The 57,671-nt window shown below is 34.0% G+C and carries 45 protein-coding genes and 1 tRNA gene (1 of these 46 running past the window's edge); 27 read left to right on the top strand and 19 right to left on the bottom strand.

From position 1 onward, the window contains the following. Positions 1-2,114, top strand: partial view of a beta-glucosidase BglX gene (bglX, locus tag AP058_RS03165; RefSeq protein ID WP_066306854.1) — the 3' portion only. 187 nt of this gene lie to the left of the window's left edge; only the last 2,114 of its 2,301 coding nucleotides appear in the window; its start codon lies beyond the left edge, outside the window; its stop codon occupies positions 2,112-2,114. Between the two features lie 253 nt (positions 2,115-2,367). Beyond that, complete coding sequence (locus tag AP058_RS03160) at positions 2,368-3,738, top strand: M20/M25/M40 family metallo-hydrolase (RefSeq protein ID WP_066306853.1); 1,371 nt, start codon at positions 2,368-2,370, stop codon at positions 3,736-3,738. 87 nt (positions 3,739-3,825) lie between these two features. Here the strand turns inward: AP058_RS03160 and AP058_RS03155 are convergent, their stop codons facing one another. Next, a complete protein-coding gene (locus tag AP058_RS03155; RefSeq protein WP_066306851.1) occupies positions 3,826-4,926 on the bottom strand; it encodes a PAS domain-containing sensor histidine kinase in 1,101 nt (366 codons plus the stop codon). Positions 4,927-5,399: 473 nt separating this feature from the next. Between AP058_RS03155 and AP058_RS17195 the strand changes: the two genes are divergently transcribed. Next, complete coding sequence (locus AP058_RS17195; RefSeq protein ID WP_255357070.1) at positions 5,400-5,522, top strand: hypothetical protein; 123 nt, start codon at positions 5,400-5,402, stop codon at positions 5,520-5,522. Between the two features lie 113 nt (positions 5,523-5,635). Here AP058_RS17195 and AP058_RS03150 read toward each other — a convergent pair whose 3' ends face one another. The 3 genes from AP058_RS03150 to AP058_RS03140 form a co-directional block, all read right to left on the bottom strand. Next, on the bottom strand, positions 5,636-6,499 hold the full coding sequence (locus tag AP058_RS03150) for a hypothetical protein (RefSeq protein ID WP_066306849.1): 864 nt from the start codon (positions 6,497-6,499) through the stop codon (positions 5,636-5,638). 38 nt (positions 6,500-6,537) lie between these two features. Continuing rightward, complete coding sequence (gene kdsA / locus AP058_RS03145) at positions 6,538-7,356, bottom strand: 3-deoxy-8-phosphooctulonate synthase (protein WP_066306848.1); 819 nt, start codon at positions 7,354-7,356, stop codon at positions 6,538-6,540. 89 nt (positions 7,357-7,445) lie between these two features. After that, a complete protein-coding gene (locus AP058_RS03140) occupies positions 7,446-7,895 on the bottom strand; it encodes a 2-dehydro-3-deoxyphosphooctonate aldolase (protein ID WP_066306847.1) in 450 nt (149 codons plus the stop codon). Between the two features lie 160 nt (positions 7,896-8,055). On the opposite strand from AP058_RS03140, the gene AP058_RS03135 reads away from it, so the two are divergent. After that, positions 8,056-8,418 carry an STAS/SEC14 domain-containing protein gene (locus AP058_RS03135; RefSeq protein ID WP_066306846.1) on the top strand — a complete coding sequence of 121 codons (363 nt, stop codon included), beginning with the start codon at positions 8,056-8,058 and terminating at the stop codon, positions 8,416-8,418. 13 nt (positions 8,419-8,431) lie between these two features. On the opposite strand, the gene AP058_RS03130 is transcribed toward AP058_RS03135, so the two are convergent. From AP058_RS03130 to AP058_RS03090, 9 genes are all read right to left on the bottom strand, one after another. Next, positions 8,432-9,103 (bottom strand): lysoplasmalogenase, encoded by a 672-nt coding sequence (locus AP058_RS03130; RefSeq protein ID WP_066306845.1) that lies wholly within the window; start codon positions 9,101-9,103, stop codon positions 8,432-8,434. Positions 9,104-9,120: 17 nt separating this feature from the next. Next, entirely contained in the window at positions 9,121-10,380 is a 1,260-nt protein-coding gene (locus AP058_RS03125; RefSeq protein ID WP_066306843.1) for a sterol desaturase family protein, read from the bottom strand. A 64-nt stretch (positions 10,381-10,444) separates the two neighbouring features. Beyond that, positions 10,445-10,720, bottom strand: a complete 276-nt coding sequence (locus AP058_RS03120; RefSeq protein WP_066306840.1) for an ATP-dependent Clp protease adaptor ClpS — start codon at positions 10,718-10,720, stop codon at positions 10,445-10,447. 30 nt (positions 10,721-10,750) lie between these two features. After that, positions 10,751-11,587, bottom strand: coding sequence for a 50S ribosomal protein L11 methyltransferase (prmA, locus tag AP058_RS03115; protein WP_066306838.1), 837 nt, complete (start codon positions 11,585-11,587; stop codon positions 10,751-10,753). 254 nt (positions 11,588-11,841) lie between these two features. Beyond that, on the bottom strand, positions 11,842-13,797 hold the full coding sequence (locus AP058_RS03110) for a DUF349 domain-containing protein (RefSeq protein ID WP_066306836.1): 1,956 nt from the start codon (positions 13,795-13,797) through the stop codon (positions 11,842-11,844). Between the two features lie 414 nt (positions 13,798-14,211). Beyond that, on the bottom strand, positions 14,212-14,961 hold the full coding sequence (locus AP058_RS03105; protein WP_066306937.1) for a shikimate dehydrogenase: 750 nt from the start codon (positions 14,959-14,961) through the stop codon (positions 14,212-14,214). A gap of 2 nt (positions 14,962-14,963) precedes the next feature. Continuing rightward, positions 14,964-16,358, bottom strand: a complete 1,395-nt coding sequence (locus AP058_RS03100; protein ID WP_066306835.1) for a tetratricopeptide repeat protein — start codon at positions 16,356-16,358, stop codon at positions 14,964-14,966. A gap of 167 nt (positions 16,359-16,525) precedes the next feature. Continuing rightward, positions 16,526-17,722 carry an aspartate aminotransferase family protein gene (locus AP058_RS03095; RefSeq protein ID WP_066306833.1) on the bottom strand — a complete coding sequence of 399 codons (1,197 nt, stop codon included), beginning with the start codon at positions 17,720-17,722 and terminating at the stop codon, positions 16,526-16,528. Between the two features lie 122 nt (positions 17,723-17,844). Then, entirely contained in the window at positions 17,845-19,482 is a 1,638-nt protein-coding gene (locus tag AP058_RS03090; protein WP_066306935.1) for an OstA-like protein, read from the bottom strand. Between the two features lie 234 nt (positions 19,483-19,716). Between AP058_RS03090 and AP058_RS03085 the strand changes: the two genes are divergently transcribed. The 8 genes from AP058_RS03085 (at position 19,717) to AP058_RS03050 (ending at position 29,469) form a co-directional block, all read left to right on the top strand. Further along, positions 19,717-21,582: an alpha-amylase family protein gene (locus AP058_RS03085; protein WP_066306832.1), complete on the top strand. Its 1,866-nt coding sequence runs from the start codon at positions 19,717-19,719 to the stop codon at positions 21,580-21,582. Between the two features lie 112 nt (positions 21,583-21,694). Continuing rightward, a complete protein-coding gene (locus AP058_RS03080; protein WP_066306831.1) occupies positions 21,695-22,582 on the top strand; it encodes a carbon-nitrogen hydrolase in 888 nt (295 codons plus the stop codon). 277 nt (positions 22,583-22,859) lie between these two features. After that, a complete protein-coding gene (gene fabG, locus AP058_RS03075) occupies positions 22,860-23,606 on the top strand; it encodes a 3-oxoacyl-[acyl-carrier-protein] reductase (RefSeq protein ID WP_066306828.1) in 747 nt (248 codons plus the stop codon). Between the two features lie 82 nt (positions 23,607-23,688). Continuing rightward, the gene (locus tag AP058_RS03070) at positions 23,689-25,716 is read left to right on the top strand and encodes a hypothetical protein (protein ID WP_066306827.1); all 2,028 of its coding nucleotides are present in this window, start codon (positions 23,689-23,691) and stop codon (positions 25,714-25,716) included. Positions 25,717-25,788: 72 nt separating this feature from the next. Continuing rightward, positions 25,789-26,169 (top strand): hypothetical protein, encoded by a 381-nt coding sequence (locus AP058_RS03065; protein ID WP_157492595.1) that lies wholly within the window; start codon positions 25,789-25,791, stop codon positions 26,167-26,169. A gap of 227 nt (positions 26,170-26,396) precedes the next feature. Further along, positions 26,397-27,293 carry a LysR family transcriptional regulator gene (locus tag AP058_RS03060; protein WP_066306822.1) on the top strand — a complete coding sequence of 299 codons (897 nt, stop codon included), beginning with the start codon at positions 26,397-26,399 and terminating at the stop codon, positions 27,291-27,293. Positions 27,294-27,370: 77 nt separating this feature from the next. Beyond that, the gene (locus AP058_RS03055) at positions 27,371-28,336 is read left to right on the top strand and encodes a YeiH family protein (protein WP_066306820.1); all 966 of its coding nucleotides are present in this window, start codon (positions 27,371-27,373) and stop codon (positions 28,334-28,336) included. A gap of 134 nt (positions 28,337-28,470) precedes the next feature. After that, positions 28,471-29,469 (top strand): zinc dependent phospholipase C family protein, encoded by a 999-nt coding sequence (locus AP058_RS03050; protein ID WP_066306818.1) that lies wholly within the window; start codon positions 28,471-28,473, stop codon positions 29,467-29,469. Between the two features lie 261 nt (positions 29,470-29,730). Here the strand turns inward: AP058_RS03050 and AP058_RS03045 are convergent, their stop codons facing one another. Further along, a complete protein-coding gene (locus AP058_RS03045; RefSeq protein ID WP_066306816.1) occupies positions 29,731-31,827 on the bottom strand; it encodes an LTA synthase family protein in 2,097 nt (698 codons plus the stop codon). A gap of 374 nt (positions 31,828-32,201) precedes the next feature. Here AP058_RS03045 and AP058_RS03040 point away from each other — a divergent pair, with 374 nt between their 5' ends. The 13 genes from AP058_RS03040 to hisIE all read left to right on the top strand — a co-directional run bounded on the left by AP058_RS03040 (position 32,202) and on the right by hisIE (position 48,948). Continuing rightward, positions 32,202-32,864 (top strand): response regulator transcription factor, encoded by a 663-nt coding sequence (locus AP058_RS03040; RefSeq protein WP_066306814.1) that lies wholly within the window; start codon positions 32,202-32,204, stop codon positions 32,862-32,864. Between the two features lie 6 nt (positions 32,865-32,870). After that, a complete protein-coding gene (locus tag AP058_RS03035) occupies positions 32,871-34,271 on the top strand; it encodes a HAMP domain-containing sensor histidine kinase (protein WP_066306813.1) in 1,401 nt (466 codons plus the stop codon). A 50-nt stretch (positions 34,272-34,321) separates the two neighbouring features. Continuing rightward, on the top strand, positions 34,322-38,656 hold the full coding sequence (locus AP058_RS03030) for a CusA/CzcA family heavy metal efflux RND transporter (protein ID WP_066306812.1): 4,335 nt from the start codon (positions 34,322-34,324) through the stop codon (positions 38,654-38,656). Between the two features lie 10 nt (positions 38,657-38,666). Continuing rightward, a complete protein-coding gene (locus AP058_RS03025; protein ID WP_066306809.1) occupies positions 38,667-39,782 on the top strand; it encodes an efflux RND transporter periplasmic adaptor subunit in 1,116 nt (371 codons plus the stop codon). Positions 39,783-39,797: 15 nt separating this feature from the next. Then, complete coding sequence (locus AP058_RS03020) at positions 39,798-40,916, top strand: VIT1/CCC1 transporter family protein (protein ID WP_066306808.1); 1,119 nt, start codon at positions 39,798-39,800, stop codon at positions 40,914-40,916. 534 nt (positions 40,917-41,450) lie between these two features. Then, entirely contained in the window at positions 41,451-42,308 is an 858-nt protein-coding gene (gene hisG, locus AP058_RS03015) for an ATP phosphoribosyltransferase (RefSeq protein WP_066306805.1), read from the top strand. Between the two features lie 45 nt (positions 42,309-42,353). Continuing rightward, the gene (gene hisD / locus AP058_RS03010) at positions 42,354-43,640 is read left to right on the top strand and encodes a histidinol dehydrogenase (protein WP_066306803.1); all 1,287 of its coding nucleotides are present in this window, start codon (positions 42,354-42,356) and stop codon (positions 43,638-43,640) included. 10 nt (positions 43,641-43,650) lie between these two features. Then, on the top strand, positions 43,651-44,694 hold the full coding sequence (gene hisC, locus AP058_RS03005) for a histidinol-phosphate transaminase (protein ID WP_066306801.1): 1,044 nt from the start codon (positions 43,651-43,653) through the stop codon (positions 44,692-44,694). A gap of 123 nt (positions 44,695-44,817) precedes the next feature. Then, positions 44,818-45,954, top strand: coding sequence for a bifunctional histidinol-phosphatase/imidazoleglycerol-phosphate dehydratase HisB (hisB, locus tag AP058_RS03000; RefSeq protein WP_066306800.1), 1,137 nt, complete (start codon positions 44,818-44,820; stop codon positions 45,952-45,954). A 75-nt stretch (positions 45,955-46,029) separates the two neighbouring features. After that, positions 46,030-46,611, top strand: a complete 582-nt coding sequence (hisH, locus tag AP058_RS02995; RefSeq protein ID WP_066306799.1) for an imidazole glycerol phosphate synthase subunit HisH — start codon at positions 46,030-46,032, stop codon at positions 46,609-46,611. A gap of 55 nt (positions 46,612-46,666) precedes the next feature. After that, complete coding sequence (hisA, locus tag AP058_RS02990; protein ID WP_066306797.1) at positions 46,667-47,392, top strand: 1-(5-phosphoribosyl)-5-[(5-phosphoribosylamino)methylideneamino]imidazole-4-carboxamide isomerase; 726 nt, start codon at positions 46,667-46,669, stop codon at positions 47,390-47,392. Between the two features lie 101 nt (positions 47,393-47,493). Further along, positions 47,494-48,252 (top strand): imidazole glycerol phosphate synthase subunit HisF, encoded by a 759-nt coding sequence (hisF, locus tag AP058_RS02985; RefSeq protein WP_066306796.1) that lies wholly within the window; start codon positions 47,494-47,496, stop codon positions 48,250-48,252. 96 nt (positions 48,253-48,348) lie between these two features. Continuing rightward, the gene (gene hisIE / locus AP058_RS02980; protein WP_066306795.1) at positions 48,349-48,948 is read left to right on the top strand and encodes a bifunctional phosphoribosyl-AMP cyclohydrolase/phosphoribosyl-ATP diphosphatase HisIE; all 600 of its coding nucleotides are present in this window, start codon (positions 48,349-48,351) and stop codon (positions 48,946-48,948) included. Between the two features lie 79 nt (positions 48,949-49,027). Here hisIE and AP058_RS16825 read toward each other — a convergent pair whose 3' ends face one another. From AP058_RS16825 to aroB, 4 genes are all read right to left on the bottom strand, one after another. Then, positions 49,028-49,417, bottom strand: coding sequence for a DNA primase (locus tag AP058_RS16825; RefSeq protein ID WP_066306793.1), 390 nt, complete (start codon positions 49,415-49,417; stop codon positions 49,028-49,030). A 9-nt stretch (positions 49,418-49,426) separates the two neighbouring features. Then, the gene (locus tag AP058_RS02970) at positions 49,427-50,395 is read right to left on the bottom strand and encodes a deoxyhypusine synthase family protein (RefSeq protein ID WP_066306792.1); all 969 of its coding nucleotides are present in this window, start codon (positions 50,393-50,395) and stop codon (positions 49,427-49,429) included. 88 nt (positions 50,396-50,483) lie between these two features. Then, the gene (locus tag AP058_RS02965) at positions 50,484-51,887 is read right to left on the bottom strand and encodes an arginine decarboxylase (RefSeq protein ID WP_066306791.1); all 1,404 of its coding nucleotides are present in this window, start codon (positions 51,885-51,887) and stop codon (positions 50,484-50,486) included. Positions 51,888-52,180: 293 nt separating this feature from the next. After that, positions 52,181-53,248, bottom strand: a complete 1,068-nt coding sequence (gene aroB / locus AP058_RS02960; RefSeq protein ID WP_066306789.1) for a 3-dehydroquinate synthase — start codon at positions 53,246-53,248, stop codon at positions 52,181-52,183. Positions 53,249-53,341: 93 nt separating this feature from the next. Here aroB and AP058_RS02955 point away from each other — a divergent pair, with 93 nt between their 5' ends. Next, positions 53,342-54,508, top strand: a complete 1,167-nt coding sequence (locus tag AP058_RS02955; RefSeq protein ID WP_066306788.1) for a proline dehydrogenase family protein — start codon at positions 53,342-53,344, stop codon at positions 54,506-54,508. A 98-nt stretch (positions 54,509-54,606) separates the two neighbouring features. Here the strand turns inward: AP058_RS02955 and AP058_RS02950 are convergent, their stop codons facing one another. Next, positions 54,607-56,394, bottom strand: a complete 1,788-nt coding sequence (locus tag AP058_RS02950) for an ABC transporter ATP-binding protein (RefSeq protein WP_066306786.1) — start codon at positions 56,392-56,394, stop codon at positions 54,607-54,609. A 190-nt stretch (positions 56,395-56,584) separates the two neighbouring features. On the opposite strand from AP058_RS02950, the gene AP058_RS02945 reads away from it, so the two are divergent. Continuing rightward, positions 56,585-56,659, top strand: a tRNA-Val gene (locus AP058_RS02945). The last annotated feature ends 1,012 nt before the right edge of the window (positions 56,660-57,671 follow it).

Here is a 57,671-nt window from a genome sequence, read left to right as displayed (position 1 = left end):
GCCAAGCTAACAGTTCGAATGTGGCTAAAAATATTGAGGAAGGTAAAGTGGGAGGCTTATTTAATATTAAATCGGTGGCAAAAATTAGAGAAGTCCAAAAAATTGCGGTCGAAAAAAGCCGACTAAAAATTCCGTTGCTTTTTGGTATGGATGTTATTCACGGTTACGAAACTACATTTCCAATCCCCCTAGGATTATCTTGTACTTGGGACATGGAATTAATTGAAAGAAGCGCTCAAATTGCGGCGCAAGAAGCGAGTGCCGACGGAATTAACTGGACGTTTTCGCCTATGGTTGATATTTCTCGTGATCCACGTTGGGGAAGAGTTTCTGAAGGCTCAGGAGAAGATCCTTTCTTAGGAAGTAAAATTGCAGTTGCTATGGTAAAAGGATACCAACAAAATGATCTGTCTAAAAATAATTCGATTTTGGCTTGTATGAAACATTTTGCTTTATATGGAGCTCCCGAAGGAGGACGCGATTATAATACGGTTGATATGAGTCGTGTGCGCATGTACAATGATTATTTTCCACCTTTCAAAGCGGCTGTTGAGGCAGGAGTAGGTACTGCAATGGCAGCATTCAACGAAGTAGATGGAATTCCGGCTACTGGAAACAAATGGTTGATGACAGATGTTCTACGGAAAGAATGGGGATTTAAAGGATTTGTTGTCACCGATTATACCGGAATCAATGAAATGATCGACCATGGACTAGGCGATTTGCAAACGGTTTCTGCTTTAGCATTGCACGCGGGTATTGAAATGGATATGGTTGGTGAAGGATTTTTATTGACATTAAAAAAATCGGTAACAGAAAATAAAGTAACTGTTGCTCAAATTGACAATGCCGTTCGATTGATATTAGAGGCAAAATACGACCTAGGGTTATTTGAAGATCCGTACAGATATGGCAATGATAAGAGAGCAAAAAGCGAAATATTTACCAAAGCGTCTCGCAAAGAAGCACGTGATATTGCAGCGCAATCTTTAGTATTGCTAAAAAACGAAAATCAAGTATTACCGCTAAAAAAATCCGGAACTATTGCAGTTATCGGTCCGTTAGGAGATGCCGAAAACAATATGTCAGGAACTTGGAGCGTAGCCACAAAGGCAGGATCATCAATACCATTGTTGCAAGGAATAAAAGACGTGGCAGGAAAAAATACGAAAGTTTTGTATGCTAAAGGAAGTAATTTGACCTACGATGAAACGTTGGAAACAAATGCAACTATGTTTGGTAAAACTTTAAACCGCGACAATCGTTCTGCAGAAGAATTATTGGAAGAAGCGTTAAAAGTTGCCAATCAAGCCGATGTAATTGTTGCCGCTTTAGGCGAGTCGGCAGAGTTTAGCGGAGAAAGTAGTAGCCGCACTAATTTACAAATTCCGCAAGCACAGAAATACTTATTGCAGGCATTGTTAAAAACAGGAAAACCAGTAGTTTTAGTTTTGTTTGATGGTCGTCCTTTAGTTTTAACAGAGGAAAATGAAACAGTTAGTTCTATTTTGAATGTTTGGTTTGCTGGAACAGAAGCAGGCCACGCCATTGCTGATGTTTTGTTTGGAGATGTAAATCCTTCAGGAAAATTAACAGCCACTTTCCCTAGAAGTGTGGGACAGATACCCATTTATTACGCGCACAAGAATACAGGCAGACCTTTAAATAATACCGAAGGAAAATTTGAAAAATTCCGTTCGAATTATATAGACGAAAGAAACGAGCCTTTATTCCCTTTCGGATATGGGTTAAGTTATACTTCATTCGACTATTCAAACTTAGAAATTTCGGAGACAAAATTAAATCCAGATCAAAAAATTACAGTTTCAGTTAACGTAAAAAACACAGGTAATTTTAATGGTAAAGAGGTGGTTCAGTTGTACATCAGAGATCTTGTAGGATCGGTAACCCGTCCAGTGCGTGAACTAAAAGCCTTTCAAAAAATAGAACTTAAAAAGGGAGAACAAAAAACAGTCTCTTTTATATTATCAGTCGAAGATCTGAAATTCTATAATTCCGATTTAAAATATGCAGCAGAGCCAGGGCAATTCGACGTTTTTGTTGGAGGAAGTTCCACTGCGCAAGATAAAGTTAGTTTTGAATTAATAAACTAAATGATTTGTTAGTTAGTTATTATTCCCTCCGTTAATCAGTTTTTCGGAGGGTTTTTTATGGATAAATAGTACGATTAAAACGCAGTAAAAGTTTGTATAATAGTTTCGAATCTACTAGGTAGTAGTTTTGATATTTTTTATTCGTATCTATTTAAAATGTAAAACTGAAAATTGTCGCTTTAAATACTATTTTTGTTTCTTTACACTATTCCTTAGTAATTTAAATAACCAACCTCACAACAACATGTGCATAATGAAAAAAAGTATTCTTTTTGCTGTATTCTTATTAAACGGAATAGTAGCAATTGCTCAATCAACTGATGAAAAGAACATTAAGCTAATTTATAAAAAAGCGCTAACCGAAGGCAAATGTTATACTTGGTTAGAATATCTGTCTAATGATATCGGAGGACGTTTGTCAGGTTCTAAACAAGCGGCGCAAGCGGTCGAGTACACCAAAAATCAGCTGCAAAGTTTAGGTTTAGATAAAGTGTACCTGCAAGAAGTTATGGTGCCACATTGGGTACGCGGCGAAAAAGAGACGGCTTATATCTTGGACAATAATGTCAAAACAGTCGTTCCGATTTGTGCATTAGGAGGGTCTATTGCCACCGCAAAATCAGGTTTGACTGCCGAAATTGTTGAGGTTCAAGGAATCGAAGAGTTAAAGAAATTGGGTGCTCAAGTAAAAGGAAAAATAGTCTTTTTTAACCGCGCAATGGATCCTTTACACATAGAAACATTCAAATCCTACGGTGGTTGTGTCGATCAACGCTATTCTGGCGCCGAAGAAGCAGCCAAGCTTGGAGCAGTAGGCACAATTGTGCGTTCTATGAATTTACGTTTAGATGATTATCCACATACGGGAATTCAAAGTTACGGTGATTTGAAGCAAGAAGAGTATATTCCGACTGCAGCAATAAGTACAAATGGAGCAAATTTGCTCAGTAAATCGTTAGCTGCTAATCCAAATCTAAAATTCTTTTTCAAACAATCTTGCGAAACCTTGCCCGATGTTTTATCACATAATGTTATTGGAGAAATCAAAGGTTCTGAAAGTCCAGAAAACTATATGATTGTTGGCGGACATCTTGACTCATGGGACTTAGCAGATGGTTCTCAAGATGATGGAGCAGGAGTAGTGCAGAGCATGGAAGTGATGCGAATTCTTAAAAACCTTAACTACAAGCCTAAAAACACTCTTCGCGTGGTTTTATTTATGAATGAAGAAAATGGAGGTAGAGGTGGAGCGAAATACGAAGAGTTGGCGAAACAAAATAGGGAAAACCATATTTTTGCTTTAGAAAGTGATTCAGGCGGATTCTCACCAAGAGGTTTTAATTTTGAATCGGACGAAGCTAGTTTTGAGAAAATTCTAACTTGGAAACCATTTTTTGAGCCGTATTTTGTTCATAGTTTTACAAAAGGACACGGCGGTTCAGATATTGGACATCTAACTTCAAATAAAATTGTAAAAGCAGGCTTAAAACCAGATTCTCAGCGTTATTTTGATTATCATCATGCAGCAAATGATACATTCGACGGAGTAAACAAAAGAGAATTAGAATTAGGAGCTGCGGCAATGGCTACACTAATTTATTTGGTTGATCAAAAAGGGCTGTAAGCAACTTTTATAGGATTTAAAACATTAAAAAATCAGGCTAAAATTTACTTTTCGCCTGATTTTTTACTTTTAGAAAACAATTTAATTTTAAGACTTGAAGGATATCATAAATTTAGCTCCTTGATCGACTTCGCTCTCTAAACCTATTTTTCCGCCCAAGTGCATCACATGGTTGTACACCAAATACAAACCAATACCTGTGCTGTCCTCGTATGAATTAAAGGTTTGATGGAGTCCAAAAATTTTATCTTTTACAACAGACATATCGAAGCCAATTCCGTTATCCTGAATAATTAATTGTTTAACACCATCAATTTCTTGGGTTTTGATGTGTATTTCTGGCGCGACATTTCTTTTAGCATATTTGATAGCGTTGGTTATCAAATTAAGGAAAATGCTATGTAAAGCAGCTTTGTTAAATTTTATTGTTGGAAGATCAGTAAAATCAGTTGTGATTTTTGCTTGAGAATGATGCACCAGCGAGTGTATGGAAGTAATGACATCTTTTGCACTACTTTCAAAATTTAGTAGTTCTAACTGTTTGTCGTTCGCGTTTTTCTTATCCAAGCTTTTCATGGCTTCCGTAATCGTTTTCTTAAGGTTCTGTGTAGATTGCTCCACGATTTCTAACAGCTCTAGCGTTTCTCCGTCAGTAATTTTTGTGGTATCGATTAAGTCAAAAACCGACAATAAGTTATTAATAGGCGAGCGTAAATCATGGGCATTTGCATAAGCGAGCTTTAATAAATCAGTATTAGACTGCGTTAGCATTTTTAGATGCTTTTTGCGCTCTAGTTCCACTTCTTTTTTTGCCGTTACATTTTTACCAATGGCGTAAATGACTTGCTTATCCTCTACTGGATGCGACGTCCAGTGAAGCCAAATAATAGTTCCTGCTTTAGATACGTAACGATTTTCAAAATTAAACAAACCAACTTTTTTTGTCAAATTTATTCTTGCACTTGCGGTTTTATCTTGATCAGCTTCAAAAATAAAATCATTAATGGGTCTGGAAAATAATTCCTCTTCCGAATATCCCAGTAATTGGGAAACCGCAGGATTTATGCTTTTAAAATACCCATCAAATCCAGCGATGCACATAAAATCTGGAGAGGTTTCAAAAAAATCTTCGAGAGAAAAAGCCCGTTCTAAATCAACTTCTTGTTTGGTGGTATTAGTTGTAGACATACTTTTGTTTAGGATAAAATTATAAAAGTAACGTAGGAAATTTATGTTAAGAGGCGTCAGAATGATTTTGAGGGTCAAATCAACTGAGATGCTATTCGTTGTAAATGTGAGGGATAATGAGTTGTAAATTACAATAAATTATCCAACGAAATGAAAGTTTTATTAAATTTAAAATCTTTTTTATTACTTACAATTTTAGAAACCTAACAGTCTCAATTTCCTGAAGGTTATAGATATAAATGCGAGCAATAGAGCTTTAATTCATAACTTACTTTACTAGGAATTAATGCGATAAAGTCGAATTATCCTCTGAATAGAATTTTAATATAATACTTTTTTCTTTCTATTGATAAGCTGAAATTTTGAAACTTTTTTTAAATCTTATATAAAATGTACTTAATTTAAATTCCGAAATTTACTTTATCGAATTGTAATTAATTAAAATAAAACATTTAACCTTAAAACACATTATTATGAACAATATATTTAGAGGACTTTTAGCAGGCTACGGTGCAAAAAAATTGGGTGGAGGCTGTTTCGGAACAATTTTCGTTTTTATTCTTCTTTGGGTTTTGTTAGGTCAATGCAGTCACTAAAAATATTTTTGACTAAGAAGATATTTTAACATCATATAGGAATTAGTATTAAAATAAAAAAGCAACATTTAATAATTTTTAAATGTTGCTTTTTTATGTAAAATATTTTAAGTTTAGATCCTAAAAATCCCCCCAAAAGCTATAATCTTTTGAAAGAAGAAAAAATCTTGTGAAGCTTTGTCATCAGAGCTAGCGGTAGTGCGAATGTCTTGCATATTTATATATCCACCTTTAACCTCTCCTTGCACATAAAAATGTTTAAAAAATGTCACATTTAAACCTGCTTTTAAAGAAGTCCCAAAACCAGAAACATGAAAAGCATCATTTCGGTCTTTACCCAATAAAGTTGTATTTGTTTTTGGATATAAAACACCAACACCAACACCTTCGGTTAGATTAATCTGTACTTTATCAATGTTAGGAAGTCCAAACCACCTCGAGATATCGTCAAAGCGCGAAATTTCGGTATGCACGTAATTCAAGCCGTCTGTATGCTCAAATTTTAAAAAAGTTCCGTCCTCAAATGGAATTGGAGTATTATTATAGACGCCATTGTGGACTGATCCTGCAGCATCAATTGGCAAATTTACAGTTCCCGAAACACTTGCAATTTGATTTTGAGTCATCACATATTTCATGTGATCCACACCAATTGTTACGCTATAATGGTCGCTAAAAAAATAACCCAAACGTAAATTTGTTTGTGGGATCGTCATTCGCGCAGGATTAATATAATCTACGTGCCAACCTTTTGGTTTGTCGTGAGCCGACATATTATGAACCGTAAAATTATAATCTGTACCTCTAAAATGAACATCAGAATCGGTAAAGGTTTCTCTATTTCCGCCCCACATTACAAAGAATTTTCCCTTGTTGTGAGCGGTGTATTTTTGCTGAACATCAATTTCATCTTGAGCAAATAATGCTGTTGAAAAGCTCAAAGCGAAAAATGTTAATACTAAAAATTTTGTTTTCAATGTTGTGGTATTTAATTTTAAACTGAAAAAAAGTGAAATTAAAATTGATTTATGGTTTTTCTGATGGCAACTAATTTCTTCATCAAACCTTCAAAATAATCCAGGTGCAACATATTAGCACCGTCGCTTTTGGCATTAGCGGGATCAAAATGAGTTTCGATAAAAATACCGTCCACACCGACTGCAATACCAGCTTTGGCAACGGTCTCAATCATGTCTGGTCGACCACCTGTAACCCCCGCTGTTTGGTTGGGTTGTTGTAAAGAATGCGTAACGTCTAAAACGGTTGTTGCGTACTGTTGCATTGTCGGAATACCACGGTAATCTACAATCATGTCTTGGTATCCAAACATCGTTCCGCGATCGGTAATCATTACGTTTTCGTTTTGGCAATCCAATACTTTTTGTACGGCATGTTTCATGCTTTCTGGACTCATAAATTGTCCTTTTTTCAAATTCACCACTTTTCCGGTATTTGCCGCAGCGACAACCAAATCAGTTTGACGAACTAAAAAAGCAGGAATTTGCAAAACATCTACATATTCAGCTGCCATAGCTGCATCTTCATTGGTATGAATATCGGTAACGGTAGGAACATGAAAAGTTTCTGATACTTTTCGTAATATTTTTAATGCTTTTTCATCTCCAATTCCAGAAAAACTATCAATTCGAGAACGGTTAGCTTTTTTAAACGAACCTTTAAAAACAAATGGAATTTGTAATGAATCTGTAATACCAACTAATTTTTCAGCAATTCGAAGAGCCATTTCTTCACTTTCGATCGCGCAAGGTCCTGCTAGCAAAAAGAAATTTCCGCTTTCTGTATGCTTAATTTGTGGAATATGGTGTATGTTCATAATAAGAGTTTTTGAGTGTGCAAAGGTAATTAGGATTTATCACTTAAGGTCTAGTAATTAGGATTTATTTAGGAAGCGAATGCTGTTACTTATTTACGCAAAGTCAGGCCGACTGGAACCATTAAAATTCCTTTTTCATAAATATTTAGATATAGTATAATGGGCTTTTTCTGTCCCTCCCATTTTAGTTCATAAACGTCTAAAAAACCAGCTCCCATGTCACTTCTTTTAGATGGAAAAGGACAACAACTTTCTAATTTTGTATAGGCAATCGCTTCTCCTTTTGGTCCTGCTAATGCTTCTAAAAATCTTTTCTCGTTCGCTAATTCGTCACGGGTAGTTCTAAAAAAGATGTTGATCGGATAATCTTTATCATAGCCGTATTTTTTGTCTGTACAAAACTCCGTAATTACAAAAGTATTATTTTTGGATAATGTTAAATTGGGTGCGTTATCATCTACATTCTTGAGGGTTGATTTTGAACTAACGCACGAAGCTAAAACGATAAGGCAGAAAATGGTAATACTAATTTTTTTCATACTAATAAAGGATTTTCAATAATGTAATACAAAAATAAGGCTAATACTTGCACTTTTAATGGTAGAATATTGATTTATAAAGTAATTAATTTCTGAGGTTTCACATATTTGTTTTAAATTTATAAGAATAAAGTGAGTAAAACCTGAAAAAACTTGTATTATGATGAAACTAATGTCTGACTTGCCTGACGATGTTTTAGGCATTGTTGCTGAAGGAAAAATTACACCAGCTGATTATGAAACTGTGTTAATTCCTGCTGTAGATAAGCTTTTAGAACAGAATGAAAAAATTAAAATAATTTATCAGTTAGCAGAAAATTTTGAAAATTTTGATGTTTCCGCAATGATTGACGATTCAAAAATTGGAATGAAACATTTGGCACAATGGGACAAAGTAGCGTTAGTTTCAAATCATCGAACCATCAATACTTTTGTCAAATTTTTTAGTTATTTGATGCCCTGTGAAGTACGTGTTTTTGCGAACGATTCATTACTAGCAGCGAAGCAATGGATTGTATTATAAATTAAGGAACACATTATTTTTTTTTATTTAAATCTACAATGCTGGTACTTATTAGATATTGGGCAATTAAGTAGGTGCTCATGATCCAAAATGTAGCTTTTTCTATAGGCTCATAAAATTTATCAATTGCTAAAATACTGTCTGAGGCAACAAAAATAATTGCTCCCACTAATATAATTTTATTTTCGGGCGATTTCCATACAAAATAGCCTTTAAAAGCAAACAACAGCATTACTGAAATAACGATTGAATAAATAATAACGGGAATCTTTAAATCTGCTAAAGTCGGGAAAAGTAAAGTCAATAAAGTAATTAGATACACTACAATTATAGTTAAACCAATTCCGTAAAGAAGTTCCTTTTTGTGGTTCAAGTTCTCTTTTTGTTTTTTGAATACTAAAGTATAGCTTATGTGCGCTACCAAAAATGAAAGTAACCCGAGTATAAAATAAATGTTTTTTACTTCTTCAAATAATAGTAAAATATCACCTAACCAAGAAAGTATCAAACCAACAAGTAATAGTCTTTTAGTTGTAAAATGTGGAGCACAATAAACGCCTAAAATTAAAAAAGGCAATAGCACAGGTTTCAAGAACCAAGCGGTATTTTCTAATCCAAAAAGAACCAGAATTAAATAGATACTACTAATTACGATGTAACCTTTAAAAAATAATTTTTGATTCATAGTTGTTATTTAAGCAATTATAATTTTTTCTGTAGTTGAAACTCGTTCTTCATAAAATAAAATGCAACAAGAGTGGATAGTAAGCAGTAGACAATTACTATGTAGCTACTTCCTGTAAAAACTGTGTTTAAACCGAACCAATCTTTAAAAATAACGATTACGCTTACGGCCAAAACTAGTCTAGTAAATTCCCAGAAAACAGCTCCGGCGCTCTTGTCCAATAATTCGGAAGCACTATATATGCTTACCAAAATAAAAAAACCATACACGAAAATCTGTGGCAAACCAATTGTTGCAATATTAGAGAACAAATAAGTTACGAATAATAAAGTAATTAGCATTTGAATAATGGACCAATACTCTAATTTTCTAGAATTTTTTAAACCGTATTTTTCAAAATTATAAACGTCTTCAATCTTTACAACGGGATATTTTTCTTCAAAATTTTCAGGTCTCCATCCTGTTGGCTTAAACCAAATGGTTAATTTGTCATTCCAATGTTCGGCGCGCCATGCGTCTTTAATTAATAAAATCAGGTGTTGAAAATTAATCTTTATCGGATTCCACGTTTGCGCAGGTCTTGTAATGCCAAAAACTGGAGGAACTGTGTCGAGTTCTTCTTGAAAAGTTCCGAAAATTTTATCCCAGAAAATAAATATTTGGCCATGGTTTCGATCTAGGTATTCTGAATTGATAGCATGATGTACGCGATGATGAGAGGGAGTTACTAAAATATGTTCCAGAAACCCTAATTTTTTGATGTGTCTGGTATGGTACCAAAATTGCAAAAATAAATGCAAGGGCAATATAAGTGCGATTACAGTTGCAGGAACACCTAAAAGTGCTGCTGGAAAGAGTAAAAAAATAAATAGATTAGTCAAACTTGCAATGGGTTGTCGCAAAGCACAAGCCAAATTAAACTCTTCACTACTGTGGTGTATGGCGTGTTTATTCCATAAAAAATTTATTTGATGCGCTAGTCTATGACTCCAATAACCATAAAAATCGATTGCGATAAAGGCAATCAGGTAAATTGCAAGTGTATTTTCAACAGGAAAGAACGCCACGTTAGAGACCATCCACTCGTAAGAAAGTAACGTAATGCTGATTCCAAGAATGTCTTTTAATGAATTAGTGATTCCAGAATTAATACTTGCAACACTGTCAATTATCGGTGTATGATCTTCTTTTTTGTACCATCCATATAATTTCTCAATCACTATGAGAGTCAAAAAAATAGGCATCGTAATGATGAGTAATTTACCGTATTCTTCCATGAAAAAAGAGTCTATTTTACTCAAATATAGAATAAAATAGACTCTTTTTTTAAAATAGTAGAGTTTAAACGATCTCGGCACTCAGACCTGCTTCGAGAAGCTGCGAACATTGCGGTTTTAGTTTATCTAAAGTTCCTGTTTTAACAGTGCATTTACCGTTATAATGAATGATAAGCGAACATTGTTCGGCTTGTTCGGGTGTGTGACTGCAAACGCGCATTAAAGTATCTATCACATGATCAAATGTATTAACATCGTCATTGTATATAATTATTTCGTTATTAAAACCAACCGATTCCTTTTCGCGAACGCGTTCTCTTACTTTTTCTTTAGTACTCATTGTAAAGTTCTCATACTGTTAATGAATGTTTTACGAATTTACATATTTTAAAGATACCCAATTGTTTCTTTGAAATTTTTTAACATACGTCAATCCTTTTTCTGTGCAAGAAGCATCGATAAATGGTATGTCTTCTTCATAAAAACCACTTAGAAGCAAGGTTCCTTTTGGATTTAAACAATCGACGTAACTTTGCATGTCATTCAACAAAATATTTCTGTTAATGTTAGCAATAATAAGATCATAGTTTTTACCGGCTAACATCGCAGCATCTCCTTCGTAAACGGTAATTTGTTTGCATTTATTGCGCTCTACATTCTCAATTGAATTAAGATAACACCAATTGTCAATGTCGATCGCATCTGTAGGTTGTGCTCCTTTCATTTCAGCTAAAATTGCTAAAATTGCGGTTCCGCAGCCCATGTCTAGCGTTTTCATTCCGGTTACATCCGTTTCTAGCAAATGTTGAATCATCATATGTGTTGTCTCATGATGACCCGTTCCAAAACTCATTTTAGGTTCAATGATAATATCATATTCTGCAGTCGTTTTTGGATGAAAAGGAGCGCGAACGTGGCATTTTCCGTCTACGTCAATCGGCTCAAAATTTTTCTCCCATTCTTCATTCCAATTCACTTGATCAATTTCTTCAAAAGTGTACGTAATTGTAAATTCATCAGAGGTTAAAATAAAAATATCGTCAAGAATATTCTCATCCCACAAATCCTTTTTTACAAAAGCAGAAATACCAGTTTCAGTTTCAGTAAAGCTTTCAAAAGCTTTTTCGCCCAGTTCAGCAATAAGTATTTCTGAACCTAGTTCTCTTGGTTCAATTGCAAAATGATATCCTAAATATATATTTGACATGATAATTTTTTTTTGGCAAAGGTAAGCATCGATTAGAGAATTTACATGTAAAAGAGGTAAAGCTTTTAATTTTAAACTATAATAGACGATTGACGGAAATCTTTAGTTGTAATTAAGGCGCAGTTTGCATACAATCAATTTATCCGGTCGTTAACCACACTACAGTTTTAAAGAAAAAAATGCTAATTAGAAAAGTTATTGGAAACAAAAAGCGAGGCACATGTACCTCGCTTCTATAAAATCATATTTTTAGTTTATTGATCTAATTCTCTCAATTGATGTAGTTTGTCTTTTAAAACAGCCAGTCCTTCTTTATGAATAGCAATATTTTTACGCACCTCTAAAACAATTGAATTTTCTTTTTTAGCATTTTTTGTATTTGTAAAAAACTGAATATTATTTTCCAATTGAAAAATTTCGTTTTGTACTTCATCAATTTTTCGCATCAAGAAAATTTTCTCGTTATCTAATTTGCGTGTATCATTATTCTCTGACAAAGAATCAATTCGGTTGGTGAAACGGAGCATGTCTGTTTCTTTCTTACTCAAACTTAATTTTTCAAAAAGAGCATCCAAAATCTTATTGAATTTGCCTTCGATATGACGTCTTGAAAACGGAACCTTTCCTAATTGTTTCCAATTTTCAATATGCATTTTTATCGCATCTAAGTCGATTTTATGATCGCCTGTCATTTCAAAAGAACGCAAAGTTTCTAAATAGGCTTTCTTTTTATCGAAAGATTCTACTTCTTCACTGTTTTCTTCGCTTTTATGTTCTTTTAGATTGTCAAAATAATGATTACAAGCTTCTTTGAATTCTTTCCAGATTTTATCTGAATATTTTCGAGGAACATGGCCAATTTGTTTCCATTCGTCCTGAATTTTTTTCATAACAGGAGTAGAGCTAGAATAATCGGTACTTTCTCGTAAAGCTTTCGCTTTTTCGACCAAAGCCATTTTTTTATTCAAATTGTCTGTTTGGTCTTTTTTAATTTCTTTGTAGAACGAATTTTTTAAAGAATTAAATTTTCGAACAGCCGATTTAAAACCTGCCCAAGTCGCTTCGTTCACCTCGGTAGGAACTTTTCCGATAGCAAAAAAATCAGAACGCAACGCTTCTACCTTATCAATTTGTGCCAACCACTGCGAATGTGTATTCACTTTTTCGATTGCTAATTGATCTAGTTTTACAATTACTTCCTTCTTTTTAATTAGATTTTCAACTTCTAATTCTTTTAAATTCTCAAATAAAACCTCACGTTTATCGTGAATTTTTTTAGTTAACTCACTAAACTGATTCCAAATCTCATCACGATGATCTTTAGAAACGGGTCCAATATCTTCTTTCCACATGCGATGTAAATCTTGCAATTCTCTAAATGCTTTATTTACGTCAGCTTCTTGTGTTAATTCTTCGACGCGTGCAATAATTTTTTGCTTTTGGTCTAAATTGTGTTTAAAATCTAAGTCACGCGCTTCTCGATCTAAGTGTAAATAATCATAAAAATTCTCTACGTGAAAGTGAAAGTTGTTCCAAACGTGGTTGTATTTATCTTTTGGGATAGGTCCAGCATTTTTCCAACGTTCTCTCAGTTCGTTAAAATGCTTAAGCGTATCTTTTATGTTTTCTTGCGGGTTAATTAAGTTTTTTAGCTCTTCTACAATAGCTAAACGATCTTCTAAATTACCTTTTAAATTGGTCTGAAGACTTTTAAAATGTGCATTTAGTTTTGTTTTATAAACGCTATACGCTTCATCAAATTTTGATTTTAATGGAGAGTGGTACTCAAATTCTTCATTTGAATCGGTGTTTTCAGCGTTAAACTCTTCTTTTTTCTCTTCAATTAAATGATTGAATTCTACCGTAAATGCTTTCTTTATCTCATCTACATGCTCTTTAATCGACATTACTGTATCGGTAACAACCAGTTCTTTTAAGGCATCCACTAATTGCTCTAAAGAAAAAGTTCCGTAATCTTTCATCGGAAGCGTATGACGTTCTTTAAGTGTTTCATCTTCGCTTTCTTCTGCATTAGAATCATCAATCGCATCTTGTGCAGATTTTTTTTTCAGTACATCCCCATCTTCACCTACAGCAACTACATTGTTAACTACAGAATCGTCTGCAGGGTCAGTTTGCACAGAAGGTGCTGTTTCTCGATCGTAGTTTCCGTCTGCTTGTGGCAGGTTATCATTCGTTTCTTCTAACATCGTAATTAATGTTTAAGGTTTTATTTAATTATTTGACCGAAAGATAATAAAGCAGTTTTAAAATACAAAACAAAAGTGTTAATTATAAGGCAATTTAGTATGAATCTGTTATTGTTTCACAAGGTATTTATCGATTTACGAGATAAATAGCTATGTGTATAATTAGTAATCGGTTAAATACCTCTTTTTGCAAGTTTTTATTGAATTTTTACGTCTAGATTAATGTACTATTCGATCCGACAGAGCGGTATAGAATTAATCGGATCTAGTTGAGGAATGTAAATGTATACTCATTATAATTTGAGTTGGAAAGAACACAGTTGACTATTATTTTTATATCTTAAAAGTATTTATTTTTAAGTCATAAAAAAACCTTCTGTAGTAAGAAGGTTTCAGTTTTTTTACGATCAATGGTTATCTGTTCCAGATTTGCCACGCTTTTTCGGCTTGAAAAACCAACATATCATATCCATTTTTAGTAGTAGCTCCTTTTAATTTGGCGCGTTTTAAAAACTCTGTTTCTGCTGGGTTATAAATTAAATCAAAAGCAATGTGTTTTTCTGTAAAAAATTCGTAGGGTAAATCGGGAGCAAGTTCTATATTTGGACTGGTTCCAACTGGTGTACAGTTAATTATGATTTGATAATTATCAAAAGTTGTAGCGTTAATTAAACTATAGTCAATAACGTCTTCTCTGGCTTCACGAGAAACAAAAGTGTATAAAATACCCAACTCATCCAGTGCAAAAGCAACTCCCTTAGACGCGCCACCCGTACCAAGAATTAAAGCTTTTTTGTGATGCGATTGCAACAAAGGCTTTAAAGACTTTTTAAATCCGTGACAATCGGTATTATATCCTTTTAATTTTCCTTTTTTAGTAAATTTAATGGTGTTTACTGCACCAATTTGACTTGCTTTTTTAGACATTTTATCTAAAAAAGGAATCACTTGCTGTTTATACGGAATCGTAACATTCATCCCATTTAAATCGGGATTATTTTTTATCAATTCCGTAAAATAATTAATTTCAGAAATATCAAAGTTCTCGTAGCTGCAACCTTTAAAAACTTCACCTTCAAATTTATTAGTAAAATAACCTTTCGAAAATGAATAGTCAATATTACGTCCTAAAAGACCATAACGCCTTCTTAAAATAGTACTCATATTTATTTTTTGTGTTTTGAAATGTAATTTTGAACTGATTTTTTGGTCCAAACTACTGGAAATAAATCTTCTATCAAGATATAGTTATCAAAGTTCAATCGCAACGCATTGCTCAAATGAAACTTTGCTTTGGTCAATTCTTGCAACATAAAATACAATCCAGCCAAACGATATTCAATTTCATTTTCTTCTGGAAAATATTCAGTTGCTTGTAACAATGTTTGCACGGCGCTATCAAATTCTCCCAAAAATTGTAGAATATCTACCCAAAACAACCACGTATCTAATGCGTGATCACCAAATTCAACTGCTTTTCTAAAACCAAATTCAGCCTCTTCGAACAAGTTCATGTGTTTGTTAATCGTTGCGTAGCGCTTCCAATACATGCGATTTTGATTGTCAATAGCCAGGGCTTTATTGACAAAAAATAAGGCTTTTTGATAGTTCTTCTGGCGCACATAAAAATCAGTTATGGCAATCCAACCTTTGTCTAAAAGAGGATCTTCATGAACCGTTTTATTGTAATATTTTAAAGCAAGTACATTGTTGCCTAAACGTTCGTAACACTTTCCAATGCGCAGTAAGGCGTAAGAAGTGGCATCGTCTAACTCAATTGTACGGTTGTAACTTTCGATTGCTTCAGAATATTTTTTAAGACGTTCGTAAGCTTTGGCTCGCTCCATAAAAGCGCCCAAAAATTCGTCATCAATTAAGGTTGCATAATCAAAAGCACGAATGGCATTTTCATATTCTTTTACACCATAATGCAAACGGCCCATTTGGTGCCAAGCAATCTCGCTGTATGGGTTTTTATCAATATATTTATTCAAATACGCAATGGCTTCCTGATTTTGATCTAAAAATTCAAAACAGTACACCACATTATACAAGGCCGATTGGTCTTCTAAATCTTCTTCTAAACATTTAATAAAACTGTCTTTTGCCATCTCTAAATTATCCATAAAGAGATACTCCATACCAATTAAGTTATAGACATCGGCATAGTCATCAGTATATTCCAAAGCAATATTTAGCAATTCAACTGCTTTTTCATGTTGATCGCGTTTAGAACAGATGTTGGCTTTTTGAATGTAAATTTCCTCGTTCGTCGGTTCTATCGCATATAACTCATTTAAGAGTTTCTCTGCCAGTTCGAGTTTGTCGTCATACACTAGCATTTCTACTTGAACTAATTTTAAGCCGGTAGATTTGGGATGTTGATCTAGTGCTAACTTTAAGGCCTTTTTTGCTAAATTAGCCTTTCCCATGTCTAAATAATGAAGAATGATTTCTTCAAATTCTTCAGAATCAAAAAAGAGCACTTTGTTAGTTTTTAACATCGACTCAAATTTGGATAGAGATAGGTTATAATCTTCTTCTTCGTTGCTTAACTGCATACTCTGTTTTTTTGAAATTAGCCCAACCTAAAGTTAGGCAACCCGATTGTCTTAAAAAATTAAAGATTGAATTGTTTTGAACAATTTAATTAACAATGCGGAACGTTTCTTTTATTATTGAATTAAAATTAGCTTTAAAATTATTCGTCAGCCAACTTTCTTTAATTTTACTTTACTTTTTGTTGTTCTAAAATTTCATCCATAACGTGCAAGATGATAGCGCAACCTTGTTTAATTTCTGTCTCTGAAATGGTCAACGGAGGAGTGATTCTAATGGCACAACCTTCAAATAATAACCAAAACAAAATCAGACCTTTATCTTGACAATTTAAAATTACTTGATTGGTAATTTCGGCTGTTTCGGTCATTGCTGCAAGCATTAAACCTTTGCCTCTGACTTCCGTTATCAAAGGGTGTACCAAAAGGGATCGGAACAGTTTTTCTTTTGCTAAAGCATCTGACATCAAACTAGTCTCGGTAATTTCTTGCAAGGTTGCCAAACAAGCTGCCGCAATGACAGGATGACCTCCAAAGGTAGTTATGTGTCCGAGTTTAGGATTATCAGTTAGTAAGTCCATTTTTTCTGAGGAAGCGGTAAAGGCACCAACAGGCATTCCGCCACCCATTCCTTTGCCCATAACCACAATATCTGGAATGACATTGTAATTTTGAAATCCAAATAATTTTCCAGTACGACCAAATCCAGGCTGAATTTCATCTAAAATCATCATGGCGCCAACGGCATCACAACGTTCACGTACTTTTTGCAGATAGTTATTTTCTGGCTGAATAAATCCTGCTCCACCTTGTATGGTTTCGAGAAGAACTCCAGCAGTTTTTGTTGTTATTTTTTCTAAATCAGCTTCATTATTAAAGGTGATAAAAGCAACATCTGGCAATAAAGGACGAAATGCTTGCTTGCGCTCTTCTTTTCCCATTACACTCATAGAGCCCATGGTATTGCCATGATAGGCATCAAAGCACGAAATAAGCTGACTACGACCTGTTACTCGTCGTGCCAGTTTTAAAGCGCCTTCAATCGCTTCGGTGCCAGAATTGACCAGATAGGTTTTATTTAAAGTTTCTGGTAGGAGCGACGCCATCAATTTGCAATATTCTACTGCTGGGCTTTGCGAGTATTCACCATAAACCATCACATGCGAATATTTATCCAATTGATCTTTTATAGCCTGATTTACTCGAAAATTTTGATGTCCTAAAGTACAAGCTGAAACTCCGGCTACAAAGTCTAAATATTTTTTATTATTCGTATCGTATATATAGGATCCTTTGGCGTATGAAACCTCCATTCCTAAAGGATAAGGAGAGGTTTGTGCTTGGTATTTTATAAAATCGGAGTTCATTATTTTGAGGTGCTATTTTTAAAGGGGCAAAGTTACAAAGACTTTTTATAGGACAAGAATTTTATGTTTAATCGTAAAAACAATCAGTTAATAAATTACAATTAATACTTAATACGTACGACTTATTTCTTCCCTTTCTTTTTATCGTAATTTTTAGTCTCTTTCCTAATCTTCATTGGAGTATTCTCTTTGCTTGCTTCTTTTTTTCCTTCTGCAATCATTTTATCATTCATCTGGTTTTCTTCTTCCGAAAAAATATCGTCTTTTGATTTGATGCGTTCGTCTCCGCGCCAGACTAAACCTCGCAATTTTCTAGCACTTTCTGGTAAGTCGGCCTCCGGGAAAATATCACCATCTACGTTATTGAAAAACGTAATAGTTTCCACTGCATTATCTTCCAAAATCATATTAATCTTACTGCTCTTATTTTTATTTATTCCAATAAGTTCATTGGCGTCATTTCTCATATAATAAATAACCTCGGTATTTTTTACCACATCTACATCGTGTAGTTTACCTTCTTTAAACTTCCCGAATAAATTGAGACCCTTTACCTGATTGAATCCAGTTCCTAAAGTGTCTCTTGACACTATAAAAGTATTGTTTAAAACTTTGAGAGAATCAATTTTTTTTGTTGTGTTGTCACCAACAAGATGCATTATGTCTCCCGTAATTTGACTTTCGCCATTCCATAATATTGGGCTTCCAATTAATTTAGTTAAAGCTGTTTTGGCGCTCGAATGGATGGAGTCACATTTTCCGCTCATATCCGTTTTATAAAAACGAACATTATTGTAAGCACGAATGATACGATTGTCTTCTTTGCCTGTAACCATTAGTTTTTTTCCATGAATGTAAACGGAATCGTTATCTACAAAATTGATCGCAACGGCTCTTTTAGTCACAAACATCGAATCTTTTTGCTTGTACACTTCGGCATAATGTCCTTTTACAACGCCACGATTAATAGAATCGGTAATTTTTACATTTCGAGTAGCAGACGCAAATTCGGTATTTCTATTGTAAAACAGACTATCGCCTTCAATACGTCGATCGTCGTATTTGATGTACGATTTTCTGAGCAAGTGTGCTACGTTTTTCTTGGTATCGTAAAAACCTTTCTCTGTATAAATATAATTGGTCTTACTAGTAATTGTAGAAGGTCCTGATAAATAAGTATGACCCGAATTGGTGTAATAATCCAAATGATTGGATTTTATAACGTAGGTCGGATTGGTAATTACCACCTTATCTAAAAATATAAACTTTTTTTCTTTCACGAAATAGCGACCAGCTTTACTAACCAAGGTATTGTCTTTGTTGACAATGGTTCCTTTGGTATTGTAATATACTTGCTGAATATTTCGATCAAAATTTATGGTATCTGATTCTAAAGTGGCATCAGGCGAAGTCATTACAGGATTACCTGTTGCAAAAGCTTTCTTTACATTTCCGTTGTACTCGGCATATTTGCTGTTTAAAAATAAGGTGTCCCCTTGCACTAATTGCACATTTCCGAACGCTTTTAGGTAATTTTCCTTCTGAAAAAAATAAGCCTTATTACAAGTTAAAACCACGCCATCATGACTCACTTTTACATTTCCAGTTAGTAAAAAAGCATCGGGAATTTCAGTCTGATTCATATCAGCATAATCAGAATGCTCAATATTTATTTTTTTCGGTGCTGGCGCTTGCGCGAAAGAAAAATTAAGCTTTAGCAGTAGCGAAACAAAAAAGAGTAAAAAAAGTATTTTTTTCAACGTTTTTAGATTTTTGTCAAATTTAACAAAAACCAATCAACCCCGCTGTTAATTAGGAATTATTTATAATTGATTTTGGAATTGTCTGCCTTTAAATTATTAACAAAATCAATCACTCTCTCGTTGTAGTGGGAGAAAAGTAGCCTTTAAAAAGGTTTATGCTCGTGGATTGCAATCCAATCTGAAAATAAAGTTTAATTTTAAAACTATTAATTATTTCCAAGTCAAAAAATTATGCACAAATTACTATACGTACCACTTTCTGTCTTACTCCTTACATCTGGCTGTAAAACCCAGCAAAATACAATTGTATCCGAAAAAGATTCTGAGTCTAAAAATCAAAAAATTGTCGTCTATCAGGTTTTTACCCGTTTGTTTGGCAATCAAAATACAAACAATAAGCCGTGGGGAACAATTGTAGAAAATGGAGTAGGTAAGTTTGATGATTTTAATCAAAAAGCATTGCAAGAAATTAAAGAGTTGGGTGTGACTTATGTTTGGTATACTGGCGTTCCACATCACGCCGTAGTTACTGATTATACTTCGTTAGGCATTTCTAATGATGATCCAGAAGTCGTAAAAGGTCGAGCGGGCTCGCCTTATGCGGTTAAAGATTACTACAATGTAAATCCAGATTTGGCTGTACATCCAGAAAATCGTTTGCAAGAATTTGAAGCACTAATTTCGCGAACACACAAAGCCGATTTAAAGGTTATTATAGATATTGTTCCCAATCACATCGCTCGTAAGTACGACGGAAAAACAAATCCTGATGGAGTGGTTGATTTTGGAAAAAATGACGATACTTCCATGGAATACAAACGTAACAATAACTTCTATTATATTCCCAATGAAGCATTTGAAATTCCGGATGGAGATGTGCCGTTAAATCAAGAAAGCAACCCGTTGATTGATGGGAAATTTGACGAATATCCTGCAAAATGGACGGGAAATGGATCCCGAAAAACAAAGCCTGATCTTAATGATTGGTACGAAACTGTAAAAGTAAATTATGGCGTTCGTCCTGATGGAACTAAAGATTTTTCAGAATTACCTGTTGGTTTTGAAAAGAAAAACTATCAAGAGCATTTTAATTTTTGGAAAAGCAAAGACGTGCCAGATTCTTGGAAAAAGTTTAAAGACATTGCTTTGTATTGGATCGATAAAGGAGTAGACGGGTTTCGATACGATATGGCAGAAATGGTTCCGTATGAGTTTTGGAGCTATATGAATTCGGCGATTAAAGTAAAAAATCCAAATGCTTTTTTAATGGCTGAAGTTTATAATCCGAAGGAATACCGCAATTACATTCATTTAGGAAAAATGGATTATTTGTATGATAAAGTCGAAACGTATGATAAATTGAAAGACGTAATTCAAGGAAAATCAAATCCAGATGGATTGAGTTGGATACAAAAAGAAATGAGTGATATTGAACATCAGATGTTACATTTTGTAGAAAACCACGACGAGCAGCGTATTGCAAGTCCAGAATTTGCAGGAAATGCAGAAAAAGGTAAGCCAATGATGGTGTATTCGGCAACCGTGAGTACGTCGCCAACAATGATTTACTTTGGACAAGAAGTAGGTGAAAAGGCAGCCGAAAATGCAGGTTTTGGAACGGAATCTCGAACATCAATTTTTGATTACATCGGTGTTCCTAATCATCAACGTTGGATGAGCAAGGGTAAATTTGATGGAACACAATTAACAACAGCTGAAAAAGAATTGCGTGATTTTTATAAGAGATTGCTGAATTTTACAATTTCTAGTCCTGCATTGATGGGCGATTACCAAGAAATTCAAACCTACAACAGAATTAATTCAGCGGCTTATCCTCAAAATGTATATTCGTTCGCACGTTGGTCTACTAAGCAAAAATTACTTGTTGTTACTAATTTTGATTCTGAAGAAAATATAAAATTTGATTTAATATTTCCGTCTGACTTAATTTTAAAATGGAATTTAAAAGATGGAGCCTACCAGATGAAAGATCAGTTGTATCCAAAAAACAATACTAATTTACTAGTAAAAAATGGAGTTGGAATGCTTCAAATTGAAATGCAACCTTTAGAATCTTTTATTTTTCAGCTGGAATAATTTTTATTATTTTTTCAAGGAATGAATTGTGATTACAAACGATCAAACTTTATAATTCATTTACAAAATCTCTTCATTTATTTGCCTATTTTTGCTGACTAAATTTTATATCATGCCAAACAAAAAGTACAAAATTGCGGTTATACAATTGAACTTAAACGACGTTGCCGAAAACAACCTAAAAAAATGTTTAAAATGGGTTCGGGACGCGGCCAATAAAGGTGCGGAAGTTATTTTATTGCCCGAATTATACAGTAGTCATTATTTCTGTCAGAGCGAAGATGTTGATAATTTTGCTTTGGCTGAGCCTTTATATAGCACATCGTTTATTGCCTTTAGCGCTTTAGCAAAAGAATTAGGCGTTGTTATTATTGTTCCGTTTTTTGAAAAAAGAATGGCCGGAATTTACCATAACAGTGCATACATTATTGATGCAGATGGTACAGAAGCAGGTTTGTACCGTAAAATGCACATTCCAGATGATCCACATTTTTATGAGAAATTCTATTTTACACCAGGTGATTTAGGGTTTCAAGCTTTTCAAACTCAAAAAGGAAAAGTCGGAACTTTAATTTGCTGGGATCAATGGTACCCAGAAGCAGCTCGATTGACAGCTTTAAAAGGTGCTGAAGTATTATTTTATCCTACAGCAATTGGATGGCATCCGCAAGAAAAAGAGCAGTATGGAGAGAATCAACATGGTGCTTGGATGAATGTAATGAAAGGACATGCGGTTGCAAATGGGGTTTATGTTGCAGCAGCAAACCGTATTGGTTTAGAGCAATACATACCAGGAACAGAAGGAATTCAGTTTTGGGGATCTTCGTTTATTGCAGGGCCTCAAGGAGAAATTTTAGCCCAAGCATCGAACGATCAAGAAGAAATTTTAATTGCCGAAGTCGACTTAGATTTACAAGAAAATGTCCGTCAGAATTGGCCTTTTTTTAGAGACAGAAGAATTGATGCTTTTGGTGAAATTACTAAAAGAGCAATAGACTAATTGTGCTTTAATCTAGATATAGTAAAAACCGTTTCTGAGTAAGAAGCGGTTTTTTTTATTTGATAAACCAAATTTAGCTAAAAAAGCATCTTATAGCTATTGTGGTTTTTTTTAAAAAGTAAATATCTTATATTTGACGAGCCGTTTTTAGCCCTGATGCTAGAGGAAATCCTTTTTTGTTTTTCTTTAAAACAAAAAAGATTGGAACGGACAGCAGGATTAGCTTCAAATAAAAAAGCTTACTGTGGCCTAAATAAAATTTAAACTATTTTTGAAAATGAAATTACTCGAAGGAAAAGTTGCGATAATTACAGGTGCTAGTCGTGGAATTGGAAAAGGAATTGCGGAAGTTTTTGCCAAAAATGGTGCTAATATTGCTTTTACTTACAGCTCTTCGGTCGAGTCGGCCAATGCTTTGGAAGTAGAGTTGAACGCGATGGGAATTAAGGCGAAAGGTTACCAATCTAACGCCGCTGATTTTAATGAAGCGCAAACCTTTGTTGATGCGGTTTTGGCTGATTTTGGAACAGTAGATATCTTGATAAACAATGCTGGAATTACCAAAGATAATTTGATGATGCGCATGTCTGAAGCTGATTTTGACCAAGTTATTGACGTCAATTTGAAATCAGTTTTTAATATGACCAAAGCGATTCAGAAAACTTTTTTGAAAAAACGCGCTGGTTCTATCATTAATATGAGTTCAGTTGTGGGTGTAAAAGGAAACGCGGGACAGACCAATTATGCAGCTTCAAAAGCTGGAGTTATTGGTTTCTCTAAGTCAGTTGCTTTAGAATTAGGCTCGCGTAACATTCGTTGTAACGTGATTGCTCCTGGTTTTATTGAAACAGAAATGACTGCCAAATTAAGCGAAGATGTTGTAAAAGGCTGGAGAGAAGGAATTCCGTTGAAACGCGGAGGAACAACAGAAGATGTAGCAAACGCTTGTCTTTTCTTTGCTTCTGACATGAGCGGTTATGTGACGGGACAAGTAATGAATGTGTGTGGCGGAATGTTAACCTAATAATTTAATGATTTCACAATTGAACTATTTAAAGATTGGTAATTCTTAAATTTTTCAATCTTTTAATTTTTCAATCCAATTTATGACTACAAACACCATTCTATTACTCTTTTTATCAGTTGTATTAGCGGGCGGTTTGTCGTTTTTTCAATATTATTACAAAGCCAAAAGCAAGTCAAAAGTACTATTGCTTTTGGCTTTTTTGCGTTTTATTTCGATTTTTGCATTGTTGGTTTTGCTGATTAATCCTGTAATTACCAGTAATTCACTCGAAATTATTAAAACACCATTGCCAATTGTCGTCGATAATTCGAGTTCAATTGAAGCTCTAAATTCTAAAGAAAAAGTAATGGAATTGTATCAGGAATTGAGTAAAAATCCTGCGCTACAAGAAAAATTTGCTGTAGAATCATTTCAGTTCGATTCGGACTTTAAAGCCAACAAAACATTTGATTTTAAAGGGAAGCAAACCAATTTTGATGGAATTGCCAAAGGTCTGAAAGCCATTTACAAGAATAGTATCTATCCAACAATTATTATCACCGATGGAAATCAAACTACAGGAAATGATTATGTGTACCGATTTGAGGCTACAAATAAAATTTTCCCTGTAATTGTGGGTGATACCACTACTTTTTTAGATTTAAAAATTGACCAACTCAACGTAAATAAGTATGCTTTTTTAAAGAATAAATTTCCCGTAGAAGTGTTTTTGAGCTATTCTGGAAATAAAAATATAACTGCCGATTTTACCATAAAAAAGGGCAATACTGTATTTGCTAAAGAAAAAGTGAGTTTTTCTGGCAATAAAAGAACAGCTACTTTAAATGTGCTTTTGCCTGCCGATCAAGTAGGTTTGCAAGTATTTAAAGCAGCCGTTTTTAGTTCAGAAAAAGAAAAAAACAGCTATAATAATGTTAAGAATTTTGCGGTCGAAGTCATCGATCAAAAAACTACCGTTGCTATTGTTTCAGCGATAAATCATCCTGATATAGCGGCGCTAAAGCGTGCCATTGAATCGAATGCACAACGCAAAGTAGTTTTGCTCAAGCCCAATCAAATCGAATCGTTGCAAGACTATAATGTTTTGGTACTGTATCAACCCAATGCGAGTTTCAAAAAACTTTTTGAAGCTAATGGCAAAGCAGGAATTAATGCTTTTGTAGTTACAGGAAATTCGACCGATTTTAATTTTTTAAATCAGCAGCAAAATGCGCTGATTTTTAAATTGAGTAATCAGAAAGAAGATTATCTCGCAGATTTCAACACGCAGTTTAATTTATTTGCTTTGGAAGACATTGGTTTTGAAAATTTTCCACCATTAGAAAATGCATTTGGAAACATTACCACAAACGGATCGGTTTCAAATGTATTAACTAGTAAGATTAGAAACGTTGCAACTAATGCTCCATTATTGGCTTTCGCCGAAAACGGTGGAAAACGGTCTGCTTTTTTACTAGGAGAAAATAGTTGGAAATGGCGTTTGCAAAGTCATGTTCAAGAGCAATCGTTTGCTAAATACGATCTGTTTATTGATAAAATTATTCAATATTTAGCTTCTAATAGTTCAAAAAAATCATTGGTTGTAACGCACGAAAGCTTTTATAATTCGGGCGAAACAATTGTAATCAATGCGCAATATTTCAGTAAAAATTATGAGTTTGATGAGAAAGCACAATTGACAATTTCAGTTGTTAATTCATCTACCAAACAAACAAAAAATTATGATTTATTAAAGGGAAGCAATTCTTACGCTGTTAATTTGGACGGTTTGGATGCTGGGAAATATAAGTTTACTGTGAAAAAATTGCAGTCGAAATCTTCCTATTCTGGTAGTTTTGAAATTTTAGATTTTGATATCGAAAAGCAGTTTGTCAATCCAGATGTAAATAAACTGCAACAGCTGGCGCAAGAAACGAATGGGAAAGCGTATTTTGATAATCAGGTTTCCGATTTAGTAGCGGAATTAATTAAAAATGAAGATTATAAAGCCATTCAGAAAAAAGTTTCTAAAAAAACCGCGTTAATAGATTGGTACTGGTTACTAATTAGTATTACTGTAGCTCTTAGTTTAGAGTGGTTTATCAGGAAATACAATGGACTGCTTTAAGAAGTTTTGAAATTATAAAGATGAGAAGTTGCAAAATATAGAAGCTATGTGTAATGCTAAAAAAACAGTGCGATGAAATATATGACTTTAGTAGTGGTACTTGCATTTTGCTCTTTTAATTTATATTCATGGAAAGAATTTAAGATAGAATGGGTTGAAAATCTCAAAGGAGATTTTTCATTTTCACGTAAGCATAGTTTAAAAAGTGAAGCTTGGTGTTATGAGTATGCTGGAGTTTCAGAAATTACGGTAAAAAAGCTTAACAAAGATTCTATTGAATGTTACACATTAGCTAATGCTGCTACACATTCTACTCTGAATTTTTACATTATTAATGATATTGTCAGTAATCCGAGAATTGAATTAAATAGTATAACTGATGGAAAGCGAACTTTTTTTTGCAATAAAGCATTAATTAAAGTTGATAAAAAGCAATGCAAAGAGGAATATTAAAAGCTGAATTTGATATGAAATTTAATCATGTGGAAAATCCAAAAAAGCAAATGTTTTGGAAAGGGAAAATCTACGCCAAAATAAGGTAAAGCATAACACATAATAGCCGGTACTAGCAACTTGTCATTTAGTCGAACATACTAGATTTCATATGTAGTAAAGTGCTAGTAGGACAAAGATGTTATATAGTTTTCCAGAAATTACTTCATTTAATTAAAATTTTTGCAATGGATTTCAGACTTAAAGTTTTTTACGCAGTTGCCAACCGATTGAGTTTTACTAAAGCTTCGACCGAATTGTACATTTCGCAACCTGCGGTTTCTAAGCACATTCAAGAATTGGAGGAACTCTACAAAATTAAACTTTTTGAAAGAAACGGATCTAAAATTGAACTGACCGAGGCTGGAAAAGTTCTTCTAAGACACACGAAAACCATCTTTGAAATTTACCGCACAATCGACTTTGACATGAGCACCTTGCTTACTGAGCGTCAAGGTTTGCTGCGTTTGGGTGCGAGCACCACTATTTCGCAGTATGTTATTCCGCCGTTATTGGCTAGTTTCCATCAGAAAATGCAAGATATTAAAGTCAATTTACTGAACGGAAATACGGAACAAATAGAAGTTGCTTTGCTTAATAAAGAAATTGAAATTGGTATTGTTGAAGGTCAGTCTAAAAATCAATCTATTAAGTACAGTCCCTTTTTAAAAGATGAATTGGTTTTGGTCTGCAACAACAGTCATTCGTTAATTACTCAAAAAGAACTTACAATACATGACTTAAAAAAACTCAAGTTTGTTACACGTGAACGAGGTTCTGGTACTTTAGAGGTAATAGAACATGAGCTTAAAAAAGCAGGTTTAAAACCCAATCAACTGCAAATAGAAATGCGCTTAGGAAGTACCGAAAGTATTAAATCGTATTTATTAAACTCCGACTGTGTGGCTTTCATGTCCATTCACGCGGTAAGTAAAGAACTTAAAAATAATGAGTTAATGGTTTTAGATGTGCAATCACTCGACATTGAGCGGTATTTTTATATCATTACCCTGCAAGGTAAATCGGATGCACTAACAGAACTCTTTATTCATAATCTCGCTACTCATTATAATTTAAAGTTATAGCGTATTGTTATTTACAATTGGCGAATTGTAGTTATTCTGCTGACCTTTGTCAACACAATAACCAACATATCATTCTCATGAAAGTCAATTCAATGCCACAAGAACAGTTACTAGAAATTAATCCACGAATGCAACAATTTATATATATTGTAGTTGTCGCTTTATGTCTTTTTTCAATAATTTCCGCACCAATCGCTTTACTTTTAGGCCTATTAGTAGCAAATTTAACAGGCAATCCTTTTCAAAGTTTTAGCAGTAAATCAATACCTTTTTTACTTCAATTTTCAGTAGTAGGTTTGGGATTCGGAATGAACGTGGCGAGCGCGATTTCAGCTGGAAAAGAAGGTTTTACTTTAACAGTTGCTTCTATATTTTCTACATTACTTTTAGGAACATTTCTAGGAAAATGGTTTGCGATCGATAAAAAAACAGCGCATCTCATCTCTTGCGGAACTGCAATTTGTGGTGGAAGTGCCATTGCAGCAATTGCTCCAGTCATTAAATCTGAAGAAAAACAGACTTCAGTCGCATTAGGAGTTATTTTTATTCTAAATTCCATTGCATTATTTTTATTTCCGTATTTAGGACACGAATTTAATTTGTCGCAAAGAGATTTCGGTTTGTGGTGCGCGGTCGCCATTCACGATACCAGTTCTGTAGTAGGAGCAGCAAGTCGTTACGGTGCCGAGGCATTGCAAATTGCAACAACGGTAAAACTGGCGCGTGCTTTATGGATCATTCCCGTAGCGCTGCTAACTTCAGTTATCTTTAAAAACAAAAAAACTAAAATTCAAATTCCTTATTTTATTGGTCTATTTATCGTGGCAATGTTGCTAAACAGCTATGTTCCTGAAATAAAATATGTAGCGCCAACGATTGTAAATTTGGCACAAATAGGTTTAACAATCACACTTTTTTTAATTGGTTCAGGTTTAAATTTTTCTGTTTTAAAAGCGGTAGGAGTGATGCCATTATTGCAAGGTGTTTTACTGTGGCTTTTTATTGCAACTGCAGCACTTTTAGCTATTCTTTATTTAGTTTAAAAAATCTGACGGTATCCACTATTTATAATTAGAGTTGGTTTTTTTTAAGAAAAGTTAAAATAACAGATTCTTGATCCAACTTTGATTAAATTATCTTTAAAAGAAATACCTTTGCCGTTCAAATTTAATCACACATGAAAAACTTAAAAATGAATCGAAAAACAAGTGCAGTAGTGGCACTTGTAATAGGTTTTATCACCTTATCTTGGGGAATCGTAGGACATGAGCGCATCAATAAAGCGGCAGTTATGGCGCTACCAGAATCGATGTTGCCTTTTTTTTACAATCATATCGATTTTATCACGCAAGAATCTTCTGTTCCTGACATTCGAAAGTATGCATTGAAATACAAAGATGAAAATCCGAGACATTATTTCGACATGGAAAATTTCGGTAACTTAGATAGCATTCCGAAAACAATGGCTGAAGCCACTGCAAAATACGACGCTAAGTTTTTATACACCAATGGTACTTTACCTTGGTTCATTGAAGAAATGATGATCAAATTAACGCAAGCTTTTAAAGATAAGAATAGAGCTGAAATTTTATTTTTGGCCGCCGATTTAGGACATTATATTGGCGATGCGCACATGCCGTTGCACACTTCTGCAAACCACGATGGCCAATTGACCAACCAAAAAGGAATTCATTCTCTTTGGGAGAGCAGACTGCCAGAATTGTTTGTGAAAGATTATAAATTTAATGTTGCGCCAGCAGAGTATTATGAAGACGTTCACAAAGCCACTTGGGCCTTAATGATGGATACGCACAGTTTGGTTGAACCACTTTTAGCTGTCGATAAAAAACTGAGAGATGCTACGCCAGAAAATCAAGTATTTTTGGTGGACGCTGAAGGAAAAATTGTAAAAAGTAAATACAACTCAGCTCGATTTTCTGATGCTTACGCGCTAAAACTTCATACTGAGTTAAACGGAATGGTAGAAAGTCAGATGAAGAAAGCCATTACTGCAACAGCCAGTTTTTGGTATACCGCTTGGGTAAATGCAGGAAAACCGGACTTAAGTGATCTGGACGCACCCGAATTGACCAAAAGAAACAGTAAAGCATTAAAACAAGATGTCAAGTTATTCGCAAAAGGACAATTATTCGGTTTCAAAAATCAAAATGATTAAAGTTTCATAGATTCAGAGTTATAAAGGATCAAAGTTAAAGCTTGAAAATAGTATTTAGAGTACAATAAAAGCCTCAAATTGTAGTACAGTTTGAGGCTTTCTTTTTGGAGCTATTTCCTGCTGTGCACTATATCTTTTGGGCGAACCCCGACCCAAAAGGATGACGCTTCCATCAGGGCTAGTACTCTCGCTTCATCATAAATAATTCTCAGCTTAAAACGTTTACATCTTTGCTCCTCTGAAGTTCAAGACCTTTTTCACTTACAAAGCATTATATTTCTTCTTTTTCAATACATCCGAAGCGGTTTGATAAAATGAAATCGTTTCATTAATTAAATCAGTTCGTGGTTTTGCAAGTGGAGTTTGATCGTAATAAATTTGAAATTCTGGCGCAACTCCTTCCTTTGGATTCAATTTTAATTCAAATTGTTTGACGTCCTGCTTAGGTAATAAAACAGTCAAAACTCCATCTTTAATTAAGCCTAAATCTTGGTAAGTCGCAATCAAGGCGCGTGGTTTATAGTCTGCTTTTAAGACATCTTGACCAAAAAATTTGCTCTGGTAAGTAAAGTTTAAAATTCCGAATAAAGTGGGCATCAAGTCTATTTGTGTCATCAATTGATTGTATTTGTTAGGAGCCACAAAACCTGGACTATAAATCATAGCCGGAATACGGTACTTATCTATCGGAAGTGAGGTTTTCCCAGCGCTAGAAGCACAATGATCTGCAACAATGACAAACACCGTATTTTTAAACCAAGCTTGTTTTTTAGCCATTTCAAAAAATTCCTTCATTGCAAAATCGGTGTATTTTACACCACCAGCACGTGATTTGATGTCTCCAGGAATATCAATTTTATGGTTTGGATAGGTAAAAGGCCTATGATTACTGACCGTCATAATATGATTAAAGAATGGTTTACCAGAAAGGCTTTCCTGATTCATTACTTGCAATGCCTTCTTGTACATATCTTCATCGCAAACACCCCAAACATTAGAGAAGGTAATTTCGCTTGGCAAAAAACTATTTTTATCTACAATGTCATAACCGTTTCCACCAAAAAAATCCTGCATATTATCAAAAAATGCATTTCCACCATACATAAATTTTACGGTATAATCTCGTTCCTTTAATAAAGCTCCTGTAGAAAATTTAGTTTTATTATCTACTCTTTTTAGTACACTTTCGCCAGCCGTTGGTGGTAAACATAAAGTAACTGCTTCTAATCCACGAACGGTTCTGTTGCCTGTTGCATACAAATTAGTGAATTGTAAACTTTGAGTGGCAAGACTGTCTAAAAAAGGAGTTAGCGCACCTTCATTTCCATAGGCTTTCATAAACTCTGCACTGAAGCTTTCGATAGTGATTAAAACTACGTTTTTATGAATTTCAGCACTGTCACTTTTTATTGTTCGTAGCGTGCTTTCTGTTTTAAGACCAGGTAATTGCTCGTCCAAAATTTGATAAGCTTCAGAATTAGGAAGCGTTTTGTAAAACTTAAAGTAATCCAATTCACTGTCTTTAAAAGCTTTATAAAATTTATACAATCCATTCGATTGTAGTTCATTGGCAAATAGATTAGTGGAGTTCTCTAGTTTTGCCAAAGCTGGAATTGCAACTAATGACATCCCGAACAACGAAAAAAACACAACTAAAATTTTTATTTTTTCAATAAAAGTCGGAATAGAATCAATGTAAATTCTTGATGTTTTTACAATTAAGTAAGTAATGATTCCAGCGATTAGAAACAGTGCAGCAAAGATCGGAACTACAGGATACGATTCCATTATATTTCCGATAACTTCATTAGTATATACGAGATAATTAACAGCTATAAAATTATATCTAACTCCAAATTCGTTCCAAAAAAAGTATTCGCTAATTCCGTTCTGAATAATCAGTAACACATATAAAAAGAGGGTAAAAGAAAACAACCAATAACGTATGGCATTTCTATATTTTGGTAAAAAAAGAAGCAAAGCAAACAAGGCAGTTTTAAGTCCAATAAAAATCATTCCAACTCGGGCGAGTCCGCCTCCATATTCGGTTAAGATACTTTTTCCAGAAGCTACATAGGCAAAAAGAAGCACGAATAGACCTAAAATAATAAAACCTGTAGGCTTGTTATATTTAGAATTGGAAATGAATAGGAGATAAACGAATAGAAATACGCTGGCGATTATAAAAACAAATAAGTCAGATACTAGACCGAATCCAAATATTTTTAAAAGGTCAATTAAACCAAATTTTGATTGGGTAATAGGATGAAATATCAGGATGATCCTAATGATACAATTAATTATAAAGTAGAAAAGAGCAAGATAATAAAATGGTGCTGTTTTTTTTAATAGATTCATTGCTTATAATTTTTTATAAAATGTAGAGCAAAAGTATAATCTTGATTTAGGAATAGTATTAAGATTAGCTTAAGATGGTAAAAGAAATCCAATTAAAAGCGTAACTGTTTCTATTTTTGTGATATAAAGCTTTAAAATTAAATGATTAACTCAATGTCGTGGTAAAGTATATTTTTCATCATAGGACTATTGGTTTCTTTAAATAAAAGTTTTTTAATAGTTGAAAACTTTTCTATGGTAAGATGACTTCGGTTAGAATTTATCTTTTGGATTAAATTTTTTTAGATTTACATTCTAAATCTTTATAAAAGAAGTGCTGCCTTGTCTGCGAATATTGGTACGTTGGAATTTAAATTTATAGTAGAGTAATAAAAATGAATATTTTAATAGTAGAAGACGAAATCGGAATTATACAATTTCTTCAACAAGGATTAGAGGAAGAGGGCTATGCAATAACTACCGCTTCTGATGGATTGATGGGTTTAGAATTGTTCAAAAAAAACAACTTTGATTTAATTTTACTAGATTGGATGTTGCCTAAAATGAGTGGATTAGAGCTTTGTAAAGCCATTCGAACTAGAGATAAAAAAATACCAATCTTGTTTTTAACAGCAAAGGATACCATTCAGGAAACTGTAGAAGGTTTGCAATCGGGTGCCAACGATTATATTAAAAAACCATTTAGCTTCGAAGAATTGGTGGAACGAATAAAAATTCATTTTAGAACGCAAGCGTCAGACGAATTTTTGCACTTAGGTAAAATTAAAATAGATACAGTTCAACATCTGGTCTTTAGTGATAATGTGCTAGTTTCTCTGACACAACGCGAATTTGAGCTGTTGTCTTACTTGATTAAAAACAAAGGAAAAGTGTGTACGCGCAATCAAATTATCGAAGATGTTTGGAAGATCTATTTTGAATATGATACGGGTGTTATTGACGTCTTTATAAATGCGATTCGAAAAAAATTAAATATAAAGATCGAGGAAGATTGCATTAAAACAATCAGAGGTGTCGGTTATATCGCAAATGATTAAGTAGCTATGCAAAAACTTTCTTTTAAAAATAGAATTGCGTTCCATTATATTATCACAACCGCTTTATTGATTTTTGTGGTCTTTTCGGCTATATATTCTATTGTAAAATATAGTGTTTACAACCATCTAAATACTGACATTTCTAGAGAGGTTGAAAATCATTTGAGCGAAATTGAAGTAAAAGATGATAATTTTCGACTCGTTCATCTCGAAGAATGGAACGAACGCGAACACAATACCTTAGATGTAAATCCTGTTTTTATTCAGTTTTTAAATGCAAATAAAGAATCCATCGAAAAATCTCCAAATCTTAAAAGCGAAAACTTAAAGTTTAATTTTTCGACCGAGAATTATGAATTGTATGACACTAAATTATTGAACAATAAGATTCGGCAAATTCAAGTTCCCATCTATAGTGGGTCGAAGTTAATTGGTTACTTACTTGTTGCGATGTCTCTAGAAGGCGCCGCGATGGTATTAACAAACTTATCTGAAATTCTACTTATTGCCTATCCTCTAATATTAGTACTACTTTTTTTTATTGCGCGTTTTATTGCTGGTCGAAGTATTAAACCAATTAGTGCTATTATTGAAACAGCTAATATTATTACAAAAGATAACCTGAAATCTCGAATCGTTTTGCCGCAAAAAAAAGATGAATTGTTCGTTTTATCACAAACCATAAATAGTTTACTGGATCGCATAGAAACTACCATTGATCGAGAAAAACAATTCACGTCAGATGCTTCGCACGAATTGCGCACGCCGCTAACCGTTATCAAAGGAACTTTGGAAGTTTTGATACGAAAACCAAGAGATAATGAAGAGTATCAAAACAAAATTAAATATTGTATTTCCGAAGTCAATCGACTCAATCATTTGGTAGATCAACTTCTCTTATTAGCACGATTTGAAAATCAAAACCAGTCGCTAAAGATTGAAGAGTTGAGTTTAAATTCAATTATTTCAGAAGTTTTATCTCGCTATTCAACAGTAATCGAGACTAAAAAGTGTAAAATCAGTAGTAATTTTTCTGAAGATTTTACAGTTAAGTCTGATCATTATTTACTAGCGATTGTTTTAAATAATCTAATCTCGAATGCCTTAAAATATTCGAAGGAAAACGCAACGTTGCAAATTCAATTATCCAGCTCTACTGAACAGGTAGAATGTGCAATTATCGATAGTGGAATTGGGATTGCAGAAAGTGATTTGGAAAAGATATTTCATCAATTTTACAGATCGAATGTGGGCGAGCATCCTGAAATTAAAGGAACTGGTCTCGGACTGTCGATCGTTCGTAAACTGTGTTTTTTATTGAAGGTTAACATTGTAATTTCAAGCAAAGAAAATAGCGGAACTCGTGTTGTCTTAAGTTTTCCTAAGACGAGCTTAACCGAATCTTAAGACAATCCTTATCTTTAAGCATTACTTTTGAAATGTTAAATAAGATAAAAATGCTTGAAAAAATTATTGCTTTCAGTTTAAAAAACAAACTTATTGTTTTACTTTTCACTCTGGGAATTTTTGGATATGGAATGTTATCTTTATTTCAAATTTCAATTGGAGCTGTTCCTGATGTGACAAACAATCAAGTTCAAGTCATCACTACTTCAGAAAATCTTTCTACTCAAGATATTGAACAATACATTACGTATCCTGTCGAAATTGAAATGGCTAATTTACCTGGTGTAACCGAAATTCGATCTATTTCTAAATTTGGTTTGTCTGTCGTTACCATTGTTTTTGAAGAGGATTTGGGAACTTATTTACCAAGACAGCTCATCGCAGAAAAAATTAAAGCGGCGTCAGAGAAAATTCCACAGGGTTTTGGGACACCAGAAATGGGACCGATAACTACAGGTCTCGGCGAAATTTATCAATATACTTTAGAAGTAAAACCTGAATTCAAGGACAATTATTCCGTTTCAGACTTACGAACTATTCAAGATTGGGTGGTAAAACGTCAGTTATCAGGAATCAAAGGAGTGGTTGAAATAAATACGTGGGGAGGCTTTTTAAAACAGTACGAAATTGCAATTAAACCTTCCAGTTTAAAGGCGATGAATATAAACACCAGTGATGTTTTTACCGCATTGGAGAAAAATAACAGTATTGCTGGAGGAGCTTATATCGAAAAAGTAAATCAAAGTTATTTTATTCGAGGAGAAGGAAAAGTAAAATCTCTTGAAGATATTGGTAATATTGTTGTGAAAAACATAAATGGATTGCCTATTTACATCAAAAATGTAGCAGATGTTCGATTTGGTCATGCCAACCGTTTTGGAGCAATTACAGGAAATGGCGAAGGCGAAAAAGTACTCGGTCAAGTAATGATGCTCAAAGGCGCGAACTCCAAGCAGGTTATCGATGATGTGAAAGACAGAGTGGTGGAAATTCAGAAAACATTGCCCGATGGCGTATATATCAATGGATTTCTTGAAAGAAGTGAATTAGTGGGGAAAACTACTTTTACTGTTGCTGAAAACTTAATTCTAGGTTGCTTAATTGTAATTTTTGTGGTAATTGTATTGCTCGGCAACTGGCGTTCTGGCTTAGTTGTCGCATCGGTGATTCCGTTGTGCTTGTTGTTTGCCATATCGTTTATGAATATTTTTGGAATAGATGCTAATTTAATGAGTCTCGGTGCCATTGATTTTGGAATTATTATAGACGGAGCGGTAATTATAGTAGAGTTTATCGCTTTTCAGATTGCTAGTAAAACTGCTCATTTGGTAGGTTTAGAAAAAGAAGAACGGCAATTAGAAATAGACCAAATCACGTATAAAAGTGCTTCCAAAATGATGAATTCAGCTATTTTTGGTCAGTTGATTATTTTGATAGTATTTATTCCAATTCTCTCACTTTCCGGAATCGAAGGCAAAATGTTTAGACCAATGGCAATGACCTTTAGTTTTGCTTTACTTGGTGCTATGCTCTTTTGTTTCACTTATGTTCCAGTTGTTTCTTCTTTATTTTTAAAACCAAAAGCGGAGAATCCGAAATCACTTTCCAGTAAATTAATCCGTAAACTCAATTCTTGGTATTTGCCTGTAATTAGTTGGGCAATTGGTAATACTAAAAAAGTATTATACGGAGCACTAGGATTGCTATTGTTAGCTGTGGGATTATTTACAACTATGGGCGGAGAGTTTATTCCAACCTTAGATGAAGGCGATTTTGTAATTCAGCCCGTCTTGAAAACAGGAACTTCTTTGACCAAAACAATTGCTATTACAACCAAAATTGAGCAAATAATTCTTAAAAATTTCCCAGAAGTGACGCAAGTGGTTAGCCGAATTGGGGCAGCGGAAGTGCCAACAGATCCGATGTCGATGGAAGAGAGTGATGTTATCGTAAAATTGAAACCAAAATCAGAATGGACATCAGCAGCGAGCAAAGATGAATTGGCAGATAAAATAAAAGCAGCACTGGAACAAGAAATTCCAAACATGGAAATAGAATTTACGCAGCCAATTGAAATGCGTTTCAACGAATTAATTTCAGGATCACGATCTGATGTTGCGGTCAAAATTTTTGGAGACGATTTATATATTTTAGCTAAAAAAGCACATGAAATTAAAAAAGCAATTGCCAACGTAGAAGGCGCGTCGGATGTTATTATTGAAAAAACGGAAGGATTGCCACAAATGTCAGTGGTTTACGATCGTTCTAAAATTGGGCGTTACGGTCTTAATATATCTGATTTAAACGAAATGATTGCGCTTGGTTTTGCCGGAAAAACAGTTGGAAATGTGTTTGAAGGAGAGAAGCGTTTTGATATGGTAATTCGACTGGATCAAGATAATCGGCATGATATTGAGGATTTACGCAATCTATACGTAGCCACTCCAAATGGCGAACAAATTCCGTTGCAAGAATTGGCTTCAATTGAATATACCGAAGGTCCAGCGAAAATTTCAAGGGAAAATACCAACAGACTTATTGCAGTTGGTATAAATGTAAGAAATCGTGATTTGCAAAGTGTTGTAACCGATATTCAAAAAATAGTGGAGAGTCAAATTAAGCTACCAGATGGTTATTATGTGAAGTACGGAGGGCAATTTGAAAATTTACAAAGTGCCAAAGCTCGCTTGTTGATTGCGGTTCCGATCGCCTTATTTCTGATCTTCATCCTATTGTATTTTGCCTTTGGGTCGGTAAAAGAAGCGTTGATGGTATATTCTGCTATTCCACTTTCGGCAGTGGGTGGCGTTTTATTCTTATGGATTCGTGACTTACCTTTCAGTATTTCGGCGGGAGTGGGATTTATAGCACTTTTTGGAATCGCTGTACTAAACGGAATTGTATTAATAGAGCATTTTAAAGAACTTAAACACCAAGGTATGAATGATATCGATGCGTTAATTTTAAAAGGAACTACAGATCGACTGCGCCCTGTTCTGTTAACTGCTGCTGCTGCTGCTTTAGGTTTTTTACCAATGGCAATTTCATCATCGGCTGGCGCAGAGGTGCAACGTCCTTTGGCAACAGTAGTAATTGGTGGTTTATTTACAGCAACAATCTTAACAATGATTGTACTACCTATTTTGTATAAGGTTTTCGAAAGTAGAGAATTTAAGACAGCTACGTTTAAAAAACACCAAAACACCACTTTTATTATTTTATTATTACTGAGTTCTTCTTTTGCCTTCGCACAAACTTCTAATCCAGAATTAGACGATTTATTGTCAAAAGCGATGCAAAATAATAAAGGAATTAAAGCAGCTCAATTACAGGTAGATAAAACAAATGCTTCGATAAAAACGGCTTATACTTTTGATAAAACTAATATTTATTACAGTTATGATCAGAATAATTTAGCAATGAATGATCAGCCTTTAAAGGTTTTTGGAGTGCAACAGCGCTTTTCCTTTCCGACGGTTTACGCTGCGCAGAGAAAAGTATATACTTCGGAATATGAAAAAGAAAAAGCCATTTTCGAAATACAGAAAAACAAACTATCATTAGCGGTTTCTAAATCGTATCAGCATATTGTTTATCTGCAACATCAAGAAAAATTGTATCAGTATCTTGATAGTTTATATCAAAATTTCTCTCTAGCAAGTGACAGACGTTTTGAACTAGGAGAAACAAATTATCTAGAAAAAATTACTGCGCAAGCAAAATTTAGACAAATAGCAACGAAGCTTTCTCAAATAGATAAAGATAAAAAAGCGCAGTACGAACTGCTGCAATCGTTGTTACAAAGTGATGAAAAGATAGAGATACAAAAGAACACAATCGAACCCTTAAATTCATTTAATGATAAAGCAATCAAATTGTCTTACAAGGTTTATCTGGAGAGTGTTACCAAAACTTATCAAAGCCAAATTGATTTGGAAAAACAGTCTTGGTTACCGGATATTGGCTTAGATTATTTTCAGGGTAAAAATAATGGTATATCACAATCGCTATACGGGTTTAGTGTTGGGGTAGCGGTACCTTTGTTTTTTTCGGGTAATGTTTCTAAATCGAAAGTAGCACAACTGCAATTGCTCAGTTGGGAACAGCAAAAACAAAACGAAGAATTAAAAATAGAACAGTACAGTAATCAAAAAACTAATGAATTAGCCAAATATCAGGAGGCAATAAATTACTATACTATCTATGGCAAGAAATTATCCGATGAGATTATAAAGGTCGGAAATAGTAGTTTTAAACATGGTGAGATTGACTTTTTTCAATACATACAAAGTTTAGAAAATGCAACGACAATTCAAGTTGATTACTTGGACACTATTTTACAATTCAACCAAACCCAACTGGATTTACAATACTTAAATTTTTAATACTATTACAATGAAAAAACTACTCTATATAACCGCTTTATCTCTGCTTTTATTCTCTTGCAAAGAAACAAAAACAGAAGAAGTACCTTTAAAAGAAAGTGATTTAATTTCGGTAACTGCTGCTCAATTTGAATCTTCAGGAATGCAAATTTCAAGCCCGGCGGAACAAAATTTTGATGTAGCGGTTAAGGCGTCTGGTAAAATTGATGTACCACCGCAAAATCGGGCAAAAGTAACCACATTTCTGGGAGGATATGTAAAGTCAACCAAGCTTTTGGTTGGCGATAAAGTAAAAAAAGGACAAGCTTTACTGATACTAGAGAATGCAGAATTTTTAGATATTCAAAAAGATTATATGGAAGTGGCGGAGCAACTTACTTTCCTGAAATCAGAATACGACCGACAAAAAATTTTGTATGATGAAAAAATTACTTCCCAAAAAAACTACTTAAAAGCAGAAAGTGAATACAGAAGAGCCAAAGCGCTGCATCAAAGTTTGCGTGCTAAATTAGTGCTTTTGAATATTAATCCTAAAAATGTTGAGAATGGAAACTTGACTTCAACGATTACTGTTTTTTCTCCTATAGCTGGCGACATTGTGATACTGAATGCCAACGTAGGAATGTATGTTTCACCATCAGCTGTAATTTTAGAAATTGTAGACACAGATCACCTGCATTTAGAATTAGCTGTATTTGAAAAAGACATTTTAAAACTTGCAATTGGACAAAAAGTTCATTTTAAAGTTCCAGAAGCGTCAGCAGCTATTTTTAATGCAGAAGTACATTTGGTTGGAAAATCAATCGAAGGAAACGAAAGAACCATCAATGTCCATGCGCATTTAGACGATGCTATAAAGCAAAAATTATTGACAGGAATGTTTGTTGAAGCAAATATTATTGTAAACACTAAAAAAGGTTTGGCAATTCCGACTGAAGCACTATTGACATCGGATGACAAAAACTTTGTACTTTTAGTAGAGAATGAAAAAGATGGATATTCATTTAAAAAAGTAAGTGTTACCATTGGAGAAAGATCTGAAAAGTTTGTGGAGATAATTCCAAATGCTCAAATTAATACGGTATCAAAAATTTTAACAAAAGGCGTTTTTGATGTAGCCAACTAATTAAATAGGAGATAAATGGACCTAAATAAATTAAAAGACCAGTTGCAAACGGAAGTCGATACTTCGTTTTTATATGATCGCATTGCTGCTATTCAAAATGATGATAATTTGATAAGAGTATTGCAAAGTTTATCAGAAATTGAAAATGGACATTCCGAAAATATACTTCATAAAATTTCAAAATTTGATCCTAAATATACAATGCCATTGCCATCTTCAAGAGCCAAATTGCAATTGAAATTAGGTAAAATTTTCGGATACAATTCAATCATCAGCAGCCTTTCCAGTATAGAAAAACAGTTTGCAGTAAATGCAGTCAAAACTAAGCTTCAAAGTGGAGAAAAACCGACAGGTTTCGAACACAATCACCTCAAAATTATAGAAGCGGTAAATAATAATGGGGCATTGAATGTTTCAGGAGGTTTTTTATCAAAGTTCGAAAGTAGACATAAATCAGTAGGAGGAAACGCTTTGCGCGCAGCAGTTTTAGGTTCTAACGACGGTTTGGTTTCTAATATGAGTTTGGTGATGGGAGTGGCGGGAGCTGCGGTTTCTAACAATACTATTTTATTAACTGGTATTGCAGGACTTTTGGCCGGAGCAATTTCTATGGCTTTAGGCGAATGGCTTTCGGTACAAAGTTCGAGAGAATTGAATCAGCGACAAATTGACTTAGAAACAGAAGAATTGCAAGCGTCACCTGAGGAAGAGAAAAAAGAATTGGTTTTGTTGTATCAAGCCAAGGGAATGGATTTTGTTGAAGCACAAAAACTGGCCAATAAAGCTTTTGAAACCCACGAAACCGCTATCGACGCAATTATCAAAGAAGAGCTAGGTATTGATAAAGAAGAGTTAGGAGGTTCAGCCTGGGAGGCGGCCATTGCTTCTTTTGTTCTTTTTTCTATTGGAGCAATTATTCCATTATATCCATTCATGATTTTAGAAGGAAAAAATGCTATTTTATTAAGTGTTGGGAGCAGTGTAGTTGGCCTTTTTGGCATTGGTGCTGCTATTACGCTATTGACTGGTAAAAATGTTTTGTTTTCAGGCTTAAGGCAAGTTGGTTTTGGATTGGCTGCCGCAGCAATTACCTACGGAATTGGATCTTTAATTGGAATTTCTTTAGCGGGATGATAAGTACAAAAATCTTTTAGAAAACGGTAGTTAATATCAACCTTAAAAACAATAAATATCAAGGATGGATATTTGCCCTTAGTAGTAAATCATTTTTCTTTTATTGTAGCAGTTTTAGCGATTGGAACTGTAATAGCGCAGCTAGTTGCTATTTGGCTCGGAATAATTCTGAACAATAAAATTAGAATTTCAAACTATAATTTTTAAATAAATAAATTGAGCCCAGCTACTATAAATAAAGGGGAAGTAATTCAGGACAATAAGTTTTTAACAATAAACAGTTGTTAAGTTAAATTAAAAATAGTCTTTTTAAGAAAATTACCTGTATATTTGCAACCGAATCAAAGAATAAAAAATCAACCAACAATGTTTTCAAATCAAGTACATCATCATCATTTTCATAATTGCTCTCAAGCGATGTGTTAATGGTATGCATGTAAATCATCATATTTTAAAACCCGTTTGAGTACATCAAACGGGTTTTTTGTTACCTATTCTTTGTACTCAAACTATTAATTATAAAAAAAAAGAAAAATGAGTACTTTAAAAATTGCAATTCAAAAATCAGGACGTTTAAACGAAGAAAGTATTCAGCTTTTAAAAGATGCTGGAATATCTATAGATAACGGAATCGATCAATTAAAAGCAGAAGCTTCTAATTTTCCATTGGAAGTTTTGTATTTACGAAATTCAGATATACCTCAATATTTGATTGATGGAGTTGTAGATATTGCTATTGTTGGTGATAATTTATTAATTGAAAAAGGAAAAGATATTGAAGTAATTCAAAAATTAGGTTTTTCAAAATGTAAAGTATCTATAGCAGTGCCAAAAACATTTGAGTACAACTCTGTTAAAGATTTAGAAGGGTTGCGTATTGCGACTTCATACCCAAATACAGTACTTGATTTTTTAAACCCACAAGGCATAAATGTTGATATTCACCAAATATCAGGATCTGTTGAAATAGCTCCAAATATCGGGTTGGCTGATGCGATTGTAGATATCGTTTCTAGCGGAAGTACTTTATTCAAGAATAACTTAAAAGAGGTTGAGGTTATCTTTAAAAGTGAAGCAGTTTTGGCGGTTTCTCCAAAAATAAGTCCAGAATCTCAAAAAATAATAGACACTTTAAAATTCAGAATCGAATCTGTTTTAAGAGCAAGAAAATCAAAATATATTTTGATGAATGTGCCTAATGATAAAATCGATGATGTTGCAAAAATTCTTCAAGTTTTAAGAAGTTTAACTGTTTTGCCATTAGCACAAGAAGGTTGGAGCAGTGTACACTCCGTTATTGAAAAAGATACTTTTTGGGAAGTCATAGATCAATTGAAGGAGTTAGGAGCAGAAGGTATCTTAGTGTGTCCTATTGAAAAAATGGTTTTGTAAAAAACGTAGTAACGCAGCATCTTAGAAATTTAGCAACTGAAAAAAATGAATAAAATATACAATCCCAAACCCGAAACTTGGTCCACTATATTAGAAAGGCCAACTAAAACAGTAGATGATATTGAATCTACAGTTAAAGGAATTTTTAAGGAAGTACAATCTAAAGGAGACATTGCTGTTGCAAAATATACTTCGCTTTTTGATGGTGTTTCAGTTCCTGTTTTGGAAGTTTCGCAAGCAGAAATAGCTACTGCTATTGAAACGGTTTCAAAAGAACTAAAAGAAGCCATTCAATTAGCAAAATCGAATATAGAAAAATTTCACGCTGCTCAAAAAACAGCTCCAATTAGTATAGAAACTACTGATGGAGTACAGTGCTGGCAAGAAAAGAGACCAATTCAAAAAATAGGTTTATACATTCCCGGCGGAACAGCACCTTTGTTTTCAACGGTATTAATGCTGGCTGTTCCAGCAAATATTGCTGGCTGTAAGGAAATTGTATTGTGTTCGCCACCAGATAAAAAAGGAAATATTCATCCAGCAATTTTATATGCTGCGAATTTATGTGGCGTTACCAAAATTTTAAAGGTAGGCGGAATTCAAGCGATAGCAGGAATGACTTTTGGTACCGAATTAATTCCAAAAGTATACAAAATATTTGGACCAGGAAATCAGTTTGTAACAGTAGCCAAACAATTAGCAACGCAATTTGGAGTAGCCATTGATATGCCTGCTGGACCTTCAGAATTGCTAATAGTTGCTGATGATACTGCAGTTCCTGCTTTTATAGCTTCAGACTTACTGTCACAAGCGGAACACGGAACAGATAGTCAAGTAATTTTGGTATCTACATCAAAAGCGTTGATCGACGAAGTAGAAAATGAAATTCAAAAACAAATCGAAGTCCTACCAAGAAAAGAAATTGCAGAAAAAGCAATTGCAAATTCTAAATTGATTTATGTCGAAAATGATACTGTCGCTTTAGAGTTAATTGATGAATACGGTCCTGAGCACTTTATTATTTGTACGAAAGATGAAGATTTTTATGTAAATAATATTGGAAACGCAGGTTCAGTTTTTATTGGAAATTATACACCAGAAAGTGCAGGAGATTATGCTTCGGGTACAAATCATACCTTGCCAACTAACGGATACGCGAAGAATTATAGCGGCGTAAATTTAGATAGTTTCTTGAAAGCAATGACTTTTCAGAAAATTTCAGAAAGTGGTATTCAAAATATTGGACCAGCTATTGAGTTAATGGCAGAAGCAGAAGGGTTACAAGCACACAAAAATGCAGTTACATTGAGGTTGAAAGATTTAAAAATTTAAAGATTTAAAAATGAGTTTCGATATAAATAATCTAATACGTGAAAACGTAAAAAAATTAAAACCATATTCGTCTGCCCGTGATGAGTTTGAGGATTTTGATACTGCAGATATGATTTTTTTGGATGCTAATGAAAATCCATACCAAAACGGCGTAAATCGGTATCCAGATCCGCAACAAGCTTCTGTAAAAGTAGTTTTGGGAAGAATGAAAAATATAAATCCAAAACAAATTCTATTAGGAAATGGAAGCGATGAGGTTTTAGATTTGCTCTTCAGAGCTTTTTGTGAACCTAAAGTAGACAACGTTATTTCATTGCCACCAACGTACGGTATGTATGGTGTTTTGGCTAATATCAATGCGGTTGAGAATAGAGAAGTATTACTTTCTACAGACTTTCAACCACAAGTAGCAAAAATTTTAGAAAATCTTGATACCAATACTAAAATTATCTTTTTGTGTTCACCAAATAACCCAACAGGAAATTCATTTTCTACAGAAAGTGTAACCACTTTATTAAATAAATTTAAAGGTATTGTCGTAATAGATGAAGCTTACATTGATTTTTCAGATAAAGCAAGTTGGCTAGAAAAATTAGATCAATATCCAAATTTGATTATTACGCAAACCTTATCAAAAGCTTATGGTTTGGCAGGAATACGTTTGGGAATTTGTTATGGTTCAGAAGCTTTAATTTCTGTTCTAAACAAAATAAAGCCACCGTATAATGTAAACGAATTAACGCAACAAAAAGCTTTAGAACGTTTGAGTGATGCGGTTAAAATAGCTAACGAAATAGCTTCAATTTTAACTGAGAGATCAAATTTACTTCAAGTTTTAGGTCAAGTTTCTTTCGTAGAGAAAATTTATCCAACAGAAGCAAATTTCATTTTGATCAAAGTAGATGACGCCAACAAACGCTATAATGAATTAATAGCAAAAGGAATTGTAATTCGCAATAGAACAACACAACCACTTTGCGAAAATACATTGCGTTTGACGATTGGAACAGCGGATGAGAATAAAAAATTAATGGAGGCTTTGAAATCTATTTAAACACGAATTTCACTAATTAGCACTAATTTTCTTAAATGTCATATTCAATTAAATAAAAACAATAAACTTCGAAATTTCAATTCGTTTACATTCGTGAAATTCGTGTTTTAAAAAAATAAAAAAATGAAAAAAGTACTTTTTATAGATCGTGACGGAACGATTGTTTTGGAACCAGAAGGATACCAATTAGACAGTTTAGATAAATTAGAATTTTATCCCAAAGCTTTTCAATATTTGGCTAAAATCGCCAATGAGTTAGACTTTGAGTTGGTAATGGTAACCAATCAAGATGGTTTAGGAACAGCTAGTTTTCCTGAAGATACCTTTTGGCCTACTCAAAATTTCATTTTAAGAGCTTTTGAAAACGAAGGGGTACTTTTTGATGATATTTTTGTGGACCGTTCTTTTCCTGAAGACAATGCGCCAACACGCAAACCACGCACCGGAATGTTAACTAAGTATATTGATAATCCAAATTACGATTTGGCAAATTCATTTGTTCTTGGAGATCGATTGACTGATGTAGAATTAGCTAAAAACTTAGGTGCCAAAGCTATTTTTATGAATACTACTGATGGAGCTGGAAGCGAAGAAATCAGTGCTAAAAGAGAAGAGCTAAACGATACCATTGTTTTGCAATCTATGGATTGGAAAACAATATATGAATTTTTAAAACTCGAAGAACGTACGGCTTCTATAACTAGAAAAACACATGAAACCGATATTTACATTAATTTGAATCTGGACGGAACGGGACAAAGTAAAATTGATACCGGAATTGCCTTTTTTGACCACATGCTAGACCAAATTTCGCGTCACGGACAAATGGACTTAGAGATTAAAGTGGTTGGTGATTTACAAGTAGACGAGCATCATACTATTGAAGATACAGCTATTGCTCTTGGTGAAGTTTTCGCTAAAGCATTAGGAAATAAATTAGGAATCGAACGTTATGGTTTCTGTTTGCCTATGGACGATTGTTTAGCGCAAGTTGCTATCGATTTTGGTGGTAGAAATTGGTTGATTTGGGAAACCGAATTCAAACGCGAAATGGTGGGTAAGATGCCAACAGAAATGTTTTTTCACTTTTTTAAATCATTCTCTGATGGTGCAAAAGCCAACATCAATATCAAAGCGGAAGGCGATAATGAACATCACAAAATCGAAGCCATCTTTAAAGCTTTCGCAAAAGCGATAAAAGTCGCTGTAAAAAGAGATACAGAGAAAATGATTTTGCCTTCAACGAAGGGGATGCTTTAAATGTAAGAAGTAAGTTGTAAGTGTTAAGTATTTAAATAATTAATGCTTACGACTTAATAATTAATACTTATACAAGTGAATATAGTTATTATAAATTACGGTGCAGGAAATATTCAAAGTATTATGTTTGCTATCGAAAGATTGGGTTACAAAGCAGTTTTGAGTAACAATCCTGACGAAATAAAAAGCGCAGATAAAGTTATTTTCCCAGGAGTTGGTGAGGCGAGTTCAGCGATGCAAATGCTGCAAGAAAGTGGTTTGGATAAGCTGATTCAGACCTTAAAGCAACCCGTTTTAGGAATATGTTTGGGCATGCAATTGATGTGTAAATCATCCGAAGAAGGAAATACAAAGGGACTTGGGATTTTTGATGTGAATGTAATTAAATTTACGTCTCAAGTAAAGGTGCCTCAAATGGGTTGGAACACTATTTACAATTTGAAATCAGATCTTTTCAAAGGAATTGCCGACAAAGAATACATGTATTTGGTACATAGTTTTTATGCGCCAATTTGCGATGAAACCATTGCAACTACAGATTACGAGTTAGAATATTCTTCGGCTTTAGAAAATAATAATTTCTACGGAACCCAATTTCATCCAGAAAAAAGTGGTGATGTGGGAGAGAAAATTTTAGGCAATTTTTTAAAAATATAATTTGAATTTTAGAGACTTTACAACTTTAGACTATGAAACTTTAAGACTTAAATAAATGAGAATAATACCAGCTATAGACATCATCGACGGAAAATGCGTTCGTTTGTCCAAAGGAGATTACAATACCAAAATAATTTACAACGAAAATCCGCTAGAAGTAGCGAAATCATTCGAAGCGCACGGAATCGAATATTTACATTTAGTAGATTTGGATGGTGCAAAATCGAGCAAAATTGTCAATTACAAAATATTGGAGCAAATCGCTTCTCAAACCAAATTAAAAATTGATTTTGGTGGCGGTTTAAAGTCGGATGCTGATTTGAAAATTGCTTTTGAAAGTGGTGCCAACCAAATTACAGGTGGAAGTATTGCTGTAAAAAATAGAGCAATTTTTGAGAAATGGATTGCAGAATACGGTTCGGATAAAATCATTTTAGGCGCTGACGCAAAAGATGAAAAAGTAGCTATTTCAGGTTGGTTAGAAGATTCTGATCAAGAATTAGTTCCTTTTATTCAAGAATATCTATCTAAGGGAATTCAGTATGTAATTTGCACTGATATTGCCAAAGATGGGATGTTAGAAGGTCCAAGTTTTGATTTGTACGAAAAGATTTTAGCAGAAGCAAAAGGTATAAAACTAATCGCCTCGGGTGGAATTTCAACCTTTGACGAATTACCTAAATTAGGCGAATTAGGTTGCGAAGGAACAATCATTGGAAAAGCAATTTACGAAGGAAGAATCACGTTGAAACAATTGGAAAACTATATTTTAAATAAATAGATAATTTCGCAAAGCAGCACAAAGAAATCGCAAAGATCCACAAAATTTTTGGGCAACTCTGTGACTCTTTTGCGAATCTCTGCGTAACAATAACAAAAATCATGCTTGCAAAAAGAATAATCCCCTGTCTAGATATCAAAAACGGAAGAACCGTAAAAGGCGTAAATTTTGTTGATTTGCGTGATGCCGGAGATCCTGTAGAATTGGCAAAGCTGTATTCAGATGAAGGAGCAGATGAGTTGGTTTTTTTAGACATTTCGGCCACTGAGGAAGACAGAAAAACGTTAATCGATATGGTTCGTTCTGTGGCTTCACAAGTCAATATTCCCTTTACCGTTGGTGGCGGAATCTCGTCTGTCGAAGATGTTGCCGTTTTGCTAAACAACGGTGCAGATAAAGTGTCAATTAATTCATCGGCTGTCAAAAATCCGCAATTAATCAACGACTTGGCACAAAAATTCGGATCACAATGTGTCGTGGTTGCTATCGATGCCAAGCAAATTGACGGACAATGGATCGTGCATTTGGTCGGTGGAAAAGTACCAACAGAACTGAATTTATTTGATTGGGCAGTAGAAGTTGCGACGCGTGGTGCTGGAGAGATCTTATTTACATCAATGGATCACGACGGCACCAAAAATGGCTTTGCAAACGAAGCGTTAGCTAAATTATCGACTTTAATTAACATTCCCATCATCGCTTCTGGTGGCGCGGGAAATATCCAACATTTTGTAGATACTTTTATAGAAGGAAATTCAGATGCCGCTTTAGCCGCCAGTGTTTTTCACTTTAAAGAAATTGAAATTAAAGCGTTAAAAGAAGAATTGAAGAATAATAATATCGTCGTAAGGATGAAATAGTAAGTAGTACGGATTAAGTGCAAAATCGTATCAATAAATAAAACTTTTTAGATAGACTTACTTAATACTTACAGCTTAAAACTTAATACTTAAAATATGAACGTAGATTTCACAAAAAGCGCACACGGTTTAATTCCGGCTATAATTCAGGATTCAGTAACTAAAAATGTGTTGATGTTGGGTTACATGAACGAAGAATCGCTGCAGCAAACCATAGATACTCAAAAAGTAACATTTTACAGCCGCTCTAAACAAAGACTTTGGACGAAAGGCGAGGAGAGTGGTAACTTTTTAAGCCTTGTCGACATCAAGAACGATTGCGACGGTGACACGCTGTTAATTCAGGCAAAACCTGCTGGACCAACATGTCACACAGGAGCAGATACTTGTTGGCAAGAGCCGAACAACGAGAATTTCGGATTTCTTTCGCAGTTAGAAAATACCATTAAGGTACGAAGAGGAAATGCTGATTCGGAGAAAAGTTATGTGGCTTCTTTGTTTGAGAAAGGCATCAATAAGATCGCGCAAAAAGTTGGAGAAGAGGCCGTTGAAGTGGTTATTGAAGCTAAAGATGACAATGCCGACTTGTTTTTAAGCGAAAGCGCCGACCTACTTTTTCATTACCTTATTCTGTTGCAAGCTAAAGGTTTTCAATTGAATGATGTGGTTGCAGTATTAAAAGAACGCCAGAAATAGATTGATTTTCAGCAAATAGAAAAAGGGCTATAATTATAAAATTTATAGCCCTTTTTTTTATCTGTAATAGAATGAGTGATTAGTCTTCGTCCTCTTCATCGTCTTCTGCAACATCTTTGTCTTCATCATCATCGTCTTCGCCATCTTTGTCTGGTTTATCTGAATCGTCTTCATCTTCGTCATCGATATCCTCGTCGATATCTAGGCCTTTGATTGGCTCGATAATATCAACTTCTACATCAATTTCGTCGTCTTCGTCATAATTTTCGATTCTATCGGCTAATTTAGTACTAATTTTTACTAAATAAATAGTGTCCTCGGTACGAACTTCAACGGCTTCAATCAGCTCGTTTTTCGCATTTCGAAAACGGATTACATCCGAATCATCGTAACCATCAGGAAATTTTTCAACTAATAAGTTTAAAATTTCGTTCGTAAGTTTAGCGTAATCAACTATTACTCTTTTCATAAAGTTCTACTATAAATCTAATAAATATGCGAAAATCAAAGGAGCAACAATGGTTGCATCCGACTCAATAATGAATTTTGGAGTTTTAATATCCAGTTTACCCCAAGTAATTTTTTCGTTTGGTACTGCTCCAGAATACGATCCATAGCTTGTTGTAGAATCTGAAATCTGACAGAAATAGCTCCAAAAAGGAGTTTCTGGCATTTCCATATCTTGGTACAACATCGGAACCACGCAAATTGGAAAATCTCCTGCAATTCCACCACCGATTTGGAAAAATCCAATTCCGTTAGCTGAATTTTTTGGATACCAATCAGCCAAAAAAGTCATGTATTCAATTCCAGATTTCATCGTAGAAGCTTTCAATTCTCCTTTGATTACGTAGGATGCGAAAATATTTCCCATTGTGCTATCTTCCCAACCTGGACAAATAATAGGCAAGTTTTTTTCTGCCGCAGCATACATCCAACTGTCTTTTAAATCAATTTCGTAATATTCTTCTAAAACGCCTGACAAAAGCATTTTGTACATATATTCATGCGGTAAATAACGTTCTCCTTTGTCATCAGCATCTTTCCAAATTTTAAAAATATGCTTTTGCAAACGACGGAATGCTTCATGTTCTGGAATACAAGTATCCGTTACACGATTTAGACCTCTTTCCATTAAATCCCACTCTTGCTCTGGAGTTAAATCACGATAGTTTGGCACTCTTTCATAATGAGAATGCGCTACTAGGTTCATGATGTCTTCTTCCAGATTTGCACCAGTTGTAGAGATAATTTGTACTTTATCTTGACGAATCATTTCTGCAAAAATCTTTCCGATTTCGGCAGTACTCATAGCTCCTGCAAGAGTTACCATCATTTTAGCACCATTAGCTAGTTGTTGTTCATAGCCTTTGGCCGCATCTACTAAAGCAGCAGAGTTAAAATGCAAATAATGCTTCTCTAGAAATTGACTTATTGGTCCTTTCATTATCCTTTTTATTTAAAGTTTTTTTACACAAAATTACTTCTGCAAAATACTAAATTTTATATACAGAAGTTTTTTAAAGTGTTAATTTTTATTGTTTCTTTTGGTAACCTAAGATTTTTAAAACTTCATCAGATGTTTGCTGTTCCGAAAATACTTCGGTCGCTAAGATTCCGTTTTCATCACGGTCTATTAAAATGTGTTTCGGCTGAGGAATCAAACAGTGATGCAATCCGCCAAAACCACCAATTGTTTCTTGGTACGCTCCAGTGTTAAAGAAGCCAATATACAGCGGTTTTTCTTTATTGTACTTTGGTAAATAAATAGCATTCATGTTCTGCTCAGAATTGTAGTAATCATCGCTATCACAAGTTAATCCACCCAATAGAACTCGTTCATACGTATCATTCCAACGGTTTACAGCCAACATGATAAAACGTTTGTTTATCGCCCAGGTATCCGGCAAAGTAGTAATAAATGAAGAGTCGATCATGTTCCATTTTTCTCTGTCATTTTGTTGCTTTTGATACAATATCTGATAAATAGCACCGCCACTTTCACCTACGGTAAAAGATCCAAATTCTGTAAAAATGTCTGGAACAGCCACTTCAGCTTCGTCACAAGCAATTTTTATCTGATTAATAATTTCATTAATCATGTACTGATAATCGTATTCGAAAGCCAACGAGTTTTTGATAGGGAAACCACCACCAATATTCAAGCTGTCTAAAGTTGGACATTCTTTTTTAAGCGAAACATATACCTTGATACATTTAACCAGCTCATTCCAATAGTAGGCATTGTCGTTGATACCAGTATTAATAAAAAAGTGCAACATTTTCAGTTCCAAATTTTTATTTTCTTTAATTTCTCTTTTATAGAAAGGAACAATGTTTTTGTAACCAATACCTAAACGTGAAGTATAAAATTCAAATTTAGGCTCTTCTTCAGCTGCTATTCGAACACCAATTTTAAATTTCCCTTTAATTTGAGCTTGCAACAACTCTAATTCTTCAAAATTATCAATAATCGGAATCGCATTTTTATGGCCGTTGTTGATTAATCGTGCAATATTTGTAACGTATTCGTCTCTTTTAAATCCGTTGCAAAGTACGTAAGTGCTCTTATTTATCTTACCATTTTCTAGTAAGTTCTCAACGATGTTAACATCAAACGCAGATGAAGTTTCGATGTGAATTTTATTTTTAAAAGCTTCATTCATAATGTATTCAAAATGAGAGCTTTTAGTACAATAACAATAGTAATATTTACCATCATAATTGTTTTTTTCCATCGCACTTCTAAACCAAGCTTTAGCTTTTTTTATATTGTTTGTAATTTGAGGCAAATACGTAAACTTTAAGGGCGTACCATATTGCTCTACCAATTTCATCAAGTCAATGTTATGAAACTGAAGATTATCTTTATTTAGTTTGAATTCTTCTTGAGGAAAATAATAGGTTTGATTGATTAGATCTGAATATTTTGTGTTCATTTATTTTTAAATATTTGAGATTTTTAAATTTTAGATTATTAATGCGGTCTAAAAATCAAACCCTAATATTTGCATACACAATTTCTAAATTTCCATGCTCTGCTTTAGAGAGTTGAAATACATCGAAACAAAAATTTCGTATTACGCCATAAAAACGGTTCAATATTCTTATCAAAGAACTATTGCTTTTGTTTCTATGCGAACTAAACTGCTTGGTATTTTGATTCCGTTTCATTGGCGCAAATGTAAAAAATAATATAAACGCAAACCAAAGCTTTTGTACTAAAAAAAGACTAAGATTTATAATCTTTAAAAGCTTCGAGTATTAAAGCATTTTCAACTGATTGATTAATAATTATTTTACCGATTCCATCTATAAGCGCAAACTGAATTAATCCGTACTCATTTTTTTTGTCATGTATCAATAAATCAAGAATTGGGTCAATATCGGCTTCTTCAAAATCAACATCCGTGTATATATTCTGAATAGTTTGTTTTATTTGTTGGTATTCTTGTTCAGTAATTAACTTTTTATCTAAGCAAATATAGCTTTCTAAAATCATTCCAATGGCAATTGCCTCTCCATGTAACAAAGTTGTCTTATTTTCATTTTCCAGAAAATATCCTTCGATCGCGTGACCTAAGGTATGACCAAAATTTAAAGCTTTGCGAATGTTTTTCTCAGTAGGATCTTGTTTTACAATTTCATTTTTAATTTCAACAGATCGGTAAATTAGCGCATCAAAATCGGCAAAATCAATTGCATTTAAATCCAAAAATTGCTCCCAATATTTTTTATCGTAAATCAAACCATGTTTTAGCATTTCGGCAAGGCCTGAACGCATTTCATTTTGTGGAAGTGTTTGTAAATAATTGGTATCAATTAAGACCATTGTAGGAACATTAATAACACCAATTTGGTTTTTTAAATTCCCTAAATCAACTCCAGTTTTCCCTCCAACAGAAGCATCAACCATGGATAGCAATGTTGTTGGAACATGTATGAAATTAAGGCCTCGTTTAAAAGTTGATGCCACAAAACCTCCCAAATCAGTAACAACGCCTCCTCCCAAATTAATAATCAACGATTTTCTATCGGCACCTAATTCGGTTAATACTTTCCAAATCTCGATGCATGTATCAATATTTTTATTGATTTCTCCCGAGTCAAATTCAATAATTTCTAAACTAATTTCGGTTGCTAGTAACGGTAAAAACTCAGGCAAACAAAATTCATTAGTTTGAGTATCAACAATGATAAAAATCTTAGAATATTTGTGCTCTTGCAAGTGGTTGTTTAACGCTTCATAAGCCTTCTCGTTAAAATGAATAGGGTAATTATTGGCTTGTATTGATTCCATGTTTTTATAGGTTTATTGAAAGTACAAAATAAGTCATTTTTAACTAAATTCTATTTAAACTCTCTCTATATTTGCATAAAAATATAACAAATAATGGAAAATATTTTCAATAACACACAAGTTGCGTTTTCATTAAAAAGCGATACAGAGTTAGAGCGCGCTTACTTTCTTTTTAAGATGATTGCCAATCAACCTTTGGTTCGAATAGGAACTGCCGTTACTAATTTTGCTTTGAAAGCGAATTTGCCAGTCGAAAAATTAATTCGTGCTACTGTGTTTGATCATTTTTGTGGAGGAGTAAATGAAGACGACTGTTTGTCGGTTGTTGATAAAATGTATACTAAAGGAGTTTCTTCAGTTTTAGATTATTCTGTAGAGGGAAAAGAAGAAGAGGCGCAATTTGAGGCCGCACTAATGATGACGCTCAAAACAATTGAGTTTGCAAAAGAACGTATGGCAATTCCATTTGCAGTTTTTAAACCAACTGGTTTAGGTCGGTTTGAATTGTTTGAAAGAGTAGGTGCAGAAAAGCAATTGAATGATAGAGAACAAGCAGAGTGGGAAAAAGTTGTGGCTCGTTTTGATACTGTTTGTAGTGCCGCACATAGCAAAGACGTTGCTTTATTAATTGATGCCGAAGAAAGCTGGATGCAAGATGCTGCGGACGAGTTGGTCTTTAATATGATGCAAAAATACAATACCCAAAAAACGATTATTTTTAATACGTTGCAAATGTATCGTTGGGATCGTTTGGATTATTTAAAAAAATTGCATGAAATTGCAAAAAAGGAAGGCTTTTTTATTGGTATGAAATTAGTTCGTGGTGCCTACATGGAAAAAGAAAATGCGAGAGCGGTAGAAAAAAATTATGTGTCGCCCATTTGTGTATCAAAAGAAGCAACCGATATAAATTATGATGCAGCAGTTATGTATATGTTAGATCATATTGATAAAATGTCCATTTTTGCAGGTACTCATAACGAAATTAGTTCTTATAAATTAATGAGAATGATGCAAGAGCGAGGCATTAAAAATGATGATGAACGCATTTGGTTTGGGCAGCTATACGGCATGAGCGATAATATTAGCTACAACCTCGCCGAAAACGCATATAATGTAGCGAAGTATTTACCGTTTGGACCTGTGAAAGATGTTATGCCGTACTTGATTCGCCGTGCCGAAGAAAATACTTCTGTGGCCGGTCAAACCAATCGCGAGTTGACTCTGATTAAGACAGAACGAAAAAGAAGAAAAGAATAATACTTACAAAAAATATTTAAGTAATAACAAAAAAGATTTCACGTATTGTGAAATCTTTTTTATTTTATAATGAACTGTAATCTTGTGTGCCTATATCATTAGTTGTTGGTAAACTGCAAATTACTTAAATTTTTGTAAGTCCCATTTTCTAAGTTGATAAGTTCTTGGTGCGTTCCTTTTTCGGTAATTTTCCCACCATCTAAAACTAAAATCTGATCTGCTTTACGTATAGTTGATAAACGGTGAGCAATTATAAAACTAGTTCTTCCTTCCATCAAAATTTCAAGTGCTTCTTGAACTAGTTTTTCACTTTCGCTATCTAGTGACGAGGTAGCTTCATCTAAAATTAAAATACTAGGGTTTTTCAGCAAAGCTCTAGCAATTGCAATTCGTTGGCGTTGCCCTCCCGAAAGTTTGATTCCTCTTTCTCCCACCAATGTTTCCATTTTTTCTGGAAATCCTTCGATAAAGTTCAATGCATTGGCTTGTCTGGCTGCTTCCATAATTTCTGCATCAGATGCATCTGGCTTACCATAAGCAATATTTTCTTTAATTGTACCTCCAAATAAAATAACGTCTTGAGGAACGATACTCATATTGCCTCTCAAATTTTCTAATTCAAAGTCATAGATACTTTTTCCATCAATTAGTATTTCGCCATTATCGATATCATAAAATCGAAGCAGGAGTGAAGCAATTGTAGATTTTCCTGCACCACTTGGTCCAACGATAGCAATTTTTTGACCAAAATTAGCTTCAAAACTAACATCTTTTAAAACGGCAATTTCGCTACGTGAAGGATAGCTAAAAGAAACAGTATTGAAGGAAACATTACCTTTGATTTTTTCGACAATCGGATTTGGACTAGAATTTATCTTTTCTGGTACTTCGTCTAAAAGTTCAAAAACACGCTCCGTTGCTCCAACTGCTTTTTGAATTTGAGCATACATTTCGGCAATTCCTCCAAAAGAAGCACCTATAAAAGTAGTGTACAAAATGAAAGAGATAAGATCTCCAACACCTTCAACTTCACCTTTTATAGTCAACGTAATACCATACCAAACCACAGCAACTACACAACCAAACAGACATAAAATAATAAATGAAGCAAAGTAGCCGCGATATTGTCCACCTTTAATTGCAATTTTTACAATCTCTGTGATCTTATTTTTATAACGTTGCAGTTCGTACCACTCATTTGCAAATGCTTTTACATTGGTAATTCCCTGCAAAGTTTCTTCGACAATGACTTGACTTTCTGCCACTTTATCTTGTGTTTTTTTACCGTATTTACGAATAAAACGACCAAAAATTACGGCAGCAACAGCAACCAAAGGCACAATTGCAAGCATCATAAAAGTTAACTTAGGACTAATGTTTCCTAAAATTATAAAACCACCTATAATCAAAATTAACTGACGCAAAAATTCGGCGATTGTTGTAGTAAAGGTATCTTGCAATTGCGAAATATCAGCACTAATTCGGCTGTTTAGTTCACCAACACGCTTTTGTGAGAAAAACGACATGGGTAATTTAATCAGATTTTCGTACAGTGCAAAACGAATATTAGAGAGTGAGTTTTCGGTAAAATTCACAAAAAGATAAATTCTGAAGAAAGAGAAAATGGCTTGTAGAACTAAGATTACCATTAGTCCTAGTGCGACTTGGTTTGCTTTTCCCAAATCTTTATTGGTTACGCAGTCTACCAGCATTCCCATTAATTTCGGAAAAGCGAGTGCTGTAGCGCTGGTTAGCAATAAGAAGAATAAACCGAGGAAAAATTTCCATTTATGATTTTTAGCATATTTGAAAATTCGTAGTGCTTTTTGAAGGGAATTAGAGTCTAATTTAGCTTTCGGTAAATCGTTTTCTTTAAATCTTGCCATTTATTTTTAATTTATTGCTACAAATGTATAACTATACCACTTGAATACAAAAAAAATTACATTTTTACTAAGTGGGCTAAATTGCTGGTTTCTAAACCTAAAATAGGGATACACAAAAAATATTCAAAATTTTTTTAAAATAGGCTTGCAATTACCGATTCTAGCTGTATATTTGCACACCTTTAAGAAAGGGCGATTAGCTCAGCTGGTTCAGAGCACCTCGTTTACACCGAGGGGGTCGGGGGTTCGAACCCCTCATCGCCCACAGAATATAAACCTTCAAGATCTTTTGATTTTGGAGGTTTTTTTATTTTTAACTATTCAATAAATCATTGAGTTTGTTAAACGTGTTTTGTTGTTCATGATAGCTTTAGTAAAGGATCAATGGTATTGTTAAGCGCATGGATAAATTTGAATTTCTTGCTTGCTCTGAGTTGAATTTCAAAAATCTCATATTCTGGCTTTATAAATTAACATTTACATTTCCAATTCGTCTTTGAGATTAATTTACGATCTAAGTAAAAATTATTTCCATGGTAATCATCTTTTCATAAATCTTTCAACATCTATCGTAATATATAGGTATACGAAGGTTTTTTATATTTAGGAGCTATTTCCTGTCATTCGCTGTATCTTCTATTGCTTAAAAAAAGCAATAGAAGGATGCCGCTGCTACCAGGGCTAGGATTTAGCTATTCTGCTTAAATTTTGTGTTCCAGATCAAGCAAGTTTCTGCGACCTATATATAAGGAGTAAATACAGCAGTAAAATTAACTGAATCGAGTTCGAAGTTCTAGCATTATTATAAAGTGACAAAGAAACCTCTCAAAACCCAATAAAAAGAGTGAAGTTTTAAAAGAGTTAAAAGTTAATACCCAACATATTCTCGTAAAATCCCACCAGAAGCAAGAAAGAGGAGTAGAGTAAAAGCAAATACCCCACGTAAATCCTAAGAAACCGATCGAAAGCGATGTAAAAGGCTAAAAAGACAATAGTGTAAAGTGTTCACAAGATTAAGGTTTCCAAAGAGTTAAGAATTTATTAAAAAAAAAGATTGAAATAATGCAATAAAAAGGGTTGTTTATGTAAATAAAGTGACTATTTTTGCACCCGCAACAGCGACACGTTCTACTTTTTACTGACTACGAATTGAGATATTACAGCGGAGATTTTCTTCAAAAATAATATCAAAATAAAGTTTGTGTAGTAAGAAAAAACGTTTTACATTTGCACCCCGCTAAAGGCGCAAGTTATTTGAGATACTGACAAGGAAGAAT

Source organism: Flavobacterium sp. TAB 87, from assembly GCF_001529295.1.
Taxonomy (GTDB): Bacteria; Bacteroidota; Bacteroidia; order Flavobacteriales; family Flavobacteriaceae; genus Flavobacterium.
This window is presented reverse-complemented; position numbering and strand designations above follow the sequence as displayed.

Excerpts from the sequence above, each read along its gene's own strand:
- AP058_RS03160 (WP_066306853.1), top strand. The coding sequence starts at position 2,368 with ATGAAAAAAAGTATTCTTTTTGCTGTATTCTTATTAAACGGAATAGTA.
- AP058_RS03155 (WP_066306851.1), bottom strand. The coding sequence starts at position 4,926 with ATGTCTACAACTAATACCACCAAACAAGAAGTTGATTTAGAACGGGCT.
- AP058_RS17195 (WP_255357070.1), top strand. The coding sequence starts at position 5,400 with ATGAACAATATATTTAGAGGACTTTTAGCAGGCTACGGTGCAAAAAAA.
- kdsA (WP_066306848.1), bottom strand. The coding sequence starts at position 7,356 with ATGAACATACACCATATTCCACAAATTAAGCATACAGAAAGCGGAAAT.
- AP058_RS03140 (WP_066306847.1), bottom strand. The coding sequence starts at position 7,895 with ATGAAAAAAATTAGTATTACCATTTTCTGCCTTATCGTTTTAGCTTCG.
- AP058_RS03135 (WP_066306846.1), top strand. The coding sequence starts at position 8,056 with ATGATGAAACTAATGTCTGACTTGCCTGACGATGTTTTAGGCATTGTT.
- AP058_RS03130 (WP_066306845.1), bottom strand. The coding sequence starts at position 9,103 with ATGAATCAAAAATTATTTTTTAAAGGTTACATCGTAATTAGTAGTATC.
- AP058_RS03125 (WP_066306843.1), bottom strand. The coding sequence starts at position 10,380 with ATGGAAGAATACGGTAAATTACTCATCATTACGATGCCTATTTTTTTG.
- AP058_RS03120 (WP_066306840.1), bottom strand. The coding sequence starts at position 10,720 with ATGAGTACTAAAGAAAAAGTAAGAGAACGCGTTCGCGAAAAGGAATCG.
- prmA (WP_066306838.1), bottom strand. The coding sequence starts at position 11,587 with ATGTCAAATATATATTTAGGATATCATTTTGCAATTGAACCAAGAGAA.
- AP058_RS03110 (WP_066306836.1), bottom strand. The coding sequence starts at position 13,797 with ATGTTAGAAGAAACGAATGATAACCTGCCACAAGCAGACGGAAACTAC.
- AP058_RS03105 (WP_066306937.1), bottom strand. The coding sequence starts at position 14,961 with ATGAGTACTATTTTAAGAAGGCGTTATGGTCTTTTAGGACGTAATATT.
- AP058_RS03100 (WP_066306835.1), bottom strand. The coding sequence starts at position 16,358 with ATGCAGTTAAGCAACGAAGAAGAAGATTATAACCTATCTCTATCCAAA.
- AP058_RS03095 (WP_066306833.1), bottom strand. The coding sequence starts at position 17,722 with ATGAACTCCGATTTTATAAAATACCAAGCACAAACCTCTCCTTATCCT.
- AP058_RS03085 (WP_066306832.1), top strand. The coding sequence starts at position 19,717 with ATGCACAAATTACTATACGTACCACTTTCTGTCTTACTCCTTACATCT.
- AP058_RS03080 (WP_066306831.1), top strand. The coding sequence starts at position 21,695 with ATGCCAAACAAAAAGTACAAAATTGCGGTTATACAATTGAACTTAAAC.
- fabG (WP_066306828.1), top strand. The coding sequence starts at position 22,860 with ATGAAATTACTCGAAGGAAAAGTTGCGATAATTACAGGTGCTAGTCGT.
- AP058_RS03070 (WP_066306827.1), top strand. The coding sequence starts at position 23,689 with ATGACTACAAACACCATTCTATTACTCTTTTTATCAGTTGTATTAGCG.
- AP058_RS03065 (WP_157492595.1), top strand. The coding sequence starts at position 25,789 with ATGAAATATATGACTTTAGTAGTGGTACTTGCATTTTGCTCTTTTAAT.
- AP058_RS03060 (WP_066306822.1), top strand. The coding sequence starts at position 26,397 with ATGGATTTCAGACTTAAAGTTTTTTACGCAGTTGCCAACCGATTGAGT.
- AP058_RS03055 (WP_066306820.1), top strand. The coding sequence starts at position 27,371 with ATGAAAGTCAATTCAATGCCACAAGAACAGTTACTAGAAATTAATCCA.
- AP058_RS03050 (WP_066306818.1), top strand. The coding sequence starts at position 28,471 with ATGAAAAACTTAAAAATGAATCGAAAAACAAGTGCAGTAGTGGCACTT.
- AP058_RS03045 (WP_066306816.1), bottom strand. The coding sequence starts at position 31,827 with ATGAATCTATTAAAAAAAACAGCACCATTTTATTATCTTGCTCTTTTC.
- AP058_RS03040 (WP_066306814.1), top strand. The coding sequence starts at position 32,202 with ATGAATATTTTAATAGTAGAAGACGAAATCGGAATTATACAATTTCTT.
- AP058_RS03035 (WP_066306813.1), top strand. The coding sequence starts at position 32,871 with ATGCAAAAACTTTCTTTTAAAAATAGAATTGCGTTCCATTATATTATC.
- AP058_RS03030 (WP_066306812.1), top strand. The coding sequence starts at position 34,322 with ATGCTTGAAAAAATTATTGCTTTCAGTTTAAAAAACAAACTTATTGTT.
- AP058_RS03025 (WP_066306809.1), top strand. The coding sequence starts at position 38,667 with ATGAAAAAACTACTCTATATAACCGCTTTATCTCTGCTTTTATTCTCT.
- AP058_RS03020 (WP_066306808.1), top strand. The coding sequence starts at position 39,798 with ATGGACCTAAATAAATTAAAAGACCAGTTGCAAACGGAAGTCGATACT.
- hisG (WP_066306805.1), top strand. The coding sequence starts at position 41,451 with ATGAGTACTTTAAAAATTGCAATTCAAAAATCAGGACGTTTAAACGAA.
- hisD (WP_066306803.1), top strand. The coding sequence starts at position 42,354 with ATGAATAAAATATACAATCCCAAACCCGAAACTTGGTCCACTATATTA.
- hisC (WP_066306801.1), top strand. The coding sequence starts at position 43,651 with ATGAGTTTCGATATAAATAATCTAATACGTGAAAACGTAAAAAAATTA.
- hisB (WP_066306800.1), top strand. The coding sequence starts at position 44,818 with ATGAAAAAAGTACTTTTTATAGATCGTGACGGAACGATTGTTTTGGAA.
- hisA (WP_066306797.1), top strand. The coding sequence starts at position 46,667 with ATGAGAATAATACCAGCTATAGACATCATCGACGGAAAATGCGTTCGT.
- hisF (WP_066306796.1), top strand. The coding sequence starts at position 47,494 with ATGCTTGCAAAAAGAATAATCCCCTGTCTAGATATCAAAAACGGAAGA.
- hisIE (WP_066306795.1), top strand. The coding sequence starts at position 48,349 with ATGAACGTAGATTTCACAAAAAGCGCACACGGTTTAATTCCGGCTATA.
- AP058_RS16825 (WP_066306793.1), bottom strand. The coding sequence starts at position 49,417 with ATGAAAAGAGTAATAGTTGATTACGCTAAACTTACGAACGAAATTTTA.
- AP058_RS02970 (WP_066306792.1), bottom strand. The coding sequence starts at position 50,395 with ATGAAAGGACCAATAAGTCAATTTCTAGAGAAGCATTATTTGCATTTT.
- AP058_RS02965 (WP_066306791.1), bottom strand. The coding sequence starts at position 51,887 with ATGAACACAAAATATTCAGATCTAATCAATCAAACCTATTATTTTCCT.
- aroB (WP_066306789.1), bottom strand. The coding sequence starts at position 53,248 with ATGGAATCAATACAAGCCAATAATTACCCTATTCATTTTAACGAGAAG.
- AP058_RS02955 (WP_066306788.1), top strand. The coding sequence starts at position 53,342 with ATGGAAAATATTTTCAATAACACACAAGTTGCGTTTTCATTAAAAAGC.
- AP058_RS02950 (WP_066306786.1), bottom strand. The coding sequence starts at position 56,394 with ATGGCAAGATTTAAAGAAAACGATTTACCGAAAGCTAAATTAGACTCT.